General features: G+C 62.0%; 41 protein-coding genes and 2 tRNA genes (2 of these 43 cut by a window edge). 14 read left to right on the top strand and 29 right to left on the bottom strand.

What is annotated here, in order from left to right:
* From lepB to pdxJ, 5 genes are all read left to right on the top strand, one after another.
* On the top strand, positions 1-293 hold the 3' portion of the coding sequence (gene lepB / locus I6L40_RS19065; protein ID WP_033112793.1) for a signal peptidase I. Its footprint begins 631 nt before the window's first position; 293 of the gene's 924 nt are visible here — the last part of the coding sequence; its start codon lies beyond the left edge, outside the window; it ends in the stop codon at positions 291-293.
* On the top strand, positions 294-965 hold the full coding sequence (rnc, locus tag I6L40_RS19060; RefSeq protein ID WP_033112794.1) for a ribonuclease III: 672 nt from the start codon (positions 294-296) through the stop codon (positions 963-965).
* On the top strand, positions 962-1,861 hold the full coding sequence (gene era / locus I6L40_RS19055) for a GTPase Era (RefSeq protein WP_033112795.1): 900 nt from the start codon (positions 962-964) through the stop codon (positions 1,859-1,861). The genes rnc and era overlap by 4 nt, the downstream gene beginning before the upstream one ends.
* Positions 1,862-2,019: 158 nt before the next feature.
* Positions 2,020-2,730: a DNA repair protein RecO gene (recO, locus tag I6L40_RS19050; protein WP_005335391.1), complete on the top strand. Its 711-nt coding sequence runs from the start codon at positions 2,020-2,022 to the stop codon at positions 2,728-2,730.
* Positions 2,731-2,814: 84 nt separating this feature from the next.
* Positions 2,815-3,552, top strand: coding sequence for a pyridoxine 5'-phosphate synthase (gene pdxJ, locus I6L40_RS19045; protein WP_005335389.1), 738 nt, complete (start codon positions 2,815-2,817; stop codon positions 3,550-3,552).
* Between the two features lie 97 nt (positions 3,553-3,649).
* Here pdxJ and I6L40_RS19040 read toward each other — a convergent pair whose 3' ends face one another.
* The 10 genes from I6L40_RS19040 to kbaZ all read right to left on the bottom strand — a co-directional run bounded on the left by I6L40_RS19040 (position 3,650) and on the right by kbaZ (position 13,613).
* Positions 3,650-4,894 (bottom strand): MalY/PatB family protein, encoded by a 1,245-nt coding sequence (locus I6L40_RS19040; protein WP_216994714.1) that lies wholly within the window; start codon positions 4,892-4,894, stop codon positions 3,650-3,652.
* The gene (malX, locus tag I6L40_RS19035) at positions 4,881-6,350 is read right to left on the bottom strand and encodes a maltose/glucose-specific PTS transporter subunit IIBC (protein ID WP_254204059.1); all 1,470 of its coding nucleotides are present in this window, start codon (positions 6,348-6,350) and stop codon (positions 4,881-4,883) included. Before malX ends, I6L40_RS19040 begins: the two co-directional genes overlap by 14 nt.
* 104 nt (positions 6,351-6,454) lie before the next feature.
* Positions 6,455-7,309, bottom strand: coding sequence for a tagatose bisphosphate family class II aldolase (locus tag I6L40_RS19030; protein ID WP_041210622.1), 855 nt, complete (start codon positions 7,307-7,309; stop codon positions 6,455-6,457).
* Positions 7,300-8,499: an N-acetylglucosamine-6-phosphate deacetylase gene (nagA, locus tag I6L40_RS19025; RefSeq protein WP_216994713.1), complete on the bottom strand. Its 1,200-nt coding sequence runs from the start codon at positions 8,497-8,499 to the stop codon at positions 7,300-7,302. The genes I6L40_RS19030 and nagA overlap by 10 nt, the downstream gene beginning before the upstream one ends.
* Positions 8,499-8,939 (bottom strand): PTS galactosamine/N-acetylgalactosamine transporter subunit IIA, encoded by a 441-nt coding sequence (agaF, locus tag I6L40_RS19020; RefSeq protein WP_201972847.1) that lies wholly within the window; start codon positions 8,937-8,939, stop codon positions 8,499-8,501. Before agaF ends, nagA begins: the two co-directional genes overlap by 1 nt.
* 48 nt (positions 8,940-8,987) lie before the next feature.
* On the bottom strand, positions 8,988-9,866 hold the full coding sequence (gene agaE, locus I6L40_RS19015; protein WP_005354370.1) for a PTS N-acetylgalactosamine transporter subunit IID: 879 nt from the start codon (positions 9,864-9,866) through the stop codon (positions 8,988-8,990).
* A complete protein-coding gene (gene agaW / locus I6L40_RS19010; protein ID WP_005354369.1) occupies positions 9,856-10,629 on the bottom strand; it encodes a PTS N-acetylgalactosamine transporter subunit IIC in 774 nt (257 codons plus the stop codon). The genes agaE and agaW overlap by 11 nt, the downstream gene beginning before the upstream one ends.
* Positions 10,630-10,644: 15 nt before the next feature.
* Entirely contained in the window at positions 10,645-11,118 is a 474-nt protein-coding gene (gene agaV, locus I6L40_RS19005) for a PTS N-acetylgalactosamine transporter subunit IIB (RefSeq protein ID WP_159157552.1), read from the bottom strand.
* On the bottom strand, positions 11,118-12,287 hold the full coding sequence (locus tag I6L40_RS19000; protein WP_216994712.1) for an SIS domain-containing protein: 1,170 nt from the start codon (positions 12,285-12,287) through the stop codon (positions 11,118-11,120). The genes agaV and I6L40_RS19000 overlap by 1 nt, the downstream gene beginning before the upstream one ends.
* 12 nt (positions 12,288-12,299) lie before the next feature.
* Entirely contained in the window at positions 12,300-13,613 is a 1,314-nt protein-coding gene (kbaZ, locus tag I6L40_RS18995; RefSeq protein ID WP_216994711.1) for a tagatose-bisphosphate aldolase subunit KbaZ, read from the bottom strand.
* Between the two features lie 274 nt (positions 13,614-13,887).
* Here kbaZ and I6L40_RS18990 point away from each other — a divergent pair, with 274 nt between their 5' ends.
* Both I6L40_RS18990 and cysQ read left to right on the top strand, forming a co-directional pair.
* Positions 13,888-14,748: a DeoR family transcriptional regulator gene (locus tag I6L40_RS18990; protein ID WP_104016662.1), complete on the top strand. Its 861-nt coding sequence runs from the start codon at positions 13,888-13,890 to the stop codon at positions 14,746-14,748.
* A 47-nt stretch (positions 14,749-14,795) separates the two neighbouring features.
* Positions 14,796-15,551 (top strand): 3'(2'),5'-bisphosphate nucleotidase CysQ, encoded by a 756-nt coding sequence (gene cysQ, locus I6L40_RS18985; RefSeq protein WP_216994710.1) that lies wholly within the window; start codon positions 14,796-14,798, stop codon positions 15,549-15,551.
* Between the two features lie 78 nt (positions 15,552-15,629).
* On the opposite strand, the gene I6L40_RS18980 is transcribed toward cysQ, so the two are convergent.
* The 3 genes from I6L40_RS18980 to I6L40_RS18970 all read right to left on the bottom strand — a co-directional run bounded on the left by I6L40_RS18980 (position 15,630) and on the right by I6L40_RS18970 (position 18,116).
* The gene (locus I6L40_RS18980) at positions 15,630-15,926 is read right to left on the bottom strand and encodes a YciI family protein (RefSeq protein WP_033112808.1); all 297 of its coding nucleotides are present in this window, start codon (positions 15,924-15,926) and stop codon (positions 15,630-15,632) included.
* 24 nt (positions 15,927-15,950) lie between these two features.
* On the bottom strand, positions 15,951-16,502 hold the full coding sequence (locus I6L40_RS18975; RefSeq protein ID WP_041210614.1) for a septation protein A: 552 nt from the start codon (positions 16,500-16,502) through the stop codon (positions 15,951-15,953).
* 90 nt (positions 16,503-16,592) lie between these two features.
* Positions 16,593-18,116 carry an aminotransferase class V-fold PLP-dependent enzyme gene (locus tag I6L40_RS18970; protein ID WP_216994709.1) on the bottom strand — a complete coding sequence of 508 codons (1,524 nt, stop codon included), beginning with the start codon at positions 18,114-18,116 and terminating at the stop codon, positions 16,593-16,595.
* Between the two features lie 174 nt (positions 18,117-18,290).
* Here I6L40_RS18970 and I6L40_RS18965 point away from each other — a divergent pair, with 174 nt between their 5' ends.
* The 3 genes from I6L40_RS18965 to I6L40_RS18955 all read left to right on the top strand — a co-directional run bounded on the left by I6L40_RS18965 (position 18,291) and on the right by I6L40_RS18955 (position 39,456).
* A complete protein-coding gene (locus I6L40_RS18965) occupies positions 18,291-18,926 on the top strand; it encodes a hemolysin III family protein (protein WP_071914770.1) in 636 nt (211 codons plus the stop codon).
* Between the two features lie 117 nt (positions 18,927-19,043).
* On the top strand, positions 19,044-20,705 hold the full coding sequence (locus tag I6L40_RS18960) for a putative transporter (RefSeq protein ID WP_071914768.1): 1,662 nt from the start codon (positions 19,044-19,046) through the stop codon (positions 20,703-20,705).
* A 232-nt stretch (positions 20,706-20,937) separates the two neighbouring features.
* Positions 20,938-39,456: a retention module-containing protein gene (locus tag I6L40_RS18955; RefSeq protein WP_216994708.1), complete on the top strand. Its 18,519-nt coding sequence runs from the start codon at positions 20,938-20,940 to the stop codon at positions 39,454-39,456.
* A 69-nt stretch (positions 39,457-39,525) separates the two neighbouring features.
* On the opposite strand, the gene I6L40_RS18950 is transcribed toward I6L40_RS18955, so the two are convergent.
* Positions 39,526-40,020 carry a hypothetical protein gene (locus I6L40_RS18950; RefSeq protein ID WP_033114575.1) on the bottom strand — a complete coding sequence of 165 codons (495 nt, stop codon included), beginning with the start codon at positions 40,018-40,020 and terminating at the stop codon, positions 39,526-39,528.
* A gap of 176 nt (positions 40,021-40,196) precedes the next feature.
* Here I6L40_RS18950 and I6L40_RS18945 point away from each other — a divergent pair, with 176 nt between their 5' ends.
* Positions 40,197-42,161, top strand: a complete 1,965-nt coding sequence (locus tag I6L40_RS18945) for an EAL domain-containing protein (RefSeq protein WP_216994707.1) — start codon at positions 40,197-40,199, stop codon at positions 42,159-42,161.
* A 63-nt stretch (positions 42,162-42,224) separates the two neighbouring features.
* Here the strand turns inward: I6L40_RS18945 and rraB are convergent, their stop codons facing one another.
* A complete protein-coding gene (rraB, locus tag I6L40_RS18940) occupies positions 42,225-42,560 on the bottom strand; it encodes a ribonuclease E inhibitor RraB (RefSeq protein ID WP_033114697.1) in 336 nt (111 codons plus the stop codon).
* Between the two features lie 264 nt (positions 42,561-42,824).
* Here rraB and I6L40_RS18935 point away from each other — a divergent pair.
* Together I6L40_RS18935 and I6L40_RS18930 are read left to right on the top strand one after the other, a co-directional pair.
* Positions 42,825-42,900, top strand: a tRNA-Phe gene (locus tag I6L40_RS18935).
* A 4-nt stretch (positions 42,901-42,904) separates the two neighbouring features.
* Positions 42,905-42,980 (top strand) — tRNA-Asn (locus I6L40_RS18930).
* 40 nt (positions 42,981-43,020) lie between these two features.
* On the opposite strand, the gene I6L40_RS21130 is transcribed toward I6L40_RS18930, so the two are convergent.
* The gene (locus I6L40_RS21130; protein ID WP_255939454.1) at positions 43,021-43,155 is read right to left on the bottom strand and encodes a hypothetical protein; all 135 of its coding nucleotides are present in this window, start codon (positions 43,153-43,155) and stop codon (positions 43,021-43,023) included.
* 263 nt (positions 43,156-43,418) lie between these two features.
* Here I6L40_RS21130 and I6L40_RS18925 point away from each other — a divergent pair, with 263 nt between their 5' ends.
* Positions 43,419-44,693, top strand: a complete 1,275-nt coding sequence (locus tag I6L40_RS18925; RefSeq protein ID WP_216994706.1) for an alpha/beta fold hydrolase — start codon at positions 43,419-43,421, stop codon at positions 44,691-44,693.
* Between the two features lie 77 nt (positions 44,694-44,770).
* Here the strand turns inward: I6L40_RS18925 and I6L40_RS18920 are convergent, their stop codons facing one another.
* The 13 genes in view from I6L40_RS18920 to I6L40_RS18860 are tightly spaced (each overlapping or abutting the next) and all read right to left on the bottom strand, a layout consistent with a single transcriptional unit that may run on beyond the window.
* The gene (locus I6L40_RS18920; protein WP_071914686.1) at positions 44,771-46,012 is read right to left on the bottom strand and encodes a beta-ketoacyl-ACP synthase; all 1,242 of its coding nucleotides are present in this window, start codon (positions 46,010-46,012) and stop codon (positions 44,771-44,773) included.
* Entirely contained in the window at positions 46,009-46,734 is a 726-nt protein-coding gene (locus I6L40_RS18915; RefSeq protein WP_071914684.1) for a 3-ketoacyl-ACP reductase FabG2, read from the bottom strand. Before I6L40_RS18915 ends, I6L40_RS18920 begins: the two co-directional genes overlap by 4 nt.
* On the bottom strand, positions 46,731-47,189 hold the full coding sequence (locus tag I6L40_RS18910) for a hotdog family protein (RefSeq protein ID WP_071914682.1): 459 nt from the start codon (positions 47,187-47,189) through the stop codon (positions 46,731-46,733). The genes I6L40_RS18915 and I6L40_RS18910 overlap by 4 nt, the downstream gene beginning before the upstream one ends.
* On the bottom strand, positions 47,186-48,352 hold the full coding sequence (locus I6L40_RS18905) for a beta-ketoacyl-[acyl-carrier-protein] synthase family protein (protein WP_071914680.1): 1,167 nt from the start codon (positions 48,350-48,352) through the stop codon (positions 47,186-47,188). Before I6L40_RS18905 ends, I6L40_RS18910 begins: the two co-directional genes overlap by 4 nt.
* Positions 48,349-48,903, bottom strand: coding sequence for a DUF3261 domain-containing protein (locus I6L40_RS18900; protein ID WP_143241855.1), 555 nt, complete (start codon positions 48,901-48,903; stop codon positions 48,349-48,351). The genes I6L40_RS18905 and I6L40_RS18900 overlap by 4 nt, the downstream gene beginning before the upstream one ends.
* A complete protein-coding gene (locus tag I6L40_RS18895; protein ID WP_071914676.1) occupies positions 48,903-51,215 on the bottom strand; it encodes an MMPL family transporter in 2,313 nt (770 codons plus the stop codon). The genes I6L40_RS18900 and I6L40_RS18895 overlap by 1 nt, the downstream gene beginning before the upstream one ends.
* Positions 51,205-51,798: an outer membrane lipoprotein carrier protein LolA gene (locus tag I6L40_RS18890; RefSeq protein WP_071914674.1), complete on the bottom strand. Its 594-nt coding sequence runs from the start codon at positions 51,796-51,798 to the stop codon at positions 51,205-51,207. The genes I6L40_RS18895 and I6L40_RS18890 overlap by 11 nt, the downstream gene beginning before the upstream one ends.
* Complete coding sequence (locus tag I6L40_RS18885) at positions 51,798-52,235, bottom strand: thioesterase family protein (RefSeq protein ID WP_071914672.1); 438 nt, start codon at positions 52,233-52,235, stop codon at positions 51,798-51,800. Before I6L40_RS18885 ends, I6L40_RS18890 begins: the two co-directional genes overlap by 1 nt.
* Positions 52,213-53,784, bottom strand: coding sequence for a histidine ammonia-lyase (gene hutH, locus I6L40_RS18880; RefSeq protein ID WP_071914670.1), 1,572 nt, complete (start codon positions 53,782-53,784; stop codon positions 52,213-52,215). Before hutH ends, I6L40_RS18885 begins: the two co-directional genes overlap by 23 nt.
* Positions 53,771-55,447, bottom strand: a complete 1,677-nt coding sequence (locus tag I6L40_RS18875; RefSeq protein ID WP_216994705.1) for a glycosyltransferase — start codon at positions 55,445-55,447, stop codon at positions 53,771-53,773. The genes hutH and I6L40_RS18875 overlap by 14 nt, the downstream gene beginning before the upstream one ends.
* Positions 55,444-55,809, bottom strand: coding sequence for a hydroxymyristoyl-ACP dehydratase (locus I6L40_RS18870; RefSeq protein ID WP_104016679.1), 366 nt, complete (start codon positions 55,807-55,809; stop codon positions 55,444-55,446). The genes I6L40_RS18875 and I6L40_RS18870 overlap by 4 nt, the downstream gene beginning before the upstream one ends.
* Positions 55,809-57,200 (bottom strand): AMP-binding protein, encoded by a 1,392-nt coding sequence (locus I6L40_RS18865; protein ID WP_216994704.1) that lies wholly within the window; start codon positions 57,198-57,200, stop codon positions 55,809-55,811. Before I6L40_RS18865 ends, I6L40_RS18870 begins: the two co-directional genes overlap by 1 nt.
* On the bottom strand, positions 57,197-57,671 hold the 3' portion of the coding sequence (locus I6L40_RS18860) for a hypothetical protein (protein WP_208737773.1). Its footprint extends 89 nt past the window's final position; the window shows 475 of its 564 coding nt (coding positions 90-564); its start codon lies beyond the right edge, outside the window; the stop codon is at positions 57,197-57,199. The genes I6L40_RS18865 and I6L40_RS18860 overlap by 4 nt, the downstream gene beginning before the upstream one ends.

Below are 57,671 nucleotides of genomic sequence, written 5' to 3'. Positions count from 1 at the left end.
CCCATGAGACCCTGCGCAACCCGCTGATGCCCGATATGGTTGGCCGTTACTATCGCCAGCCCGGCACCTATCCTGATGAGTGGGTAGTACCGGAGGGGCAATATTTCGTGATGGGCGACAACCGTGACAACAGTACCGACAGCCGTTTCTGGGGCTTTGTGCCCGAGCAGAATCTGGTCGGCAAGGCGGTCGCTATCTGGATAAGTTTTGAATTCGAGCGCGAAGAGGGCTCCCTGCTGCCAAGCTGGGTACCGACAGGGGTGCGCTTCAACCGCATTGGCGGAATCAAGTAAATGAATATCAAGATGAACAGACTGCAGTCCCGTCTCGGACACGTCTTTCAGGATCTGGAACTGCTGACCCGGGCGCTGACTCACCGCAGCGCCGGTTCCCGTCACAACGAGCGACTGGAGTTTTTGGGTGACTCGATTTTGAGTCTGGTGATTGCCGACGATCTCTTCCACCGCTTCCCGCAAGCGGCGGAAGGGGATCTCAGCCGGATGCGCGCCACTCTGGTACGCGAAAAGACCCTGGCCGAGCTGGGCCGCGAGTTTGACCTCGGGGATCACCTGATCCTGGGGCCGGGCGAGCTGAAAAGCGGCGGTTTTCGCCGTGAATCTATCCTGGCCGATACGGTCGAGGCGGTGATTGGCGCCGTCTATCTGGACAGTGATCTCGAGACCGTACGCACTCTGCTGCTGGGCTGGTACACCAGCCGTCTGGAGGAGATCAAGCCGGGCATCGAACAGAAGGATCCCAAGACCCGTCTGCAAGAAATTCTGCAGGGAAGCCGCAAATCCCTGCCGACCTATACAGTGACCAACGTCAAGGGCGAAGCCCACAACCAGGAGTTCACCGTCCAGTGTGACGTGGAAGGTCTGGATGGTCCGATCAAAGGGGTCGGCACCAGCCGCCGCAAGGCCGAACAGGCCGCGGCGCAGCAAGCATTGGAAAAACTGTCATGACAGATACAACCTACTGCGGCTTTGTCGCCATCGTGGGCCGCCCCAACGTGGGCAAGTCCACCCTGCTCAACAAGCTGCTTGGCCAGAAGGTCAGCATCACCTCGAAAAAACCCCAGACCACCCGTCACCGGATCCTGGGGATCGACACCGAGGATAACTACCAGACCATCTATGTCGATACCCCGGGTCTGCACATTGAAGAGAAACGGGCCATCAACCGCCTGATGAACCGCGCCGCCACCAGTTCGCTGGGCGACGTGGCCATGGTGGTATTCATGGTGGACGGCACCCACTGGACCAAAGATGACGAGATGGTGCTGGGCAAGTTGCGCAATCTCAAATGCCCGGTGGTGCTGGCGGTCAACAAGATCGACAACGTCAAGGAGAAGGAGGAGCTGCTTCCCCACCTCGAGTGGCTGGGCCAGCAGATGAACTTCGCCCATATCCTGCCCATCAGTGCCCAGAAGGGCACCAACGTGGAGAAGATCCGCGAGTGGGCCAAGCCGTTGCTGCCGGAAAACGTCCACTTCTTCCCGGAAGACTACGTGACCGATCGCTCCTCCCGTTTCATGGCCTCCGAGATCATCCGCGAGAAGCTGATGCGCTTCACCGGTGAAGAGCTACCCTACTCGGTGACGGTGGAGATCGAGCGCTTCAAGGTGGAAGAGAGCGGTATCTATCACATCCACGGTCTCATTCTGGTCGAGCGCGATGGCCAGAAGAAGATGGTCATCGGCAACAAGGGCGAGAAGATCAAGACCATCGGTACCGAAGCGCGCCTCGATATGGAACGGCTGTTCCAGAACAAGGTGCACCTCGAGCTGTGGGTCAAGGTCAAGTCAGGCTGGGCCGATGACGAGCGCGCCCTGCGCAGTCTCGGTTACGGCGATGATTAAGAACCTGTGCACGCGCTTACTGCGAGGCCATGATCAAGGCTCATGCGCTGCTCGGAATCCTCATGTATTCACATACACTCCGGTTCCTGCGCTGCTTTTTACCTTGCTGACGGCCTCTCGTGACAGTGCGTGGACAGGTTTTGAGAGGTAATGGCGGATTGCTGACCCCGGCTTTCGTCATCCATAGCCGGCCCTATCGGGAGACCAGCCAGCTGGTCGAGGTATTCACCCAGGATAGTGGCCGCTTTACCTTGGTGGCTCGCGGTTCTCGCGGGCCACGCTCCCCTCTCAAGGGGCTGCTGCAACCCTTTACCCTGCTCACCATCGCCTGGCGCGGCAAGGGGGATCTCAAGAACCTCACCCAGGTCGAATGTCCCGACCACTCCCTGCGACTCGGTGGCGATCGCCTCTTCTACGGCCTCTATCTCAACGAGCTGGTCTACTACCTGCTGGAAGCGCACACCCCGTTCCCCGAGGTGTTCGATGCCTATGCCCGTGCCATCATGGCGCTGGCTGACGGCGAGACGCCTGAGCTGCCGCTGCGTCGCTTCGAGTTCCTGCTGCTGCAGGCGCTGGGTTATGCGGTGGATTTCGAATACACGGCGGACGACGAGTCGCCCATCGAGCCGACCCTGCTCTATGGCTTCGAGCGTGAATTGGGCTTTGTTGCTTGCGAGCGGGCGCCGGATCCCCGTACCCTGTTTCTCGGTGCCCACCTGCTCGCCTTTGCCGAGGGACGTTTCGATACCCCTCCCTTGCTGCAGGCGGCCAAACGTTTCAGCCGATTGGCCTTGCAACCCTATCTGGGCAAGCGCCAGCTAAAGAGCCGGGAGCTGTTTTTAAAACGCAAAGCCAGCATGCAAGGCTGACACAGATTACAGACATACGGATATTGGCGCGGGGGGATTCGCTGACCGCGCAGTCAACAGATGAAGCCTTTCAAGGAGTTCTCAATGAGTGAAATCTATCTGGGTGTGAACATCGACCATATCGCCACCCTGCGCAACGCCCGGGGCACCCAGTATCCGGATCCGGTACAGGCCGCCTTCGTGGCCGAGCAGGCCGGGGCCGATGGCATTACCGTGCATCTGCGTGAAGATCGCCGCCACATCACCGATCGCGACGTGGAGATCCTGCGCCAGACCATCCAGACCAGAATGAATCTTGAGATGGCGGTGACCGAAGAGATGATCGGCATCGCCTGCCGCATCAAGCCTCACTTCGTCTGTCTGGTGCCGGAGAAGCGCACCGAGGTGACCACCGAGGGCGGTCTGGACGTGGCCGGTCAGCTGGACAAGGTGACTGATGCCGTTGCCCGTCTCTCCGCGGTGGGGGCGCAGGTTTCGCTCTTTATCGATGCCGATCCCATTCAGATTGATGCGGCTGCCGAGAGTGGTGCTCCCTTTATTGAGATCCACACTGGCCGTTACGCCGATGCCACCACAGATGCCGAGCGCAACGCCGAGTTCAAGCGCATCGCCGCCGGTGCCTCCTATGCCGCTGGCAAGGGGCTCAAGGTCAATGCCGGCCACGGTCTGCACTACCACAACGTCAAGGCCATCGCCGCCATCCCCGAGCTCTATGAGCTCAACATCGGCCACGCCATCATCGGCCGCGCCGCCTTCGACGGTCTGGCCAAGGCCGTGAGCGATATGCGCCTGCTGATGCAGGAAGCCCGTCAGGGGATCTGATGGTTCGGGTACTGGCAACGCACAGTGGCCATATGAAACAAAAGGGACGCCATGGCGTCCCTTTTGTTGTTTCTGCCGATGGGAATATCGACAGCCGTCAGGCCTGCTGCTGTGCCCATTTTCCCAGACGCTGCAGCGCCTCACCGAGCAGCTGGCGGGAGGTGCCTATGTTGATCCGCACATACTCTTCGCCATCGCTGACGTAGTGGGAGCCATCTTCGATGATGACCCCCGCTTCGACTGCCCACCTGCGGGTCACCTCGCTTGCGCTCATTCCGCTCCCTTTGGTATTGACCCAGACCAGATAGGAGGCATCCATCGGCATGACTTGAAAGTCGGGCAGGTTCTCCCTGAAGTAGCACGCCAGCAGGGCGTAGTTTTCTCTCAGATAGAGATTCAAGTCGGCCAGCCATTCATCGCACTCGTTATAGGCGGTGATAATTCCCCAGAGCCCGAATACGTTGGGAGAGGTGATGGAGTTCTGCTCAAGGCGAGCTCTGAACCGACTTCTGATCTGCGGATTTGGAATGATGCTGTAGGAGGTTTTCAATCCGCCCAGATTGAATGCCTTGTTGGGCGAGCTCATCAGCATCATGTTGTTGCAGTAACGCTCCTCCAGCGCCAGAAAGGAGACGAACTCGCCATGGATGATGTGCTCGGCATGCACTTCATCGACCATCATCAACACATGATGGCGCAGGCAGATGTCGGCAACGACTTCCAGCTCGCTCTGACTCCAGATCCTGCCCGACGGGTTGTGGGGCGAGCAGAGAAAATAGATTTTGGGCTTGTGGCCAATGATCTGCTCCTCCAGCTTCGCCAGATCGATCCGGTATCGCCCCTTGCTCAGGGCTAACGGGTTGGCTACAACCTTGACCCCCTGCCTTTCGGCCGCCTTGGCAAAGGGATCATAGACAGGGGTGTTCATGATGATGCTGTCACCCGGCTGGCAGAATGCCTGCACCGTGTAGTGCAGGGTAGAGACGGTGCCATAGGAGAGGGTGATCCACTCCCGCTCCACCGCGACCTTGTGGTGGCGGGTCTGGAAGTTGATGACCGCCTCGTAGAAATCATCGATGCAGTGGGTGTAGCTGAAGGTGCCCCAGCTGATGATTTCGCTGAACTTGCGAGCCACAGCCGGCGGTGATTTGAAATCCATATCGGCAATCCACATGGGAATGCTGTCGGCGGGAACGGGGCCAAAGCGGCTCTCGATCACTTTCATATCCCACTTGCGGCATTTGTCGCTGATGCGATCTGCCAGCTCGTCGAAACGGGAGGGTTGCAAGTCGGCAGAGGTGGGGGGGAGGCGCAGGGCCTCCCGATCTTTACAGGAGAGCATCGAGATTATCCTTCACGGTTTGAACCTGAGCGCCAATGATGACCTGCACGCTGTGCTCGTCGATCTTGACGACGGAGAGGGCGCCAGCCTGTTTCAGGATCTTCTCCTGCAGCTTGCCCATATCGTGTACCACCAGTCTCAGCCGTGTGACGCAGTTGTCCAGGCTGACGATATTCTCCTTGCCACCGAGGGCACTCAGGATCACGGCCGGGTCGTGTTTCGCAATCTGGATATCATCAACCTCATCCCTGCCGGGGGTCTTGATGTCATATTTCTTGATGTACCAGTAGAAGACGGTGAAATAGATGGCAGACCAGATAAGGCCAATGGGAATTATCAGATACCACTTGGTTTGCCAGCCCTGCATGATGCCGAAAATAAGCAGGTCGAGTGCACTGCCATCGGTATTGCCGATGGTGACGCCACACATGGCCACCACAAAGAGCGCGGCGCCGGTCATAAAGACATGGAACAGATAGAGTACCGGTGCGACAAACAGAAACAGGAATTCGATGGGTTCGGAAATACCGGTCACGATAGAGACCAGTACCCCGGAGATAATCAGGCTCTTGATTCTGGTTCGATTGCTGGGCGTGGCTGCCATATACATGGCCAACGCTGCAGCAGGCAGGCCGAATATAAAGGTCGGCATAAACCCTTGAGACAGGAAGGCGGTTGCTGCCGGGCTGATGGGTTCACCCGCTTTCAACTGGGCGAAGAAGATATTGAGAGCGCCGGAAATGGTTTCGCCATTGACCAGCTCGGTACCGCCTGCCGGGGTAAAGCGCACCATGGCCAGCATGATGTGGTGCAAACCGAGCGGTTTGAGCAGGTTAATGGCCACTCCGTAGAGGAAGGCACCAAAAGAGCCGGCAGAGATGATCATGTTGCCGACCGCAGTAATACCGAGCGCCACATAGTGCCAGAAGAGCGGCATGGCGAGACCTATCAGCGACATGACCAGCACGGTGATGATGGGCACGGAGCGCAATCCGCTGAAGAACGAGAAGGCGTCGTGCAGTTTGAGGTTATAGAAACGGCGATGGATGAAGTAGGTCACGATCCCCGACACTATGCCACCCAGCACCCCCATGGAGAGGGTCTGAACCCCCATCACCATGGCTTGCCCCGCCAGTTTGATATTTTCCGGCGAAGCCAGTTGATTGGTACTGGCAAGATAGAAGTTGATCCCGATATTCATCGCCATATAGCCGACGAAACCGGAATAGGCCGCGACACCCTTGTTCTTTTCGGTCAATCCCATCGGAATTCCGATGGCAAACATGATGGGCAGATAGGTAAAGCCGAAGCTGCCTACGGTTGCCACCAGATTGAAGATGAGCTGGGTATATTCCCCACCAAGAAAAGGAAAATTATCTATGGTGGAGGGGCTGGTTATGGATGATCCCACCCCCAGCAGTAATCCCATGAATGCCATCAGAGAGACGGGAAACATAAATGTTTTCCCCAAACTCTGGGCAAATTCCCATACCTTATTTCGCAAGGATGCGCGAGCCATCATTATTATCTCCCAGACCTGTTACCGTAATTTTATTGTTATCAAATCTTGTTATTGCTCATGCACATACGGATTTTCGCCTCGACTACTTCCTCCATGGCGGCCATGGCGGGCACCAGATACTGGCGCGGGTCGCTGGCATCCGGATGAGAGCCAAGGAAGGCTTTCATCGCATCGGCGAAGGCTATCTTCAGTTCGGTCGCAACGTTGACCTTGCAGATCCCGAGCTCAATGCAGCGGCGCACATCGGCTTCCGGTACGCCGGAGGCACCGTGCAGTACCAGCGGAATATCCACCTGCTCGCGAATGGCGGCGAGGCGGGCGAAGTCCAGACGGGGCTCCTCCTTGTAGAGGCCGTGAGCGGTACCGATGGCCACCGCCAGCGAGTCGATGCCGGTGCGGCGGACAAACTCGGCTGCCTTGAGCGGGTCGGTAAATTTGGCATGAGCGGCATCGACGATGAGGTCATCTTCCTGACCGCCCAGCTGGCCCAGCTCCGCTTCGACGCTGGCGCCCATGCGGTGGCAGAAGGTCACCACGCTGCGCACCTTCTCGATGTTCTCTTCAAACGGAAAGTGCGAGGCATCGATCATGGCGGAGCGAATACCCGCTTCGACCTTGTTGTGGATGTCTTGCTCGTCTTCGTGGTGATCCAGATGCAGCACCAGCGGGATACGGTACTCATGGGCGGCGGCCTGACAGATGGAGACCAGATACTCGACTCCGGCATGGCGATAGGTGCCCGGGGTGCCAGCCAAAATCACCGGAGAGCGCATGCGAGCGGCGGTGCGAGCCACCACCTGCACGGTTTCCAGGTTGTGGATGTTGAAAGCCGGTACGGCGTAGCCGCGGCGCTGGGCATCTTTGAGCATTTCATGGGAAGAGATCAGATACATAGTGACTCCTGAGCGTCCTGATTGACGCGAGATCCTGAGAAAAGGGAGGAGAGCTGGGTCGGGTTTATCTCCCTGCCAGCCACCCAGATGTGTTGTTGATTGAGTTCAGTGGTTAGAGCGAGCAGGTTGGCCTGTTTGCCAACTGCCAGTGAACCGAGGCGATTGGCAATGCCGAGCATCTTTGCTGGTGCCAGCGAGGCCATTGCGATGGCTTCATCGAGCGGTACGTTCGCCAGCTGCACCATGTTGCGTACGGCGCCAAGCAGGGTGAGGGTGCTGCCCGCCAGACCGCCAGAGTCGGTGCGTACCACGCCGTTTTTCATCTCGACCCGATAGTTGCCAAGTAGATAGTGACCGTCGGGCATACCGGCGGCGCGCATCGCATCGGTGACCAAGAGCAGGCGCTGGCCGGCGCAGCAGTGACAGAGCTTGAGCACGCTCGGGTGGAGATGATGGCCATCGGCGATCAGCTCCAGCCAGGCTGCGGGATGGACAAGGCCCGCACCGACCATGCCGGGTTCGCGGTGGTGCAGGCCGCGCATGCCGTTAAAGCAGTGCACCAGCCCGGAGGCGCCCGCTGCCAGCGCCGCCATGGTGGTGTCGTGATCCGCCGCCGAGTGGCCCAGCATCACCCGTATGCCGTTTGCGGCAAGATGGTGAATGGCCGCGATGGCATTCGGCTTTTCCGGTGCCAGTGCGACCACCTTCAGGCTGCCACGCGCCAGCTGTTGCAGATGGTTCAGTTCGGCAATATCCAGCTCCCGAAACAGCGCCTGATCGTGGGCGCCCTTGTTGTCCGGCGTGAAGTAGGGGCCTTCCAGATAGCAGCCGAGCAGCTCGGCGCCCGGCATGCCGTGAGCAACGCCATCGGCAATGCGGGCAAGTGCTTGCTCTATCTCGGGGAGTGGGGCGGTGACCGTGGTGGCAAGAAAAGCGCCGACCCCTTCTGCCGCCTTGGCCATCGACAAGGTAGCCAAGGCATTGCCATCGCTATCCATGACATCGACACCGGCACCGCCGTGGACATGACCGTCGATCAGCGCGGGTACCAGCAGCTCGGCATCCCGCGCCGGATCGCCATCCGTGATGGGAGCGATGGCGGTGATGATGCCCCCTTCATGGGTGAGCTCCTGATGTTCCAGCCAACCCTGTTCGGTCAGCAGGCGACGGGCACGGATCCGTGAGACCATCAGATGCCCTCCTCGGCGAGAGCGACATCTGTCTGACGCTCTTTACCCATCTCATCCGCCAGCGAGGTGAGACCCCGGTGGCCGCAATCAAGGGCCTGCCGGCGGAATTCACGGGCGCTGAGGCCATCGCGCTCCAGCACCATCTCCAGCAGCAGCTGCAGGTTGGTACCGGTAATAACCTCCCGCTCTGGCTGGTGCAGTGAGAGGGTTGAGGCGACCCGAAACGGGGTGCCGCCGAGCAGGTCGGTCAGGAAAACCACGCCATCCCCCTTGTCGACCTCTGCCAGCGCCGCTTCGCACTGCGCCTGCAGCATGGCGGTGGTGGAGCTCTCGGGAAAGTCGATGGCGATAACCGCGTCCTGTTCGCCGAGGATCTGCAGCATGGCGCGCTCCAGACCGCTGGCGAAACCGCCATGACCACAAATGATGATGCCCAACATAGTCTGTTCCTTTACTGCAAAGGGGGCCGGCTGGCTGCCGGCTCCGGATTAGAGGAAACCGGCGAACTTGCCGACGATACCGAGTACCACCGTGATGACGATGAGGCGCAGCGGGCTCCAGCCTTTGCGGATCAGGGCGTACATCGCCAGGGTGTAGAGCAGCGGCAGGAAGGCGGGCATCAGCTTGTCGAGCACATCCGCCTGCAGTTTGACGACTGCATCACCGGCAGTGATCTCCAGCGTGGTGCCAAGACGCACATAGGTGGCGACCAGTGCGCCGATCACCGTCATACCGACGATGGATGCGGCATGGCCCACCTTGCGGGTGTTGGCCTTAATGACCGGAATGGCCGCTACCCCCATGCGGTAGGCGTAGTGCGCCAGACCAAAACGCAGGCCGAAGTGGACCACGTTGAACAGCAGGAAGAAGACCACGGCACCCATGATGGAGCCTTGCAGCGCCAGATCTGCCCCTATGCCGCCGCAGATGGGGAGCAGGGTGAGCCAGAACATTGCATCGCCGATCCCGCCGAGTGGTGCACCGACGGCAATCTTGGTGCTCTGGATGCTGTTGACGTTCTGCTTGGAGCGCTCCATCGCCAGCACGATCCCCATCACGAAGGTGACCAGGAAGGGGTGGGTGTTGAAGAAGCCCATGTGCCCTTTCATGGCCCGGGAGAGATCCCGCGGATTGGTGTGGATCTTCTGCAGTGCTGGCAGCAATCCATAGAGCCAGCCGGAGGCCTGCATCCGTTCATAGTTGAAGGAGGCCTGCAGCAGCAGGGATCGCCAGGCAAAGCGGTTGATATCCTGCTTGGTCAGCTCGGCGCCAAGCTGCTGATCTTCATAGGTGTCGTCGGATTGTGGCCGGGTATTGTGCGGTTCGGCGCTGGAGATGATCCGCGCAGCTGTGTTGTTAGATGCCATCTTCGGTTTCCTCCTGAACAGGACGAGCTTGCGGGGTGGTGGTGCGCATGAAGTCGATCAGGGCCATGGCCAGCGCGGCGGCGGCGATGGCCAGTACCGGCAACTGGAGCCAGGCGGCAGCGACGAAACCGAGGATGAAGTACGGGATATAGACGTTCTTCATCATGATCTTGAGCAGCACGGCAAAACCGATGGCGGGCATGATGCCGCCAGCAACGCCTAGGCCGTCGATGAGGCGGGCAGGCAGCACGTCGATGGCCGCCTTGGCATGTTCGGCCCCGAAGTAGGTGGGCAGGAAGGCACAGAGGAAGTAGAAAGTGCCCAACGCCAGCAGTGCCAGGTAGTTGACCCGCTCGATACCGCGCACGTCAGCCGCTTCGGCCATGCGATCGCAGCGGGACATGACCCCCGACATCACCGAGAAGAGGAAGGTGATCCCCATCTGCACGGCAACGGCGAAGGGAACGGCAACGCCGACCGCCACATCCGGTTTGACCCCGGTGGTGATGGCGAAGGTGGCGCCGACTATGGTGCCGATAATGACGTTGGGCGGTTGCGCCCCCGCCAGCGGGGCCAACCCCATCCAGACCAGCTCCAGAGTACCGCCCACCAGAATACCGGTGGGCAGGTCGCCGAGGATGAGGCCAACCAGCGGCCCCAGCACCACGGGACGGTGGAAGTGGGTCAGACCGTTGAACAGGTCGAGTCCGGCGAAAAACGCCAGGATGCCAAGCAGCAGACCTTGTAACAAACTGATTTCCATCACAATTGTCCTTAATCAGAGCAAATTGAAAATGTCCTGTGCCGGTTCGGTCGGCACGCCCTGGACATAGCACTCGACACGGGCGTCCCGCAGGGCGCGAAATGCGGTGATGTCCTGTTCGTCCACGGATACGGTCTTGTGGATTTGACGCTTGCCGTCGGCGTAATGCATGTTGCCGACGTTGATCCGGGAGATGGGGACACCTCCCTGAACCAGGGTGTTGAAATCGGTCGGGGTTTTGCAGACCAGCAGGATCTTCTGGCGATCTGCCGCCTTGTGGATGTTGTCGATCACCTTCTGGAGCGGCCAGAACCGCACTGCAATGCCTTCGGCCAGTACCATCTCCATCAGGTTCTGCTGGATGGGGTCCTCTGCCACTTCGTCGTTGGCGACCAGCACCAGATTGGCACCGGCAAAGCCGACCCACTGGACGCCGACCTGACCGTGGATCAGGCGCTCATCGATCCGGCTCAATACGATATTGGGCATCACAGCACTCCTTCTTGGTGGAACGGATAGATATTGACCCCCTGTACGACCCGGTTGACCTGACCGGTGGGGCAGGGATTGTCCGGGCTGATCCCCAGTTCCAGCGAGGTATGGAAGGCGTAGTACTGGGCATAGAGCAGGTAGCAGAAGGCGAGCTGGGCATCGTCGCCATGCAGGGGGTGGGGCAGGTAGATGTGCTCCCCCTCCTCGATGGCGGGATGGTGCTGGTCGGCGATGGCGACTACCCGGGCGGCCTTGCCATCGCTTCGCAGCTCGCGCAGCAGATCCAGATCGTATTGCCGGGTGTAAGGGTCGTTGGAGATGAGCAGCACGATGAGCGTCTGCTCGTTGACGACCGATTTCGGGCCGTGGCGAAAACCGGTGGGGGAGTCGAACATGGCGACCAGACGGCCGGCGGTCAGCTCCAGCAGCTTGAGTGCCGCCTCCTGCGCCACCCCTTGCAGACTGCCGCTGCCAAGATAGATGACCCGCTCGGGCAACGGCTCGTTCCAGGCCGGTACGCGCTGCACAACCTGCTCCAGAATGGCGTCACTGGTAGCGACCAGTTGCTCGCAGCGCTGGCGGTTGAACCGCTCTGGCAGGAAGAGAGCCAGACAGCTCAGCATCATGCTGGTCAGGCTGCTGGTCATGGCGAAGCTGCGATCATTGGTCTGGGGCGGCATCAGCAGGGCCAGAGAGTGGGCATCTTGCTGGCAGCGGCGATAGAGCGCCCCTTCACCGTTACAGGTCAGTACCAGATGGTGGCAGTGGCTGAGCAGCTGGCTGGCCAGTTCGACCGCCGCCACGCTCTCGGGGCTGTTGCCGGAGCGGGCAAAGGAGATAAGCAGGGTCGGGCAATCTTCGGCCAGATACTCGGCCGGGTCGGTGACGATATCCGTGGTGGCGATCGCCTCGACCCGGGCATGCAGGTGGGCCGAGAGATAGGGGGCGAGCGCCCGACCGGCAAAGGCGGAGGTGCCAGCCCCGGTCAGGATAATGCGCAGCTCTTGCCGGGCGAGCAGGGGGGCCAGAAAACGGGTCAATGCTGGACGGCACTCCTCGACCATGGTGAGGGTCTCGCGCCAGGTGGCGGGTTGCTGGCGAATTTCACGGGCAGTCGCCAGGCCATTGGCACTGCGCAACATCTCTTCTGGATAACCAAGGATCATGTCTGCAACTCCTTATACAACGGGGTCGAGCTGGGAATGGCGGCGAGAGGCCGCAGTGCAGGCGCTGGCGTAGTGCCGCAGCACCTCCTGCACCTGATCGAGAATGAGGTCATGGGGATTGGCCGAGAGCGTGCCCTGACGCACCTTGCGATACTGCAGGGGCAGATGCTGGCTCAGCAGTGGCAAGGGAATGGGCTCCGCCGCCAGATTGGCCAGCAATCTGGCGTAGCACTCATCGACCCGGCTATCGGGCCAGTAGTAGCGAATGCGATCCGAATAGCTGTAGCCACGGGCCAGCCGGCACTCGTTGGCACTGCCCTGATAGTGGCTGCGCCAGAAGTCGGGGCGCTCCAGCATGGTCTCTTCCATCACCTTGCGCAGACCTGAACAGGCCTTTGCAACCACCAGTTCCTCCTCGATGGCGGCAAGGGCAAACAGCGCTTCGCGCAGGGCGAAGGTGAGGGCGGGGCCGACTTTGAGAATGGCAAAGTGGTCGCGTACCAGCTGGCGGTAGGCCTCGGGAGTTTGGTAATCGGTGGAGTGAGCCTCGAACACCATGTGGGGATAGGCTTCGATCATCCGGCTAAGGGGAGCCGCTTTTTCGGGCCGGTAATCGATGACACGGGTATGGTCAAACTCGACACCGGGTTGCACCACCAGACCGATCACCCTCGGCCAGATATGGGCCAGCCCCGCCTTGTTGAAGGCCTGTTGATGGGCCTCGAGGGTATGGCGCGCCGCCTCCGGCGTGGTGACCGCCAGCTCGGCAAGATCTTCATGGGCACCGCCCGGCACCGGCACCTCGGTGCCAATCACATAGACCAGATCGCTCTCGCCAAAAGTGGCCAGGCAGGTTTGCTCGGCGATCTGCGCCAGTCGTGCCGCCCTTTCAGCGACCAGCTCGTCGGTCAGGGGAACGGGATCGCCCTGACAGGACATGCTGCAGTCGAGGTGGATCTTCTTGAACCCGGCCGCGACATAGCTGGCGATGAGATCTCCGGCATGGGCCATGGCCTGCTCGGCCGGTTCCCCCTGCCAGCGGTTGGGGCCCAGATGGTCGCCCCCCAGAATGAGGCGCTGCGCCGGAAAGTGACACTGTGCCGCCAGCTCGTAGAGGCGATCGCGAAAGTCAGCGGGGGTCATGCCGGTATAGCCGCCAAACTGATCCACCTGATTGGATGTGGCCTCGACCAGCAGCAGCTCATCCCCTTCGGCGGCCAGCCGCAGCGCGGCCTCCAGCACCAGCGGGTGAGCGGAGCAGACGGCGTAGATCCCGGTCTGTTCTCCCTGTTTATGTCTTTCGACCAGTGCCAGCATGGATTTCATTTTGATGTCCCTTGGTTGCTGCGTATGGAAATGTTCTTTCGATTTCTTTTCTTTACGGTAGTGGGGAGGAAAAGAAAACGAAACAAAAGAGTCGTCAGATCTTGAAAGGGATCACAAAAAGAAAGGTATCGAAAGACTTTGAATAGTGAGGAAAGATGATGAGAGTGGTGGTAAAGCGTAATGAAGGCTTGATTTGGCCCCTTCGCTGAGCGTTAATATGCAAACGTAACGAAGTGAAAGCGATCTTTCACTACAGCATTCCGGCAGAAGAACTATGCAAACAAGCGAAAAAGGTGCGCTCGGAACCAGCGAGCGGCGGGAGCGGATTATTCAGCAGCTGCGCAGCAATGGCAGCGTTCAGGTCAACGAGCTGGCGAGTCACTATCAGGTCTCTACCGTGACCATCCGCAACGATCTGGCCTTTCTGGAGAAGCAGGGGGTGGCCGTGCGCGCCTACGGCGGCGCCCTGTTGTGCGAGCCGGGCCAGACGGTGCCGGAGCGCACCATTGCCGACAAGAGTGTGCTCAATACTCCGGTGAAACAGCGGATCGGCGCGCTGGCGGCGACCCTGGTGCCCTCCGGTTGCCGCCTTATCCTCGATTCGGGGACGACAACCCTGGAGGTGGCGCGTCATCTGAAGGGACATCAGGAGATCCTGGTGATGACCAACGGCATGAACGTGGCGAATGAACTGCTCGAAGCAGAAGGGGTGGAGCTGTTGATGACGGGCGGACATCTGCGCCGCAAGTCGCTCTCCTTCTACGGTGCACAAGCGGAGCAGTCCCTGCAAAACTACCACTTTGACATGCTGTTTCTCGGGGTGGATGGCATCGATCTGGAGCGCGGCGTCAGCACCCATCATGAGGATGAGGCACGCCTCAACCGCTGCATGTGTCAGGTGGCCGAGCGGATTGTGGTGGTCACCGACTCCAGCAAGTTTGGCCGGCGCAGCCTGCACAAGATCATCGATACCCTGCGTATTCACACCCTGATCACCGACGATGCCGTGCCTGCCGATATTCTTTCCGGCCTGCGCAATGCCGGTATCGAAGTGCTGCTGGTACCGGCCGATGGCAGCACGGGACAGGAGAAGCGCGGGCAATATAATCCAGTGCAATCAGCTATAAGCGGTTGATGACAAACGCGATAGACTGGGTTTCTCACTCACTGATCGAGCCTGTTATGTACCACCCCGATATCACCGAACTTGAACCTGTCGCCCGCGCTGCGGGGGCGGCCATCATGGCCATCTACAGCCAGCCCTTCGCGGTGGAGTACAAGAGCGACGAGAGTCCGCTGACCGCGGCCGACAAGGGGGCTCATGAGGTGATCGTTCAGGCGTTGGCACGGCTGACTCCCGACATCCCTCTATTGTCCGAGGAGTCGGGGCCCGAGGTGATGGCGGCGCGCCACGGCTGGTCCCGTTACTGGCTGGTGGATCCCCTCGATGGCACCAAGGAGTTTGTCTCCCGCAACGGTGAGTTCACCGTCAATATCGCGCTGATTGAAGAGGGGGCGCCGCGCTGGGGGCTGGTCTATGCACCGGTGCTGGACAAGCTCTGGTACGGCGGCAAGGGCGCGGGGGCCTGGCGCATCGCCGATGGCAAGCGCGAGTCCATCCAGACCCGGCCTCATCGTGAAGGAGAGGCGTGGCGGGTGGTGGGCAGTCGCAACCACCTGTCGCAGGAGACCTTCGATTTCTTGGCTCCGTTTGGTGAAATCGAGCTGGTCTCCATGGGCAGTTCGCTCAAGTTCTGCATCATCGCCGAGGGGGGCGCCGAGCTCTATCCGCGCCTCGCCCCCACCTGCGAGTGGGATACCGGTGCGGCGCAGGCGGTGCTGGAGGGGGCGGGGGGCTGCGTCACCCAACTCGATGGTTCACCGCTGCGCTACAACAAGCCCGACATCCTCAACCCCTGGTTTGTCGCCAGGGCGTGAGGCTGATACCGGGATGCAAAAAGGCCGGACTGGAGTGAACTTCCAGTCCGGCCTTTTTATTTCGCTATGCGCTTCGGGTCAGAAGACCTTCTTGAACGGCTTGATGGTCACTTTGGCATAGACGCCTGCCGCCACATAGGGATCGGCATCGGCCCAGGCCTGGGCGTCCGCTTGCGAGGCAAACTCGGCGATGACAGTGCTGCCGGTAAAGCCGGCATCGGCCGGATCCTCGGCATCGATGGCCGGGTTGGGGCCGGCTGTCAGCAGCCGACCCTCATCCTGCAGGGCTTGCAGGCGAGCCAGATGGGCGGGGCGAACCTGCTTGCGCAGCGGCAGGCTGCCCTGAACATCTTCGGAGTAGATGAGATACCACATGAGACAATCCTTTTCTGATGAGGGTTATTTTTTCAGCTGTTCTTTCTGATCAGCCGGAATGTGGCGGTAGAGGTAGACACCGCTGAGCAGGGTAAAGACCAGCGTCATCCCCAGCAGGCCGAACACCTTGAAGTTGACCCACATCTCCTGCGGCAGGTTGAAGGCCACATAGAGATTGAGCAGGCCGCAGACGGCAAAGAAACCGGCCCAGCCGAGGTTGACCCGATCCCAGATGGCGTCGGGTGCCTGCAGCTCCTTGGCCAGCATCTGCTTGATCAGGTTCTTGCCAAAGCCATAGCGGCTGATGAGCAGCCCTAGCGCAAACAGGGCGTTGATGACGGTCACTTTCCACTTGATGAAGGTGTCATCGTGGAAGAACACGGTGAGACCGCCAAAGAAGCCGACCAGCAGGAAGGTAAAAAGCTGCATCTTCTCGACTTTGCGATAGCGGATCCAGCTGTAGGCGAGCTGCAGACCGGTGACCACCACCAGGGCGCCAGTGGCCATGTAGATGTCGTAGAACTTGTAGACCGCAAAGAAAACGATAAGTGGAATAAATTCAATAAATTGCTTCATTTCTGACGCCTAGTCCTCAAAGATGGCCTGCAAATTTTGCCCAGTCTACCTGCACGGTGGACAACGGCAAATGAATAAGACCGCTCATTTTTACGCCGGTTCCGCGCTGCCGCCAAACAGTTGGCGAGCAATGGTGATCCCCAGTCGCTGCTGATCGGCCAGCAGGTCGCGGATATGGCGCTCTTCAATCAGGGGGTTGAGCAGCACGGCGCGCAGCAGGGTGAGGGGTTGGGCACCGTAGCGCACCACGGCGCGCTGGGTACGGGAGACAAAGCTGTGCCCCTCGGCACGCTGGGCTTTTTGCAGCGCTACGTTGAAGGCGTTGATCTGCTCGTTGGCCGCTTTATCCAGCACCTTGCCCTGCAGATGGGGCGGGATGCAGCGATAGGAGAGCAGATTCATCACCGGAGCAGACATCAGCTCGAAGGCCGGATTACTGGTGATGAGCTCGGCCATCAGTCGGGCCCGGTCGTAGTTGGCCTCGATTAGGTTGGCATAGCCTTGCTGGCCGAACAACTGGAAGGCGGCATCCAGATAGAGGGCATTGGCCGGGCGGGTGCCCTCAAGCGTAAAGCGGCCCTGATCAAACGAGGTGGCACGAATGGCGTAGGGCGCCTCCCGTTTGACCGCCATCATCAGGTCGGGCTGGCGGCAGAGCAGCATGCCGGTACCGAGCGGCACCAGCAGCTGTTTGTGGCCATCCAGAGTTACGGTATCGGCGTGTTCGATCCCGGCCAGCAGGTTTTGATAGCGGGGGGAGAAGAGGGTTGGACCACCCCAGGCGGCATCCACGTGAAAGTGGATCTGCTCGCGTTTGGCGATGGCGGCCAGCTCCGGCAGGGGATCGATGGAGCCAAAGTCGGTGCTGCCCGCCACACCGACCAGCGCCAGTACTTTCAATTTCTGCTCTTTGCACTGGATCAGCGCCTGCTCCAGCGCGGCCAGACTGAGCCGGTTCTGCTCGTCGGTCTCGAGGCGCCAGACGCTGCGGGCGCCCAGCCCCAGCAGATCCATCCCCTTGTCGAAGGAGTAGTGCATCAGCTGGGAGCCGAGAATGACGGCGCCGCGATAGCCCTGCTCGTAGAGGGCGAACAGGTTGTCGCCGCAGGCGCGGTTGCGGGCCAGCCAGAGGGCGGTGACGTTGGCGATGGTGCCGCCGCTGGTCATGACGCCGAGGGCGGCATCCTTGGCATGCATCTGTTCGCCGTAGAAGGCATCGTCCATGCCGTAGATGAGGCGGTGCAGCTTGGCCAGCACCTCCCGCTCCAGAAAGCTGAGCAGACGGGAGGACTCCATCTTCATCGGATTCTGGTTGAGCATCACCACCAGACGGGAGAGCTCGGCAGTGAAGGCCGGCAATGGTGCCGTCATATGACCCATGTAGCGTGGCGAGGTGAGGTGAGAGGCGCCGGGTACCAGGGTAGCCAGCCGGGCGAGATAGGCCTCGGTCGAGCAGCCGCTGGCGGGCATGCGGGACTGGTCGAGCTGGTGGGTGAACAGGTCGCGCTGGTAGGGGGCCTGACTGTCGTCGGAGTGGTGGAAGGTCTCCAGCAAGGTGCTCATCGCCTCGCCAAAGGCGGGATCCGCTTGTGCAAACAGCTCAGTCAACTTCATCAGGTTCTCCAGACCAGGTCACCGGGGTAGGTGTCTATGCCGCTTCTGTCGGGCATCGGCGGCAGAGCATACACCAAAGGGGGGCGGGTGACAGCCACCCCATTTTTTAAGCGAACACTTGTACTCTGAAATGGCGCTGGGTAGAGTGTCGCCAATGATGACGGAGTGAATGTTATGAGTGGTGTGATGGATTACTCCCCCCGGGAAGAGCTGGCCAACCGGCTGAGCCACGGAGCGGGATTGTTGCTGGGTATTGCCGGGTTGGTGCTGCTGCTCATCAAGGGGTGGGGGCAGGGCACGCAAGCGCTGGTGAGCTACAGCCTCTATGGTGGCAGTCTGGTGCTGCTCTATCTCGCCTCGACCCTCTACCACAGCATGGCGGAGGGCAAGGCGCGACGTTGGTGCAAGGTGTTTGATCACTGCGCTATCTATCTGCTGATCGCCGGTACCTATACTCCCTTCCTGCTGGTGGCGCTCGATACGCCGCTGGCGCGCGGGCTGATGGTGGTGATCTGGGGGCTGGCGCTGGCCGGGGTGGTGTTCAAGCTGATATTCATCAACCGCTTCAAGAAGTTGTCGCTGTTTACTTATCTGATGCTGGGCTGGCTGTCGCTGGTGGTTATCTATCAGCTCTATATCCATCTGGCTGGTGAAGGGCTGCTGCTGCTCGCGGTGGGCGGGCTGGTCTACAGCCTCGGGGTGATCTTCTACGTGGCCAAGCGAATTCCCTACAACCACGCCATCTGGCATCTGTTTGTGCTGGGGGGCAGCATTTGTCACTTTATGGCCATTTATGGCTATGTCGTTTAATTAACCCTTAATTGGTATTTTTGCCGCACCAAAGGATAAATTCGTGCGTTATCACACAGTTGGCGGCATCGTTTGCTGACAAGCTAAGGACAGTTCAATTCGCAAAGGATGCACACAATGAGTGATATCGCGCTTTCCATCAGCATGTTGTCGCTGGTGGCAGTGCTGGGGCTCTGGCTGGGGAACTGGCGAGTCTATGGCGTCGGGTTGGGGATAGGAGGGGTGCTGTTCGGCGGCATCATAGTCGGCCACTTTGCCGGCCTCTCCGGTCTCGCACTGGATGAAAAAACCCTGCACTTCATTCAAGAGTTCGGTCTGATCCTGTTTGTCTACACCATCGGCATTCAGGTTGGTCCCGGCTTCTTCTCTTCTCTGCGCAGCTCCGGCCTCAAGCTCAACGGCTTTGCGGCCCTGCTGGTGCTGCTCGGTGGCGTGGTCGCTGCGGCCCTGCACCAGCTGTTCGATGTGCCGCTGCCGGTGATCCTCGGGGTCTTCTCCGGAGCAGTCACCAATACTCCTTCGCTCGGTGCGGGCCAGCAGATCCTGGGTGAACTGGGTGCAGCTCCCGGCTCCACCGGTCTGATGGGGATGGGCTATGCGGTTGCCTACCCGTTCGGTATCTGCGGCATTTTGCTCACCATGTGGCTGATCAGGGTCTTCTTTCGCATCAAGGTTGAGGAGGAAGCCGCCCAGTTCGAGCTGCAAACCGGCAAGACCAAGGAGAGCCTGCAGACCATCAACATCGCGGTGCGCAACCCCAATATGCATGGCCTGATGCTGAGCGAGATCCCGAGTCTTGACGAAGCCGATGTCATCTGTTCACGGCTCAAGCGCGGCGATGAGCTGATGGTGCCGCGTCCCGATTCGCGCATCGAGTTGGGCGACCTGCTCCACCTGGTGGGTGAGCGCCATGCGCTGCACAAGGTGCTGCTGGTGCTCGGGGAGGAGGTGGAGACCTCGCTCTCGACTCGTGGCACCGATCTGCGCGTCGAGCGGGTGGTAGTGACCAATGAACAGGTGTTGGGCAAGAAGATCCGCGATCTTGACATCAAACAGCGTTATGACGTGGTGATATCCCGCCTCAATCGGGCCGGTATCGAGCTGGTTCCGACCAGCCAGACCAGCCTGCAGTTTGGTGACATCCTCAACCTGGTGGGGCGCCTCGATGCTATCGAAGCGGTGACCAATGTGGTCGGCAACGTTCAGCAAAAGCTGCAGCAGGTGCAGATGCTGCCGGTCTTTATCGGGATCGGTCTTGGCGTGCTGCTTGGCTCCATCCCCTTCTATCTGCCGGGCTTCCCGGCCGCGCTCAAGCTCGGCCTGGCGGGTGGGCCGCTGGTGGTGGCGCTGATCCTGTCGCGGATCGGCAGCATCGGCAAGCTCTACTGGTTCATGCCGCCCAGTGCCAACCTGGCGCTGCGGGAGATCGGGATCGTGCTGTTTCTGGCGGTGGTCGGCTTCAAATCCGGTGCCGGCTTCGTCGATACCCTGATCCATGGCGATGGCCCCTCATGGATGCTCTACGGCGTCGCCATTACCCTTATTCCGTTGCTGGTGGTCGGGGTGCTGGCTCGCCTTTATGGCAAGATGAACTACCTCACCCTGTGTGGTTTGCTGGCCGGCTCCATGACCGATCCTCCCGCGCTGGCCTTTGCCAACGCCATGCATCCGACCAGCGGTGCCAGCGCCCTCTCCTATGCCACTGTCTACCCGCTGGTGATGTTCCTGCGGATCATCTCGCCGCAGCTCTTGGCCATCATCCTCTGGGCTGGCGCATAACTCTCTGAAATGGCAGGTGCATGGTTTGTCATGCTCCTGCCATATTTCTGTAATGTACTGATAAAATTGATTTTATTTTATATCCCTCCGTTAGCTCCGACCCTTCTGGCCGGCTGAACAGTTCAGCCCCAAATCAGTCTATTCTTTCGAATTTTCTCACTGGTTATTTCCACTGCCTGTGTGCAAAGTAGGCTGTGGCTTTTTGCATGCAAATCAGGATTCAGGAGAGAACATGATTACCAATGCCATTACCTTGGAACAGGGCGTAACCGTAACCCAACTCAAAGGAAAGATTTACCTGCTTGCCGCAGACGGCAGCCGGAAGCTGTTGGTTGAAGGGGATGTACTGCCAAAAGGGGCTGTGATTGTCTCTCCCGATGGTGGCAGCTTTATGGGCGGCAACCAGTCGTTCAATGTGCAGCCGGCCGGTCAGCCGAGCGAGTCGGCCGAAGAGGGAGATGCACCCCAGCTGGCACAAAACGGTGCACCCGGCACTCTGAGCGATATCAATGCACTGCAACAAGCCATTTTGGGTGGCGCTGACCCGACCAAGACTTTTGAAGCCTCTGCCGCGGGTGGCGCACCTGCCGCTGGCGGTGGCGGCGTCGGCGGTGTTGCTGGTGCCAGCGGCAACGGCGGCTTTGTCACCATCGACCGCGTAGGTGATGCCACCATCTCCCAGGCCGGGTTTGATACGACCTACAATAACGGCACCGCGCCGACGCTGGATGCGACAGGCATTGCAGATCAGCCTTTCATCTCCGCCAATCTGACCCTCTCTGCGCAGCCTCAAGTAAATGAAGGCGGTTCCATCACCTTTACTGCCTCTGTTGATGTACCTGTTTTTGGCACCGATCTGGTCATTACTCTCTCAAATGGTGCTGTCATTACCATTCCTGCTGGCCAAACTATCGGTTCCGTTACTGTGGCTGTGCCTGCCGACAGCCCCTATGTCGACCCGTCCACGATCACTGTTTCGATCACTGGTACTCAGGGCGGTGGTTTCAACCAGATCATTACCGGTCCTTCAACGACCACCCAGATTAACGACACCATCGATACCACCACAGTGACCCTGGGTGCTCCGGCGCAGGTCAACGAAGGGGGCCAGATCACCTACAGTGCCAGCGTCAACAACGCCCCGCAGAGTGACCTGGTGCTGACCCTGTCCAACGGCGCCAGCATCACCATCAAGGCGGGCGAGTTGAGCGGCAGCGTGACGGTCGATGCCCCGAGTGACGACGTTTACAAAGATGGCAGCAGCCTGACGGTGGGCATTACCGGCAGCAGCGGTGGCAACTACGAGCAGCTGGACACCAGCAGCAAGGTGATCACTGTGGTGGCTGACACAGTGGACACCACCACCGTGACCCTGAGCTCGGCCACCAACGGCCAGACCATGACCGAGGGCGGCAGCATTGTCTACACCGCCAGCGTCAGTAACCCGGTGACCGGCAGCCCGCTGACCGTGACCCTCTCCAACGGGGTGGTGATCACCATTCCGGTGGGCGCCAGCAGTGCCAACAGCGAGCCGGTACCGGTTCGTGGAGATGACATTTATCAGCAAGGTGAAGAGTCACTGAGAGTCACTATCGACAAGACCAGTGGTGGCAATTACGAGAATGTGGTTAGCACTGGCACCATCACCAATACAGTGGTGGATGATCAGGATGCCCCGACCCTGACCCTGACCGGCGATGCCAATGTGGTCGAGGGGGGCAAGGCGAGCTACACCCTGAGCATCAGCGATGCACCGAAAACCGATCTGACCGTCAAGGTGGTGGTGGGCCATCTCACCACCGACGAGGGGGATGTCCAGGCGCTGACCCGCGATGTGGTCATCAAGGCGGGCACCACCTCGGTGAGCTTCGACGTGGCGACCGAGGATGACGTCTATGCCGAGCCGGCCGAGCAGTTCAAGGTGAGCGTGAGCGGCACCAGCGGCGGTGGCTACGAGAAGGCGCCGGCGCTGCCGGGTGCGGTGACCACCACCATCACTGACGAGGATGGCAGCACTGACCAGCCGAAGGATGCCCCGACCCTGACCCTGACCGGCGATGCCAATGTGGTCGAGGGGGGCAAGGCGAGCTACACCCTGAGCATCAGCGATGCACCGAAAACCGATCTGACTGTCAAGGTGGTGGTGGGCCATCTCACCACCGACGAGGGGGATGTCCAGGCGGTGACCCGCGATGTGGTCATCAAGGCGGGCACCACCTCGGTGAGCTTCGACGTAGCGACCAAGGATGACGTCTATGCCGAGCCGGCCGAGCAGTTCAAGGTGAGCGTGAGCGGCACCAGCGGCGGTGGCTACGAGAAGGCGCCGGCGCTGCCGGGTGCGGTGACCACCACCATCACTGACGAGGATGGCAGCACTGACCAGCCGAAGGATGCCCCGACCCTGACCCTGACCGGCGATGCCAATGTGGTCGAGGGGGGCAAGGCGAGCTACACCCTGAGCATCAGCGATGCACCGAAAACCGATCTGACTGTCAAGGTGGTGGTGGGCCATCTCACCACCGACGAGGGGGATGTCCAGGCGCTGACCCGCGATGTGGTCATCAAGGCGGGCACCACCTCGGTGAGCTTCGACGTGGCGACCAAGGATGACGTCTATGCCGAGCCGGCCGAGCAGTTCAAGGTGAGCGTGAGCGGCACCAGCGGCGGTGGCTACGAGAAGGCGCCGGCGCTGCCGGGTGCGGTGACCACCACCATCACTGACGAGGATGGCAGCACTGACCAGCCGAAGGATGCCCCGACCCTGACCCTGACCGGCGATGCCAATGTGGTCGAGGGGGGCAAGGCGAGCTACACCCTGAGCATCAGCGATGCACCGAAAACCGATCTGACCGTCAAGGTGGTGGTGGGCCATCTCACCACCGACGAGGGGGATGTCCAGGCGCTGACCCGCGATGTGGTCATCAAGGCGGGCACCACCTCGGTGAGCTTCGACGTGGCGACCGAGGATGACGTCTATGCCGAGCCGGCCGAGCAGTTCAAGGTGAGCGTGAGCGGCACCAGCGGCGGTGGCTACGAGAAGGCGCCGGCGCTGCCGGGTGCGGTGACCACCACCATCACTGACGAGGATGGCAGCACTGACCAGCCGAAGGATGCCCCGACCCTGACCCTGACCGGCGATGCCAATGTGGTCGAGGGGGGCAAGGCGAGCTACACCCTGAGCATCAGCGATGCACCGAAAACCGATCTGACCGTCAAGGTGGTGGTGGGCCATCTCACCACCGACGAGGGGGATGTCCAGGCGCTGACCCGCGATGTGGTCATCAAGGCGGGCACCACCTCGGTGAGCTTCGACGTGGCGACCAAGGATGACGTCTATGCCGAGCCGGCCGAGCAGTTCAAGGTGAGCGTGAGCGGCACCAGCGGCGGTGGCTACGAGAAGGCGCCGGCGCTGCCGGGGGCGGTGACCACCACCATCACTGACGAGGATGGCAGCACTGACCAGCCGAAGGATGCCCCGACCCTGACCCTGACCGGCGATGCCAATGTGGTCGAGGGGGGCAAGGCGAGCTACACCCTGAGCATCAGCGATGCACCGAAAACCGATCTGACCGTCAAGGTGGTGGTGGGCCATCTCACCACCGACGAGGGGGATGTCCAGGCGGTGACCCGCGATGTGGTCATCAAGGCGGGCACCACCTCGGTGAGCTTCGACGTGGCGACCAAGGATGACGTCTATGCCGAGCCGGCCGAGCAGTTCAAGGTGAGCGTGAGCGGCACCAGCGGCGGTGGCTACGAGAAGGCGCCGGCGCTGCCGGGTGCGGTGACCACCACCATCACTGACGAGGATGGCAGCACTGACCAGCCGAAGGATGCCCCGACCCTGACCCTGACCGGCGATGCCAATGTGGTCGAGGGGGGCAAGGCGAGCTACACCCTGAGCATCAGCGATGCACCGAAAACCGATCTGACTGTCAAGGTGGTGGTGGGCCATCTCACCACCGACGAGGGGGATGTCCAGGCGCTGACCCGCGATGTGGTCATCAAGGCGGGCACCACCTCGGTGAGCTTCGACGTGGCGACCAAGGATGACGTCTATGCCGAGCCGGCCGAGCAGTTCAAGGTGAGCGTGAGCGGCACCAGCGGCGGTGGCTACGAGAAGGCGCCGGCGCTGCCGGGTGCGGTGACCACCACCATCACTGACGAGGATGGCAGCACTGACCAGCCGAAGGATGCCCCGACCCTGACCCTGACCGGCGATGCCAATGTGGTCGAGGGGGGCAAGGCGAGCTACACCCTGAGCATCAGCGATGCACCGAAAACCGATCTGACCGTCAAGGTGGTGGTGGGCCATCTCACCACCGACGAGGGGGATGTCCAGGCGCTGACCCGCGATGTGGTCATCAAGGCGGGCACCACCTCGGTGAGCTTCGACGTGGCGACCAAGGATGACGTCTATGCCGAGCCGGCCGAGCAGTTCAAGGTGAGCGTGAGCGGCACCAGCGGCGGTGGCTACGAGAAGGCGCCGGCGCTGCCGGGTGCGGTGACCACCACCATCACTGACGAGGATGGCAGCACTGACCAGCCGAAGGATGCCCCGACCCTGACCCTGACCGGCGATGCCAATGTGGTCGAGGGGGGCAAGGCGAGCTACACCCTGAGCATCAGCGATGCACCGAAAACCGATCTGACCGTCAAGGTGGTGGTGGGCCATCTCACCACCGACGAGGGGGATGTCCAGGCGCTGACCCGCGATGTGGTCATCAAGGCGGGCACCACCTCGGTGAGCTTCGACGTGGCGACCGAGGATGACGTCTATGCCGAGCCGGCCGAGCAGTTCAAGGTGAGCGTGAGCGGCACCAGCGGCGGTGGCTACGAGAAGGCGCCGGCGCTGCCGGGGGCGGTGACCACCACCATCACTGACGAGGATGGCAGCACTGACCAGCCGAAGGATGCCCCGACCCTGACCCTGACCGGCGATGCCAATGTGGTCGAGGGGGGCAAGGCGAGCTACACCCTGAGCATCAGCGATGCACCGAAAACCGATCTGACTGTCAAGGTGGTGGTGGGCCATCTCACCACCGACGAGGGGGATGTCCAGGCGGTGACCCGCGATGTGGTCATCAAGGCGGGCACCACCTCGGTGAGCTTCGACGTGGCGACCAAGGATGACGTCTATGCCGAGCCGGCCGAGCAGTTCAAGGTGAGCGTGAGCGGCACCAGCGGCGGTGGCTACGAGAAGGCGCCGGCGCTGCCGGGTGCGGTGACCACCACCATCACTGACGAGGATGGCAGCACTGACCAGCCGAAGGATGCCCCGACCCTGACCCTGACCGGCGATGCCAATGTGGTCGAGGGGGGCAAGGCGAGCTACACCCTGAGCATCAGCGATGCACCGAAAACCGATCTGACCGTCAAGGTGGTGGTGGGCCATCTCACCACCGACGAGGGGGATGTCCAGGCGGTGACCCGCGATGTGGTCATCAAGGCGGGCACCACCTCGGTGAGCTTCGACGTGGCGACCAAGGATGACGTCTATGCCGAGCCGGCCGAGCAGTTCAAGGTGAGCGTGAGCGGCACCAGCGGCGGTGGCTACGAGAAGGCGCCGGCGCTGCCGGGTGCGGTGACCACCACCATCACTGACGAGGATGGCAGCACTGACCAGCCGAAGGATGCCCCGACCCTGACCCTGACCGGCGATGCCAATGTGGTCGAGGGGGGCAAGGCGAGCTACACCCTGAGCATCAGCGATGCACCGAAAACCGATCTGACTGTCAAGGTGGTGGTGGGCCATCTCACCACCGACGAGGGGGATGTCCAGGCGGTGACCCGCGATGTGGTCATCAAGGCGGGCACCACCTCGGTGAGCTTCGACGTGGCGACCAAGGATGACGTCTATGCCGAGCCGGCCGAGCAGTTCAAGGTGAGCGTGAGCGGCACCAGCGGCGGTGGCTACGAGAAGGCGCCGGCGCTGCCGGGTGCGGTGACCACCACCATCACTGACGAGGATGGCAGCACTGACCAGCCGAAGGATGCCCCGACCCTGACCCTGACCGGCGATGCCAATGTGGTCGAGGGGGGCAAGGCGAGCTACACCCTGAGCATCAGCGATGCACCGAAAACCGATCTGACCGTCAAGGTGGTGGTGGGCCATCTCACCACCGACGAGGGGGATGTCCAGGCGGTGACCCGCGATGTGGTCATCAAGGCGGGCACCACCTCGGTGAGCTTCGACGTGGCGACCAAGGATGACGTCTATGCCGAGCCGGCCGAGCAGTTCAAGGTGAGCGTGAGCGGCACCAGCGGCGGTGGCTACGAGAAGGCGCCGGCGCTGCCGGGGGCGGTGACCACCACCATCACTGACGAGGATGGCAGCACTGACCAGCCGAAGGATGCCCCGACCCTGACCCTGACCGGCGATGCCAATGTGGTCGAGGGGGGCAAGGCGAGCTACACCCTGAGCATCAGCGATGCACCGAAAACCGATCTGACCGTCAAGGTGGTGGTGGGCCATCTCACCACCGACGAGGGGGATGTCCAGGCGGTGACCCGCGATGTGGTCATCAAGGCGGGCACCACCTCGGTGAGCTTCGACGTGGCGACCAAGGATGACGTCTATGCCGAGCCGGCCGAGCAGTTCAAGGTGAGCGTGAGCGGCACCAGCGGCGGTGGCTACGAGAAGGCGCCGGCGCTGCCGGGTGCGGTGACCACCACCATCACTGACGAGGATGGCAGCACTGACCAGCCGAAGGATGCCCCGACCCTGACCCTGACCGGCGATGCCAATGTGGTCGAGGGGGGCAAGGCGAGCTACACCCTGAGCATCAGCGATGCACCGAAAACCGATCTGACCGTCAAGGTGGTGGTGGGCCATCTCACCACCGACGAGGGGGATGTCCAGGCGGTGACCCGCGATGTGGTCATCAAGGCGGGCACCACCTCGGTGAGCTTCGACGTGGCGACCAAGGATGACGTCTATGCCGAGCCGGCCGAGCAGTTCAAGGTGAGCGTGAGCGGCACCAGCGGCGGTGGCTACGAGAAGGCGCCGGCGCTGCCGGGGGCGGTGACCACCACCATCACTGACGAGGATGGCAGCACTGACCAGCCGAAGGATGCCCCGACCCTGACCCTGACCGGCGATGCCAATGTGGTCGAGGGGGGCAAGGCGAGCTACACCCTGAGCATCAGCGATGCACCGAAAACCGATCTGACCGTCAAGGTGGTGGTGGGCCATCTCACCACCGACGAGGGGGATGTCCAGGCGGTGACCCGCGATGTGGTCATCAAGGCGGGCACCACCTCGGTGAGCTTCGACGTGGCGACCAAGGATGACGTCTATGCCGAGCCGGCCGAGCAGTTCAAGGTGAGCGTGAGCGGCACCAGCGGCGGTGGCTACGAGAAGGCGCCGGCGCTGCCGGGTGCGGTGACCACCACCATCACTGACGAGGATGGCAGCACTGACCAGCCGAAGGATGCCCCGACCCTGACCCTGACCGGCGATGCCAATGTGGTCGAGGGGGGCAAGGCGAGCTACACCCTGAGCATCAGCGATGCACCGAAAACCGATCTGACTGTCAAGGTGGTGGTGGGCCATCTCACCACCGACGAGGGGGATGTCCAGGCGCTGACCCGCGATGTGGTCATCAAGGCGGGCACCACCTCGGTGAGCTTCGACGTGGCGACCAAGGATGACGTCTATGCCGAGCCGGCCGAGCAGTTCAAGGTGAGCGTGAGCGGCACCAGCGGCGGTGGCTACGAGAAGGCGCCGGCGCTGCCGGGTGCGGTGACCACCACCATCACTGACGAGGATGGCAGCACTGACCAGCCGAAGGATGCCCCGACCCTGACCCTGACCGGCGATGCCAATGTGGTCGAGGGGGGCAAGGCGAGCTACACCCTGAGCATCAGCGATGCACCGAAAACCGATCTGACCGTCAAGGTGGTGGTGGGCCATCTCACCACCGACGAGGGGGATGTCCAGGCGCTGACCCGCGATGTGGTCATCAAGGCGGGCACCACCTCGGTGAGCTTCGACGTGGCGACCAAGGATGACGTCTATGCCGAGCCGGCCGAGCAGTTCAAGGTGAGCGTGAGCGGCACCAGCGGCGGTGGCTACGAGAAGGCGCCGGCGCTGCCGGGGGCGGTGACCACCACCATCACTGACGAGGATGGCAGCACTGACCAGCCGAAGGATGCCCCGACCCTGACCCTGACCGGCGATGCCAATGTGGTCGAGGGGGGCAAGGCGAGCTACACCCTGAGCATCAGCGATGCACCGAAAACCGATCTGACCGTCAAGGTGGTGGTGGGCCATCTCACCACCGACGAGGGGGATGTCCAGGCGCTGACCCGCGATGTGGTCATCAAGGCGGGCACCACCTCGGTGAGCTTCGACGTGGCGACCGAGGATGACGTCTATGCCGAGCCGGCCGAGCAGTTCAAGGTGAGCGTGAGCGGCACCAGCGGCGGTGGCTACGAGAAGGCGCCGGCGCTGCCGGGTGCGGTGACCACCACCATCACTGACGAGGATGGCAGCACTGACCAGCCGAAGGATGCCCCGACCCTGACCCTGACCGGCGATGCCAATGTGGTCGAGGGGGGCAAGGCGAGCTACACCCTGAGCATCAGCGATGCACCGAAAACCGATCTGACTGTCAAGGTGGTGGTGGGCCATCTCACCACCGACGAGGGGGATGTCCAGGCGGTGACCCGCGATGTGGTCATCAAGGCGGGCACCACCTCGGTGAGCTTCGACGTGGCGACCAAGGATGACGTCTATGCCGAGCCGGCCGAGCAGTTCAAGGTGAGCGTGAGCGGCACCAGCGGCGGTGGCTACGAGAAGGCGCCGGCGCTGCCGGGTGCGGTGACCACCACCATCACTGACGAGGATGGCAGCACTGACCAGCCGAAGGATGCCCCGACCCTGACCCTGACCGGCGATGTCAATGTGGTCGAGGGGGGCAAGGCGAGCTACACCCTGAGCATCAGCGATGCACCGAAAACCGATCTGACCGTCAAGGTGGTGGTGGGCCATCTCACCACCGACGAGGGGGATGTCCAGGCGGTGACCCGCGATGTGGTCATCAAGGCGGGCACCACCTCGGTGAGCTTCGACGTGGCGACCAAGGATGACGTCTATGCCGAGCCGGCCGAGCAGTTCAAGGTGAGCGTGAGCGGCACCAGCGGCGGTGGCTACGAGAAGGCGCCGGCGCTGCCGGGGGCGGTGACCACCACCATCACTGACGAGGATGGCAGCACTGACCAGCCGAAGGATGCCCCGACCCTGACCCTGACCGGCGATGCCAATGTGGTCGAGGGGGGCAAGGCGAGCTACACCCTGAGCATCAGCGATGCACCGAAAACCGATCTGACCGTCAAGGTGGTGGTGGGCCATCTCACCACCGACGAGGGGGATGTCCAGGCGCTGACCCGCGATGTGGTCATCAAGGCGGGCACCACCTCGGTGAGCTTCGACGTGGCGACCGAGGATGACGTCTATGCCGAGCCGGCCGAGCAGTTCAAGGTGAGCGTGAGCGGCACCAGCGGCGGTGGCTACGAGAAGGCGCCGGCGCTGCCGGGTGCGGTGACCACCACCATCACTGACGAGGATGGCAGCACTGACCAGCCGAAGGATGCCCCGACCCTGACCCTGACCGGCGATGCCAATGTGGTCGAGGGGGGCAAGGCGAGCTACACCCTGAGCATCAGCGATGCACCGAAAACCGATCTGACCGTCAAGGTGGTGGTGGGCCATCTCACCACCGACGAGGGGGATGTCCAGGCGCTGACCCGCGATGTGGTCATCAAGGCGGGCACCACCTCGGTGAGCTTCGACGTGGCGACCGAGGATGACGTCTATGCCGAGCCGGCCGAGCAGTTCAAGGTGAGCGTGAGCGGCACCAGCGGCGGTGGCTACGAGAAGGCGCCGGCGCTGCCGGGTGCGGTGACCACCACCATCACTGACGAGGATGGCAGCACTGACCAGCCGAAGGATGCCCCGACCCTGACCCTGACCGGCGATGCCAATGTGGTCGAGGGGGGCAAGGCGAGCTACACCCTGAGCATCAGCGATGCACCGAAAACCGATCTGACCGTCAAGGTGGTGGTGGGCCATCTCACCACCGACGAGGGGGATGTCCAGGCGGTGACCCGCGATGTGGTCATCAAGGCGGGCACCACCTCGGTGAGCTTCGACGTGGCGACCAAGGATGACGTCTATGCCGAGCCGGCCGAGCAGTTCAAGGTGAGCGTGAGCGGCACCAGCGGCGGTGGCTACGAGAAGGCGCCGGCGCTGCCGGGTGCGGTGACCACCACCATCACTGACGAGGATGGCAGCACTGACCAGCCGAAGGATGCCCCGACCCTGACCCTGACCGGCGATGCCAATGTGGTCGAGGGGGGCAAGGCGAGCTACACCCTGAGCATCAGCGATGCACCGAAAACCGATCTGACCGTCAAGGTGGTGGTGGGCCATCTCACCACCGACGAGGGGGATGTCCAGGCGGTGACCCGCGATGTGGTCATCAAGGCGGGCACCACCTCGGTGAGCTTCGACGTGGCGACCAAGGATGACGTCTATGCCGAGCCGGCCGAGCAGTTCAAGGTGAGCGTGAGCGGCACCAGCGGCGGTGGCTACGAGAAGGCGCCGGCGCTGCCGGGGGCGGTGACCACCACCATCACTGACGAGGATGGCAGCACTGACCAGCCGAAGGATGCCCCGACCCTGACCCTGACCGGCGATGCCAATGTGGTCGAGGGGGGCAAGGCGAGCTACACCCTGAGCATCAGCGATGCACCGAAAACCGATCTGACCGTCAAGGTGGTGGTGGGCCATCTCACCACCGACGAGGGGGATGTCCAGGCGGTGACCCGCGATGTGGTCATCAAGGCGGGCACCACCTCGGTGAGCTTCGACGTGGCGACCAAGGATGACGTCTATGCCGAGCCGGCCGAGCAGTTCAAGGTGAGCGTGAGCGGCACCAGCGGCGGTGGCTACGAGAAGGCGCCGGCGCTGCCGGGTGCGGTGACCACCACCATCACTGACGAGGATGGCAGCACTGACCAGCCGAAGGATGCCCCGACCCTGACCCTGACCGGCGATGCCAATGTGGTCGAGGGGGGCAAGGCGAGCTACACCCTGAGCATCAGCGATGCACCGAAAACCGATCTGACCGTCAAGGTGGTGGTGGGCCATCTCACCACCGACGAGGGGGATGTCCAGGCGCTGACCCGCGATGTGGTCATCAAGGCGGGCACCACCTCGGTGAGCTTCGACGTGGCGACCAAGGATGACGTCTATGCCGAGCCGGCCGAGCAGTTCAAGGTGAGCGTGAGCGGCACCAGCGGCGGTGGCTACGAGAAGGCGCCGGCGCTGCCGGGTGCGGTGACCACCACCATCACTGACGAGGATGGCAGCACTGACCAGCCGAAGGATGCCCCGACCCTGACCCTGACCGGCGATGCCAATGTGGTCGAGGGGGGCAAGGCGAGCTACACCCTGAGCATCAGCGATGCACCGAAAACCGATCTGACCGTCAAGGTGGTGGTGGGCCATCTCACCACCGACGAGGGGGATGTCCAGGCGCTGACCCGCGATGTGGTCATCAAGGCGGGCACCACCTCGGTGAGCTTCGACGTGGCGACCAAGGATGACGTCTATGCCGAGCCGGCCGAGCAGTTCAAGGTGAGCGTGAGCGGCACCAGCGGCGGTGGCTACGAGAAGGCGCCGGCGCTGCCGGGTGCGGTGACCACCACCATCACTGACGAGGATGGCAGCACTGACCAGCCGAAGGATGCCCCGACCCTGACCCTGACCGGCGATGCCAATGTGGTCGAGGGGGGCAAGGCGAGCTACACCCTGAGCATCAGCGATGCACCGAAAACCGATCTGACCGTCAAGGTGGTGGTGGGCCATCTCACCACCGACGAGGGGGATGTCCAGGCGCTGACCCGCGATGTGGTCATCAAGGCGGGCACCACCTCGGTGAGCTTCGACGTGGCGACCAAGGATGACGTCTATGCCGAGCCGGCCGAGCAGTTCAAGGTGAGCGTGAGCGGCACCAGCGGCGGTGGCTACGAGAAGGCGCCGGCGCTGCCGGGGGCGGTGACCACCACCATCACTGACGAGGATGGCAGCACTGACCAGCCGAAGGATGCCCCGACCCTGACCCTGACCGGCGATGCCAATGTGGTCGAGGGGGGCAAGGCGAGCTACACCCTGAGCATCAGCGATGCACCGAAAACCGATCTGACTGTCAAGGTGGTGGTGGGCCATCTCACCACCGACGAGGGGGATGTCCAGGCGGTGACCCGCGATGTGGTCATCAAGGCGGGCACCACCTCGGTGAGCTTCGACGTGGCGACCAAGGATGACGTCTATGCCGAGCCGGCCGAGCAGTTCAAGGTGAGCGTGAGCGGCACCAGCGGCGGTGGCTACGAGAAGGCGCCGGCGCTGCCGGGTGCGGTGACCACCACCATCACTGACGAGGATGGCAGCACTGACCAGCCGAAGGATGCCCCGACCCTGACCCTGACCGGCGATGCCAATGTGGTCGAGGGGGGCAAGGCGAGCTACACCCTGAGCATCAGCGATGCACCGAAAACCGATCTGACCGTCAAGGTGGTGGTGGGCCATCTCACCACCGACGAGGGGGATGTCCAGGCGGTGACCCGCGATGTGGTCATCAAGGCGGGCACCACCTCGGTGAGCTTCGACGTGGCGACCAAGGATGACGTCTATGCCGAGCCGGCCGAGCAGTTCAAGGTGAGCGTGAGCGGCACCAGCGGCGGTGGCTACGAGAAGGCGCCGGCGCTGCCGGGTGCGGTGACCACCACCATCACTGACGAGGATGGCAGCACTGACCAGCCGAAGGATGCCCCGACCCTGACCCTGACCGGCGATGCCAATGTGGTCGAGGGGGGCAAGGCGAGCTACACCCTGAGCATCAGCGATGCACCGAAAACCGATCTGACTGTCAAGGTGGTGGTGGGCCATCTCACCACCGACGAGGGGGATGTCCAGGCGGTGACCCGCGATGTGGTCATCAAGGCGGGCACCACCTCGGTGAGCTTCGACGTGGCGACCAAGGATGACGTCTATGCCGAGCCGGCCGAGCAGTTCAAGGTGAGCGTGAGCGGCACCAGCGGCGGTGGCTACGAGAAGGCGCCGGCGCTGCCGGGTGCGGTGACCACCACCATCACTGACGAGGATGGCAGCACTGACCAGCCGAAGGATGCCCCGACCCTGACCCTGACCGGCGATGCCAATGTGGTCGAGGGGGGCAAGGCGAGCTACACCCTGAGCATCAGCGATGCACCGAAAACCGATCTGACCGTCAAGGTGGTGGTGGGCCATCTCACCACCGACGAGGGGGATGTCCAGGCGGTGACCCGCGATGTGGTCATCAAGGCGGGCACCACCTCGGTGAGCTTCGACGTGGCGACCAAGGATGACGTCTATGCCGAGCCGGCCGAGCAGTTCAAGGTGAGCGTGAGCGGCACCAGCGGCGGTGGCTACGAGAAGGCGCCGGCGCTGCCGGGTGCGGTGACCACCACCATCACTGACGAGGATGGCAGCACTGACCAGCCGAAGGATGCCCCGACCCTGACCCTGACCGGCGATGCCAATGTGGTCGAGGGGGGCAAGGCGAGCTACACCCTGAGCATCAGCGATGCACCGAAAACCGATCTGACCGTCAAGGTGGTGGTGGGCCATCTCACCACCGACGAGGGGGATGTCCAGGCGCTGACCCGCGATGTGGTCATCAAGGCGGGCACCACCTCGGTGAGCTTCGACGTGGCGACCAAGGATGACGTCTATGCCGAGCCGGCCGAGCAGTTCAAGGTGAGCGTGAGCGGCACCAGCGGCGGTGGCTACGAGAAGGCGCCGGCGCTGCCGGGTGCGGTGACCACCACCATCACTGACGAGGATGGCAGCACTGACCAGCCGAAGGATGCCCCGACCCTGACCCTGACCGGCGATGCCAATGTGGTCGAGGGGGGCAAGGCGAGCTACACCCTGAGCATCAGCGATGCACCGAAAACCGATCTGACCGTCAAGGTGGTGGTGGGCCATCTCACCACCGACGAGGGGGATGTCCAGGCGGTGACCCGCGATGTGGTCATCAAGGCGGGCACCACCTCGGTGAGCTTCGACGTGGCGACCAAGGATGACGTCTATGCCGAGCCGGCCGAGCAGTTCAAGGTGAGCGTGAGCGGCACCAGCGGCGGTGGCTACGAGAAGGCGCCGGCGCTGCCGGGTGCGGTGACCACCACCATCACCGACGAGACGCTACCGGGAGCGGAAGACACCGTGTATGCCCAGATCGAGGTGGATCAATTCAGGGTGCTGGAAGGTGGCGCGCTCAAATACACCGTGAGCCTGGTGGACAAGGACGGCAATGCCGTGACACTGCCGGCAGGCAAACTGGTGACCCTGAATTTGGCATGGAGCGGGGCGGCGGCCAATGATGGCGACACCAGCGGTCGTCCGGCCAGCGTGACCATCGGTGCAAACGGCAAAGCCGAATTTACTGTTACTACAGTAAACGACACCATTTATGAGATAGATGAAAAGCTTGCTGTCACTATCAGTGGTGTGAAGATCAATTCAGCATTTGAAGCTATTTCGATAGTAAATGGAAAAGGTAGTGCTGAGACCGTCATTGTGGACAACGATGCTCCCCCTACCGTGGTGATCAATAAACCTGCGGTGGTGTCCGAAGAGGGGCTGGTCAACGGGTTGCCTGATAACGCAGGTAATACAGATTCCACCAATGCGACCGTCGCCAGCGGCACTATTACCGTGGGGGATGTCGATAGCAGTAGCTTGACGGTCAGCCTCTCTGGTCCATCCGGACTCAAGTCCGGCGGTCTGGATGTGAAGTGGAACTGGGATGTATCAGGCAAAGTGTTGACCGGGTATACCGGTACCTTGGGTGGTGCGGACTATAAGGCGGTGCTTGATGTCAAACTGACTGCGCCTGCAGGAAGTACCAAAGGAGATTGGGGATATGACGTTACTCTGAAAGGAGCACTCGATCATCCGGTGACTGGTGCCGAGGACACGCTGAGTTTCAACGTCGGAGTTTCTGTTTCTGATGGACAGAGCACTACGGTCGGTTCGCTGCCTATTACTGTTGAGGATGACGCGCCAATCGCTGGGGACATGACGGCCGTCTCTCTGGTGAAAACCAGCATCCCGGATGTGTTGACCGGCAAGTTCAGCCTGACCGGGTATGTCGGGGATAGCGGCAGCATTGATGCGGGCAAATTCACTATCACAGCACGGGGGTTCGAGTCTTCGACTTCCTCTAGGCTCGTTGATGCCAAGGTCAATGCCTCCGTTGACGGGCTAGGCGTCAAGAGCACGAGCGCGCCTTATCACAACATTGATAATGAGATCGATTTCCGCAAATTTGCGGATGGTTCGAGTGTATCCGAGGAGTTGGTGATCAAGCTGGATGCGGGCACTGTGGCATATGGTGCCAAGATTGAGTTCAGCAAGATCTATGGTGGAGAACTCGAGAGCGGTGTGGTCGAGTTCTGGCGCGACGGTAAACTGGTTGCAACACAGACATTCAGCTCGAATGCTGCCAATGGTGATTATGCTGCCAACTTCCAGGTTCAGCAGGGCGGTTTTGACACCATGGTGATCAAGGCGACCGATAACGGCAAGTCGGCCAGCTGGGGTGACAACAGTGACTTTACTGTCAAGTCTATCGAGTTCCTTGGTTCCTCTACCCCGCAGGCGATTGCCTATGGTTCGGGCACGCTCGATCCGCAGTGGGGCGCTGATGGCAAAGGACGTTTCGAACTGGTCACCGGTACGGTCGAATCCGGCCTCAAGACAGTCGTCGGTCTGGCTATCGCGATCACCGCCGATGGGGCTAATACCCTGCTTGGCAAGGACAGCAATGGCAGTCTGATCTTCAAGATGGAGTTCACGCCTGCAACAGGTAAATGGGAGTTCTTCCAGTATGCCGAGATGCAGCGCCCTGCTGACGGTGACATTGACTTTGCATTCAAAGCCTACGATCGCGACGGTGATGGCTCGCAAGGCAGCTTTGCGGTCAATCCGCTGGTTCGCCCCGATGTAATGGGGGTATCGAATGCCAGTGTGACTGAAGGGGGGGCTTTGCAACATGTTGTCACCCTGAGCGGAGCGACCAATGTGGCGACCGAGTACAGCCTCTCAATTGCTGGCAGCGGTGCTCATGCTGCCAGCAGTGCTGATTGGGGAGCTTTGCAGTTTACCAACGGGGTGACCTACAACAGCACCACCGGCAAGATAACCGTGCCTGCCGGAGTATCGAGTTTCACTGTATCGCTGAATACGGTAAACGACACGTTGCCCGAGTTCACCGAAACGCTGGCGATCTCGGTGGGTGGCGTTTCCGGTACCGGCACCATAGTCGACAATGATCTCTCGGTGCGGCTCGGTGGCGGTCTGGTCGATGAGGATGGTTTGTCTGGTGGCAACGCCGGTTTGCCCGAGCCTGTCGGGGCGCCGACCAGCGGCCCGCTCTCGGTAACCCAATCGCTGCAGGTTACTGATGGCAATGGTAGCAATGTATCCGGCGTTCAGCTCAAGCTGGTCAGCATCACCGGCTTGAGCGGCATTACCGGCATTGATGGCCAACCCGTGAATGTGGTGCAGGATGGTGCGGGTCTCAAAGGTTACTTTGGAACCAACCCGGCCAATGTGGCCTTTACCGTAACGGTAGACAACAACTCGAATCCACCGAGCTATACCTTCACCCTGATCAAGCCGCTCAGCCACCTTGTGGATGGTCAAAGCAGCGTATTGAGCAGTCAGGATGAGCTGCGTCTCACGGTGAATTATGAGGTGAGCAAAGCTGGTTCCGACACTGCGAGCGGCTCTTTCGATGTCGCCGTGCGTGATGATGTGCCGGTTGCTGTGGTCGATGATGCCAAAGTTAACGTGGTTGTTGATTCATTCCAAGTTTCGGGGGTTGATGCTAACTGGGTAAATTGGAGTGGTGGTTCGTATGTCAAAGTCAGTGACTCTGATGATGTTAACCCAGGTAAAGATCAGATTCGTTGGGGTGGGGGTAGTAATCCGTCTGGCTACGGCTTCCTGGACAATGATGCGGCATTGAATGGCGCAATTCCGATCAATGAAGAGATCAAACTGGGCACATTCACTCATTACAATAACCCGATTTATAACGATGCTATCAGTGCAGCAACGATGGAGGTTACTTTCTCCGTAACTGATGCATTGGGACGGGTCACACCAATAAAACTTGTTGTGAATTTCAATCATAACGAAACCCCCAATGACAAATGGGGGAATGGTGATGACATCATCTCGATCGGTAATACGACAGCTACCTTCAACTTTGAAGGTAAGGCATACACGCTGGAGGTACTGGGTTTCCGCGATGCGGGTGGCAACGTGGTGAAGACTATTTACACCAAAGAGAATGCCAGCAACAGCTTCGATCTGATCGTCAAGTTGGTGGAAGGGTCTGGTTATCAGTTGCCACAGACCACCGGTAATGTGCTGACCAACGATCTTGCCGGTGCTGATGGTGGTCTGAGTGTCATTGGCTACGGAGTCGGCAGCAGCTCGACCACCTATACCAATGGTGCGGGTATCCAGGTAGTTGGTCTGTACGGGGTACTGACCATTTTGGCCAACGGTGCCTATACCTATCAGGTCACCAAGAATGGCAGCCAAATCCCGGCCGATGCGCGCGAGGTGTTCAGCTACAGCGTACGCGATGGTGATGGCGACACCACCAACAGTACTCTGACCATCAGCGTCAACCCGGTGGACAGCAACGGGGTACCGGTTCATCTGCCGCTGACGGTCGATGGTACCGACCTCAACGACTCTATCGTGGTGCGCAATGGCGAGAGAGCGACTAATCCTGACCGCATGGATGTTTCCTTCGGCGGTAATCTGCTGGGTGAAGTCATTACCAGTAACGGCGGCACCGACCATATACATAGCGGTACCAGCTATAACAAGGGAAGTGCCGACCAGATCGTCAGCAGCGGTGCCGGCAATGACCATATCGAAACCGGCAGCGGCAACGATGTGATCTATGCAGGCAAAACCGGGGCTGATGGGTTTGGTACTGACGATTCGTTGCAACTGACGGTCGATCAGCTCAAGGCTCACCACATCATGACAGGCAGCTTCTCTGGCACTGATGCCATGCTCGATGGCGACGGTCTGTTGCTGAGTGTTGATGTCAGTAGCCGGCAAGCGGATGTGGTCAATGGTGGTAGCGGCAATGACAAGATCTACGGGCAGTCAGGTTCCGACATCCTGTTTGGTGGTACCGGTGACGACTATATCGATGGCGGCAGTCACAACGATGCGCTGCGTGGCGGTCTGGGGAACGATATCCTGATCGGCGGGCTCGGCAACGATGTGATGCGTGGTGACGGCGGTGCAGATACTTTTGTCTGGAACAAGGGGGATACCGTATCCGGCTCTCTGACCAAGGATTACATCATGGACTTCAACAAGGGGTCAGGCAGTGTCAATCTTTCGGAAGGCGACAAGCTGGATCTGCGCGATCTGCTGGATCACGATGGTTCTCACAACCAGAACGATCTGAAGAGCCTGCTCTCGGTGTTCCAGGATAACGAAGGGGTGCACTTGCAGGTCAAGGAGAGCAGCACGGCCTCTGTTACCCAGGAGATCGTGTTGATGAACCACACCTTCGACAGTCTGACGGGCGGTTCGGCGACCACGTCCAATCAGGTGATCGATTACATGTTGAATAATCACATGCTCGATATTGATAAGCCGTAAGCACTAACGGCTACGCAATAAAAAGCGGCAGAGAAATCTGCCGCTTTTTTATTTTGAAGTGAAGAAAAATCAGTTGCCGAGGGTGGCGAACAGGCTTTGCTCCAGGGTGCCGCGGGAGACACAGACCGGCTTGATGGAGGGGGCCGGTACGCGCTCGCCTGAGGACTCAACGAAGAACAGCTCGGTGTTGCCCTTGACGTTGACGGTCGCCACGCTGCTGTTGCCGCTCTGGGTGATGATCAGGTTGATCTGCAGGTTGGGGTTACCCAGTGCTACTTTGGAGCCCATAGTACCGCAATCCAGCCACTCCAGACCGTCGGCAGAGTGCTCGACGTTGGCGGTCATCAGGCCGGAACCGCGCTGACTGTTTTCGATGTTGAGGCCGTGATCGGTGAACCACTTCTCGGCACGGGCCCATACCAGGTCAACCGGGATCGCCATCTCCTGGGTATTGTTGGTCGCCTTGGCAATCGGCGGGTTGTAGCGGTACTCTTCACCACCATTGTTGTCACCGGCACAACCGACCAGCAGCAGCGCCAGAGCGCCTCCCATAATCTTTTTCATCTTCTTTCTCTCGTCCATTTCATCCGGCCATTGGCCAACCGGCGCCTATTATCTCCGGAGCGACAATCTCTGTCAGCAAGCATCCTGCATCGAGCGTGTTATTGTGCCAGTCAGGTCGCTTTACAAAATCGGTTTGCTATCATAGATTTGCTCGAAATTCCTCCATAAGCGCCCCTGTGAACAACATGCTCACCCCGGATCTGCTGCAGCAGATCATCGACCATCTGCCAATGAGTATCTTCTGTCGGGATAAGCATGGGCGCTACCTCTTTGCCAACCGCATGTTTGCCAGCGAGGCAGGCTATATCTCGCCTGCCGAGGTGGTCGGCAAGACGAATGCGCAGATGCCGTGGGGAGACATCTTTGGCGAGGAGGACAGGCAACTGCTGGCGAAGGGGGAGCCGCTGCTTTACCAGCAGCTCCACTGCAACAGCGGCGGCAACACCAGCTGGATGGAGATCCACAAGGTGCCGCTCTATGACCAGCAGGGCGAGCCTTATGCCGTGTTTGGCGTGGTCAACGAGATTGCGCAACGAAAAAACCTCGAGCAGACGGTCAAGAACCAGCAGGTATTGCAGCGGTTTTTGCTGGATGCGATCCCCGATATTATCCGCTTCGATGACCATAACGGCGTGCTGCTGGAGTGCAATCAGGCGTTTCTCGACTTTATCGGGCAGCGAGCTGAGGAGGTGCTGGGCCACCAGATCCCCTATCGACTCTCTGCGCCGCAAGGGATGGATCAGGGAGAGTGTTGCCTGCTGGACGCCAGTGGCAAGGGGCGGCATATGGAGATCACCCGGGTGGATGTGTCCGATGGTGATGGCCACTCCCTCGGTGTGCTGACGCTGGGTCGCGATATCACGGGGCTGCGTACCACTCAGGCCCAGCTGCAGCAGGAGCAGCACTACGACAGCCTTACCGGCTTGCTCAAGCTCTCCCGCTTTTTACAGACCAGCCGCCATCTCGGTGGCCGCAATGCCACGCTGGTGCTGGTCGACCTGCACCATTTTCGCGAGATCAACGATCGCTTCGGGATTCGGATTGCCGATCGCCTGCTCAGTCAGGTAGCCAAGCGGCTGCAGCAGCTGGCGCCGCCGCGCTCGCTGCTGTGCCGGGTGGCGGCTGATGACTTCAGCCTGCTGCTGCCCGAGCTCAACGAGCCGTTGCAAGGGTGGAGCCAGCAGTTGCAGCAGCAGCTGATGGAGCACTATCAGGTGGAAGAGCACCGCATCCAGATCCCGGTTTTCCTCGGGCTGGCTCAGGGCAAGGCCAATGATGCCGAACGGCTGCTCAGCCATGCGGAGGCGGCATTGGCGCAGGGCAAACGGCAGCAGCACTACACCACCCTGTTCGATCCTGAGCTCCATGCCAAGCTCAAACGGCGTCAGCTCATTGCGGCCCAGTTGCCACTGGCCATCAAGTCGGCTCAGCTGGTTGCGGTCTATCAACCCATCATCTGCAGCAGAACGCTTCGGTTGCATGGCGCCGAGCTGCTCTGTCGCTGGCCTCATCCAGAGCTGGGGATGATCTCCCCCGACGAGTTCATCCCGCTGGCAGAAGAGATGGGGGTGATCGGCCAGCTTGGTCAGCTGATGCTGGAGCAGGGCTGTGCCCAGCTGGCGCAGTGGCAGGCGGCTTGCCCGGAGATGATGCTCTCCATCAACCTCTCACCGCTGCAATTTCGTGATCCGGCCCTGTGCGAGCTGGTACAGGGTTGTATCGTCCGCCATGGGCTCAAGGCCAGTCAGCTGGAGCTGGAGATCACCGAAGGGGTCCTGATGGAGAATGCCGACCAGATAGAGACCAACCTCGACAACCTGATCGCTGCCGGCTTCCAGCTGGCCATCGATGATTTTGGCACCGGCTACTGCTCGTTGGCCTATCTGCCGCGGCTCAAGGTCGCGACCCTCAAGCTGGATCGCAGTTTTACCCAGGGGCTTGCCAGCAACACGGCGACGACCGCTATCGTGCGTTCCGTGATCGGGCTGGGCCATGAACTGGGGATCCGCATCACGGCCGAGGGGGTGGAGACGCCGGAGCAGCAGCAGTGGCTGACCGATGCCGGTTGCGATCGTCTGCAGGGCTACCTGTTCAGCCGGCCGCTGCCGCCGCAGGAGTTCGCCGCCAGCTATCTGGGCTGACTTTGTGCCAGAAACAACAAGGCCACCTCGCGGTGGCCTTGTTGTTTGGCGATGGGGGCAGGATCAATCCTGGAAGTAGGTGCCCCAGCCATCGTAGTCCACCCCGTATTTTTCGAGGATGGGCAGCATCTTGGCGATATCGGCCACGATGGCTTCGACATTCAGTTTGCACTCGATGGTGGCATCGAAGCAGAAGATGGTGGCGCCGTCATCCAGTTCCATCTCTTCGGCATCGGTCACTTCGAAACCGGCCTTGAACAGGTCAACCGCTGCTTTTTCCAGACGGTCGAAATCCTGGCAGGCGAAGTGGTGTTCAATGTCGTAATCCGCGTCAGGGTTGCTGCCGTCGGCCAGCAGCTCGTTGACGATCTCTGTGGTCTCTTCACGCCACTCTTGCATATTCAGACTCATGTTGCCTCCAGGCGGTATCGTTGCGGCAAAGCATACTCGCACAGCGCATCCGGCTCAATGCGGCAAACCTGCAGAAGCGCTGATTTCCCGCTGTTTGGTGATGAATGGCACAGGAGAGTGGGGTGGCGAGCTAGGTTTTTGCCCCGAAACGGCCAATAACCACCCGTTACGTTCAGTTGTTGAGCGAACGAACTTTTTATCGTGCCAGCGTGGTTGACACCGTGCGCTGGAAAGGGTTTAATGCGCGCCGTTGCCCAGATAGCTCAGTCGGTAGAGCAGGGGATTGAAAATCCCCGTGTCGGCGGTTCGATTCCGTCTCTGGGCACCACAATTCCTCCTTAGTTCAGTCGGTAGAACGGCGGACTGTTAATCCGTATGTCACTGGTTCAAGTCCAGTAGGAGGAGCCAAATTCGAAAAGCCCGCTCAATCGAGCGGGCTTTTTCATTTTTAGTTGCCGTTGCACGCGGCTAAAAAGAGTGTCGCGCCACAGGTGGCACTGAACAGCAACATGCCGGTCTGCAACATGCTGCCGGGGCATGGTTTTTTCTCTCTTTTTCCGGCCCTGATCCACTTCGGTTTCATCACGTTCCCTTATCCATTTTGACGGCCTGAATCCCTGCACTCCTCTGCAGGTTCGCCATCTTTGTTGAATGAGTGCATGGCGTCAATCTCCCGGCCAGGAGAATAATTCAGCAAGCAATCTCCTCCCTGACAACGCGATTCAATCCACTTTTTTGCACCCTTTGAACCAGCCTCCACATTCGCAAAAAGCGGCATGACCCGGCTGGCGAGCAGGGCTAAGATGGGGCTGAGCCTATTCCGACCTCGACATGGAGAGAGTCAAGATGAGCAGCCCACTGCACTACGTACTGGACGGCATCCACTGCGAGCCGCACTTTTTTACCGTTCCACTCGATCACGACGATCCCGATGGCGAGAGCCTGACTCTCTTTGCCCGCACTTTGTGCCGCAAGGATCGGCTCGATGACAAGCTCCCCTGGCTGCTCTTTTTGCAGGGGGGCCCCGGTTTCGGGGCGCCGCGCCCAAGCGCCAACAGTGGTTGGATCAAGCGGGCGCTTGAGGAGTTTCGGGTGGTACTGCTCGATCAGCGGGGCACCGGCATGTCGAGCCCCATCCACAGTCATAGACTGGCCAAAATGACCCCGGCCGAGCAGGCTCACTATCTCAGCCATTTTCGCGCCGACAACATAGTGCGGGACGCCGAGTTTATCCGGCTGGAGCTGAGCCCCAACCATCGCTGGAGCCTGCTGGGTCAGAGCTTTGGCGGCTTCTGCTGCCTGACCTACCTCTCGCTTTTCCCCGACAGCCTGCGGGAGGTCTATATCACCGGTGGCATCGCGCCGATTGGCCGTAGCGCAGAGGAGGTCTACCGCGCCACCTACCAGCGGGTGGCCGACAAGAATCGCGCCTTCTTTGCCCGCTTCCCCCATGCCCAGCCCATCGCCAACCGGCTGGCCAACCATCTGCACCAGCACGATGTGCGGCTGCCCAATGGTCAGCGCCTGACGGTGGAGCAGTTCCAGCAGCAGGGGCTGGATTTGGGTGCCACGGGAGCTTTCGAGGAGCTTTACTATCTGCTGGAAGAGGCCTTTATCGGCGACAAGCTGAGCCCGGCATTTCTCTATCAGGTGCAGAGCATGCAGCCATTCAATACCAATCCGCTGTTCGCCATCCTGCACGAGGCCATCTATGCCGAAGGAGAGGCGACTCGCTGGGCCGCCGCCCGGGTCAGAGAGGAACTTCCCGAACTGAACTGGGCACCCGGCAAGGATTTTGCCTTCACTGGCGAGATGATCTTCCCCTGGATGTTCGAGCAGTTCCGCGAGTTGCTGCCCCTGAAAGAGGCTGCCCATCTTTTGGCCAACAAGGCGGATTGGGGGCCGCTCTATGACCCGGCCCAGCTGGCCCGCAACAAGGTGCCGGTGGCCTGCGCCGTCTATGCCGAGGATATGTACGTGGAGTTTGACTACAGTCGCGAGACCCTGCGGGGTCTGGGTAGCAGCCGCGCCTGGATCACCAACGAGTATGAGCACAACGGCTTGCGGGCTGATGGTGAGGTGGTGCTCGACAAACTCATCGCCCTGAACCGGGATCGCTGAGGCGGATAGAGACGCCGGATTGCGGATAAAACAAGGGGCCATATCGGCCCCTTTTTCGTTGCTTGCTGTGATGTCACTTATTTTGTTTCATCGTGCCAGCGGCGGAAGATGAGTGAGGTGTTGATGCCGCCGAAGGCGAAGTTGTTGGACATCAGATACTCGATCTCCAGCTGGCGTCCCTGACCCGTGATGTGGTCGAGGGGCTCGCAGGCAGGATCCGGGTTGGCCAGATTGAGGGTCGGAGCAAACCAGCCATCGTGCAGCATCTCAAGCGACAGCCAGGCTTCGATGGCGCCACAGGCACCGAGGGTATGGCCGAAGTAGCTCTTGAGCGAGGAGATGGGGGTCTGGTCACCGAAGATGGCGGCGGTCGCCTGGCTCTCGGCGATATCGCCCCGCTCGGTGGCGGTGCCGTGAGCACTGATATAGCCAATCTGCTCGGGGCGCAGCCCGGCCTGATCCAGCGCCATCTGCATGCAGAGCTGCATGGTCTGGCTCTGGGGCTGGGTGACATGGGCCGCATCGCAGTTGGTGGCAAAGCCGACCAGCTCGGCGATGATGTGGGCACCGCGGGCGAGGGCGTGGTCCAGCTCTTCGAGCACCAGAGTGGCAGCCCCTTCGCCGATCACCAGTCCGTCGCGATCCCGGTCAAACGGGCGCGGGGTGAGCTCGGGGGTGTCGTTGAGCTGACTGGTGGCAAACAGGGTATCGAACACCACCGCCTCGGAGGGGCAGAGCTCCTCCGCGCCACCAGCCACCATCACGGTCTGGTAGCCGTGGCGGATCGCCTCGTAGGCGTAGCCGATCCCCTGGCTGCCGGAGGTGCAGGCGCTGGATGTCGGGATGACCCGGCCTCGCAGGCCGAAGAAGAGGCCGGTGTTGACCGCTGTCGTGTGCGGCATCATCTGCACATAGGTGGTGGCGGTGATGTTGGCGGTGGTCTTGTCGTTGAGCATGGCGCCAAAGGCGCTGATGGGTGCCGTGCTGCCGGTGGAGGAGCCATAGGCGATACCGGTGCGGCCATCGCTCAGCACAGCTTCGTTCAGCAACTTCGCCTGCTCCAGCGCGAGCTCGGAGGCCACGGTCGACATCTCGGAGACTCGCCCCATGGCGCGGATCTTCTTGCGCGGATAGTGGGCCGGCAGGGCAAAGTCGCTGATCGGTGCGGCTAGCCGGGTGTTGAGCCCGTCATAGACCCCCCACTCGTGCATGGTGACCACGGCGTTGCGCCCTGCCTGCAGGCGCGGTTTGACGCTGGCCCAGTCGTTGCCAAAGGCGGTCACACCGGCCATGCCGGTGACTACGACCCGTCGATTCATATCAGGCCTCCGTTGATGGAAATTACTTGCCGGGTGACATAGCCGGCGATATCGGACATCAGGTAGGAGACCAGACCGGCTACCTCCTCTGCCTGTCCCATGCGTTTGAGAGGGATCATCTTGAGCGCTTCTCCCTCCACTTCCGGGCTGACCATGCCGGTGTCGATAAGGCCGGGGGCCACGCAGTTGACCGTGATCCGCCGTTTGGCGAGCTCCAGCGCCAGCGCTTTGGTGGCACCGATAAGGCCGGCCTTGGAGGCGCTGTAGTTGACCTGACCGCGGTTACCCATGATGCCGGAGACCGAGGAGAGGGTGACGATGCGCCCGCCGCGGCGCAGTCCGATCATCGGCATGATGCAGGGTTTGAGCAGGTTGTAGAAACCGTCGAGGTTGGTGTGGATGACATCATCCCACTCGTCGTCGGTGAGTGCCGGGAAGGCGCCGTCACGCACGATGCCGGCATTGCAGACTACGCCGTAGTAAGCGCCGTGCTGCTCGATGTCGGCTTCAAGGCGTGCGCGGCACAGCTCGCGATCGCCGATATCAAACTGGATGAGGCGCCCGTTGCCGCCTAGGGCGGTGATCTCGTCGAGGGTCGCCTGCGCCCCCTGCAGGTCGCTGTGGTAGTGGACGACTACGGTGAAACCGTCGGCCGCAAGCTTGAGGGCGATGGCGCGGCCAATTCCCTTGCTGGCGCCGCTAACCAGTACGGTCGAATTCATTGTTTCTGCTCCAGTAAATCTGTCAGTTGTGCCTCGGTGGGCTGATAGGTGCTCAGGCGGGCTCTGGCGCACTCGCGATCCCCAAGCCAGATGCTGCATTCAAAGCTGGCCATCCCGCCATCCTGCAGCAGGCAGTGGGCCTCGATGCGCAGCAGGCTGCCGGAGGCAAAGACGGGCAGCTCGCTCTGGTATTTGCGGGTGCCGAGCAGCATGCCGATCCGCACCGGCTCATGGTGGCTGTGTGCCTGCATACCTGCCCAGGCGGCGATGGTTTGCGCCATCAGTTCGATACCGCACCAGCCGGGCAGATCGCCGTTGTCATCGAGCAGCAGCCCCTGCCGTGCTCCCACCACCGTTTCGCAGCAGACACTCTGCTCGTCGTGCGCTGTGACGCGCTCGAGCAGCAGCATTGGCGCGCGATGGGGAAGCAGTTGTTCTATGGGAGGAAAAGTCATGATGCCTCTTTGCCAAAAATCAGGCTGACGTTGTTGCCACCAAAGGCAAACGAGTTGGACATGATGATATCGACCGGCCCCTGCTTCTGCACAAGAGAGATGGGGGCTAGCGCCGGATCGGCCGTTTCACCCTGCGGTGGCAGCGGCAGGCCCCGCTCGATCAGCAGGCAGCAGAGCGCCGCTTCGGTCGCACCGGCAGCCCCGAGGGTGTGGCCGGTCAGCACCTTGGTCGAGCTGACCGGTACCTTGTTCGGGAAGAGGCGCGCCAGCGCGCGGCTCTCCATCTCGTCGTTGAGGCGGGTGGCGGTGCCGTGGGCATTGACGTAACCGATCCGTTCAGCCTCAAGGCCGGCGCGGGTCAGCGCCATCCGCATCGCCCGCTCGGCACCTTCCCCTTGCGGGTGCGGCGCCGAGATATGCCAGGCATCCGATGACTCTCCATCCCCCAGCAGGGCTAGCGGAGCGGGCTCCAGGCTCACCAGAAACAGGGCCGCCCCTTCGCCGATGTTGATGCCATCGCGCCCGGCGGCAAACGGCTGGCAGCGCTGTTCGCTCAAGGACTCCAGACTGTCAAAGCCGTTGAGGGTGAGGCCGCACAGGGAGTCGGCCCCACCGACCAGCGCCACATCGGCCTGACCGCTGGCCAGCAGGCGGCGGGCGGTAATGAAGGCGCGAGCGCTCGAGGAACAGGCGGTCGAAATGGTCATCGCCGGCCCCTCAAGACCAAGGTGAGCGGCGAGAAACAGCGAGGGTGAGCCGAGCTCCTGCTGTACGTAGTCAAACTGCGGTGGCAGCGCCTCGCCACGCTCGCTCGCCGCAACGGCGGCCTCGGCCTCGCCGATGCCGGAGGTGCTGGTGCCGAGCACCAGCGCCACCCGCTGCGATCCGACGCGGGCGATAGCGGCGTTCACTTCGTCTTCGATATCGGCCAGCGCCGCGAGCAGCAACCGGTTGTTGCGCGAGTCGTAAGTGGTGATCGTCACCGCTGGCAACGGATGGCGCACCCGACCCACCGGCGAGGTGCGGCCATCGACCAGCGTCCAGTGTTCGCCATCGAGCGGGCTGGCGCCACGGATGCGCCACGCCTCGAGGGCGGCACTCACCTCATCCTTGCCACGGCCGAGGGCGTTGATGAGGCTGTAGGCGTGAATGTAGAGGGTCATTGCGCCAGATTCTCCAGTTGCAGGCGGTAGCCAAAGCGGTGCTGGGTCAGGCTGACCGGCTCGCGCTGGCCTTGCCAGTGCTGATAGCGGATTTCGGTGACCAGTACGCCGGCAGGGTCGGTGAGGCGGCGAACATCCCCCTCATCGACCAGCTGCCAGCCCGCCGGCAGACGGGATTGCCACTCGGCCAGCGGCCAGTAGCAGAGCATCACGTCGGCCAGTACCTGAGCCGGCGGGGGCAGGGCGTTACCGGGCAGGGGGAGCAGCCGCTCGCTGTGAATGCCGCTCTGGTCGTACTGCACCTTGAACAGGCGCGCACCGGTCGGCATCAGCCCGACCAGGGTGATGCCCTGCTGGCCGGCCTCCAGTGCGGTGAGCAGCTGATACTGCTTACCCTTGACGCTGGCGATCAGCAGTTGTTGGCGGTTTAGCGGTTCGGCGCGCTGGGGCGCCGGCAGCGAGAGGGGAACGCCCGGGGCGATAAACGCCTCTATCCCCTGCTGGCTGCTGCAACCGCTCAGCAGCACCAGCAGCAAGTACCAGTATCTCATCATGACTCCGCAGCTGGCCGCGGGGCCAGCACCATGGGGGATAACAGAAACGCGGTGAAGATCCCGCCGCTCAGCACAATTCCGAAACCGGCGATGGCCGGGGTGTTGCTGAGCGCCAGCAGGCCGAAGGCCAGCAGGGTAGTGAGGTGGGCCAGCAGGATGGCGAGCAGGGTCGATTGCTGGCGGGCAGGCTCGCTGCCGCAGTGGGCGAAGAAGAGCCCGTAATCGATGCCGATGCCGAAGATAAGGCTCAGCGCCAGCACGCCAAAGAGGGTGAGCGGCTGGCCACTGAAGCCAAGCAGCGCCAGCCCCATGGCGATGGCCAGCCCGTTGACCAGCAGGATGCGCAGGGTCAGGCGCCAGCCGATGCGATGCCAGAGCAGCCCCATCACCAGCACCACTGCGACCAGCAGCAGCTCGGCGAGCTTGAGGCGGTAATCGGCAAAGAGCTGGCTCCACTGGCTGCGCTGATCCTGCCAGATCACCCCGTCATGCTCGTCAGCCAGACGGGCCAGCGCGGCGGCATCGTGAATGCCGGCCAGCGGCACCCAGATGCCGACCCGGCCATCGGGCAGGGCGTACCAGAGCAGGCGGCTCCCTTCGCTGACCGGGCTGGTTAGCCACGCCTCGGGGGTCAGCAGATCCAGGGGACGAGCGCTGGCCTCCACCGGCACACCGGCTGCCTTGAGGGCGGAAATGACGCCCGGTTGCAGCGCCATGATGGCCTGATGATCTGCCTGCTGACGAGCCCTCGAGGGGATCCACTGGCTGATGGCGACAAACTGGTCGAGCACCTTGTGCTGGCGGGCCAGCTCAAGCTGGTCAGCCAGCCTCTCTAGACGGGTGAGGGCCTGCTCGCCATCGCGGCCTACCACCAGATAGCCGGTCATGCCTCCCTGCTGGCCGGTCAGTTGCTGGATCTGGCGCTCCTGCGCCTGCAGCTCGTGGGGCAGGGGTTGCAGCTTCTGGATATCGTCATCCACCACGAGGCGGCTGATGCCGATGGCGCTGATCACCAGCACCAGTAGCGGCAGCCAGCGGCGCAGGCCGCCCGGGCGCTGCCAGGCCTCAATCCAGCGCACCTGCCAGTGGCGGATGGGCAAAGCCCCCTGCGGCAGGTCGCCCAGCCAGTAGGGGAAGAGCAGCAGCACGGTCAGGAAGGCGGCCAGCAAGCCTGCCAGCGCGCAGATGGCGAGCTGTTGCAGCCCCGGGAAGGGGGCGAGCCAGAGCAGGGCATAGCCGATCAGGGTGGTGAGCAGTGCCAGACTCAGCCCCGGCAGCAGGTGGGCGCGGGTCTGCGCCGGTGTCTCGTGACCATGCAGGCGCCGCTCGCTCAGGAAGTGGATGGCATAGTCGATGGAGATGCCGATGAGGCTTGAGCTGATCACCAGGGTGAAGACGTGGATCTCGCCAAACACCAGCAGTACGGCGCCTAGCCCCCACAGCATCCCCATCGTCAGCGGCAGCAGGGAGAGCAGCAGGGCGCGCACCGAGCGAAATGCCAGCCAGATGAGCACAATGACCCCGATAAGAGAGCCCAGCCCGATGGTCGAGATATCCTGCTCGGCGAGCGAACTGGCGTGCTGGCTGTAGAAGAGGGTGCCGCGGCGCAGCAGTTCGACGCCCGGATAGTGCTGGCGCAACTGCTGCTCGGCGGCTGCCAGCTCGGTGAGCAGCTGGCGGTTGCGCGCCATGTCGAAAGCGGAGAGGTTGAGTTCGGCCCGTACCATATACCAGCGGCGGCCATCCGGCCCGGTGCTGCTGAGCCAGCCTTTTTCGTCCAGCTGCATCGGACTCTTCTGCTCCAGCACCGCAGCGCGGGTCAGCAGCAGGGGATCGGCCTGCCACTCGGCGCGCGAGACGCCGCCGAAGGGGGAGTAGATCTGCCCCAGCACCCACTGGCTCCACCCCTCGGGGCCACTGGCCAGCCGTGCCCGCGCGCTCGGCGTGAGGTGTTGCCACGCCATCTGTCGCATGTAGCTCTGCCAGGCGCCGGCGAGAGACGGCTGGGCCGCCTTCAGATGTTCCAGTGAGTCGATGGCGGCCAGCTGCTTGCTCCATGCGGTCGCGGCAGCTTCACCATTTTCGCCGGCGGGCAGGCTCACCAGCCACACTAGCTGCCGGTCGAGGTTGGCGAGCAGTCCGGCCCGGATTTCCGGATGCCACTGCTGGTGCTCCTCCTTGGGCAGCAGATCCATCACGCTGGTATTGAAGCGGGCGCGGGGCAGGGCCAGCGCCAGGGCAAGGCAGACCGCCACGCAGAGCAGCAGCCACAATCGCCCCAGCAGGCGCCACTGTTTCTCAGTGAGCATCAAAACGGGATTGCTCCTCGGCACTCAGGGGCAGGTTTTTAAGCTGCCAGTCAACAAAGCGGATCAGGGTGACATCCCCCTGTTTGTCATGGATGGCGAGCGAGGCGAGCTCGTGACGCCCCTTGAGCACCAGACTGGCGAAGACCTTGTCGAGGGGCGAGCGGATGGGCTCGAGGGTCAGGGTCCACTCTTCCCCCTCGCTGGCGAGTTTGTGGCGAAAGTAGTTATCCAGCGCCGCTTCGCTCGGGTCGAACAGGGCCAGCATCAGGTTGCTGAACTCCAGCAGCTGCGGGCTGTCGAGGGTCTGGGCCGGTTGACCGGGCAGCTGCTGCACCATGCGCGTCGGGGTGAGGGTCAGCGTCAGGGGAAAGGGTTTCTGCTGCTGCCACCAGAGCCCCTTGCCCTTCACCAGCAGCAGCTCACCGCTGGAGCGCAGCGCCTGAGTGAGGCCGCTTATCTGGCGCTCCTGCTCGAAACGGGCGCTGCGGGCATCGGCCGCCGTGAGCTGTTGCTGCACATCGGCCAGCGTGATTCCCAGCGTTGGCCAGGAGAGCAGAGCCAGCAGCAGGGTGAGACGGGCCATCATTCGCTCATCCCCAGCTTGTCGAGCAGCACCTGCGGTGAGGCGAGGCACATCTCGCCGCTCTGCTTGCTGACCGCCACCTGCACCGTGTACCCCTTGCTGGTGCGTTTGCCACTCTGCGGGTCATAGAGAAGGTAATCGATCTTGAGGCGATGCTGGTACTCGACCAGGGTGGCGCGCACCCGCACCGTCTGGCCAAAGCGCAGCGGGGCTATGTACTTCATCCGCACATCGATGACCGGCCACAGATAGCCGGAGGCCTCCATCTGCGGGTAGTTGTAGTCGATGCGATCGAGCAGGGCACAGCGGGCCAGCTCGATGTAGCGCAGGTAGTGGCCGTGCCAGGCAACGGCCATCATGTCGACGTCGTGGAAGGGGACGGTGACATCGACCTCGGCACTCAGCTGCCAGGGCTCAGACATGGGACACCTCGTCATAAATCGGGTAGTGACGTGCCTGCAGGCGGGCCATCATGGCGCGCAGCTCGGCCTCCAGCGGGCGGTCTTCGCAGAGGAAGGGGTGATCGCGGCGTACCGCCTCGACAGTGGCAGCGAGCGCCGGACTGAGGGTGGTCTGGTCATTGCACTGCAGGGCAAGGCGCAGCTCGACTCCCTGCACCGCCGCCAGCAGGCTGGCGCTGGCCACCTGTTCGGTCAGGGTCAGCACCCGCAGCGCATCGCGGGCGGCGATGGTGCCCATGCTCACCTTGTCCTGATTGTGGCACTCGGTCGAGCGCGAAAAGACGCTGGCGGGCATGGTGTGCTTGAGCGCTTCCGCCGTCCAGGCCGAGGCGCCAATTTGCACCGCCTTGAAGCCGTGGTTGATAAAGCGGCGCTCGTCGCTTGCGCCGGAGAGGTTGCTCGGCAGCCCCTGATTGAACTTGCTGTCGACCAGCTGGGCCAGCTGACGGTCGAGCAGATCGGCCAGATTGGCCACCGCCACCTTCATGCTGTCCATCGCCATGGCGATATGGCCGCCGTAGAAGTGACCGCCGTGCATCACATGCTCCCCGTCACCGTCGATGAGGGGGTTGTCGTTGGCGCTGTTGAGCTCGTTTTCGATAAGCGTGCGCCACCAGGGCAGGCTGTCGGCCACCACGCCGATGACGTGGGGCGCGCAGCGCAGGGAGTAGCGATCCTGCAGCCGGTTGCTGTGGTGCGGCAGCTCGCCGCTCTGCAGATCGGCGCGCAGCCAGGCGGCGATCTGCTGCTGGCCCGGGTGGGGCTTGGCGGCAAACAGGCGCTCGTCAAAGTGGAAGGCGTTGCCCTCCATCGCCACGCTCACCAGCGCGGTGATTCGGGTGCAGAGCCGCATCAGGTATTCACAGCGGGCATAGGCGAGGCAGGCGAGCGCCGTCATCACCGAGGTGCCGTTCATCAGTGCCAGTCCCTCTTTCGGACGCAGCTGGAGCGGTGTGATGCCGAGCTCGCGATAGAGCTCGGCCGCGCTGGTCAGCTCCCCGTTGCGGTAGAGTTCTCGCTCGCCGATCAGCGCTGCCGCCACGTAGGAGAGCGGAGTGAGATCGCCGCTGGCACCGACCGAACCCTCTTCGGGAATGCGCGGCAACAGGTCTTGCTCCAGTAGCCAGGTAAGCCGCTCGAGCAGGGGCAGGCTGACGCCGGAGACCCCCTGTGCCAGCGAGTTGAGGCGGGTAGCCAGCACGGCGCGGGTCGCGGCCAGACTCAGGTTCTCGCCCATACCGCAGCCGTGAAAGCGGGTCAGATGCAGGGGCAGGGTATCGACCAGATCGAGCGGCACTGCCCGGGTGACCGAGTCGCCATAGCCCGTGGTGACCCCGTAGATCACCCCTTCCTCGGCGAGCAGCCGGTCAAGATAGTCGGCGCCGCGTTGGATACGGGCCCGGAACTCGGGGGCCGGGTTGAGGTGTGGCGTGGCGCGACGCTCGGCCAGCGCGACGACCTCTTCGATGGTGAGGGGGCGGGCCCCGAAATGGATCTCGTGCATGCCTTGATCAGTCCTGCTCATCGGTCAGATGCCAAAAGTCGAAAAAGTTGAACCACTCCAGCGGCGCACGCAGGCAGTGGTGTTCCAGCCGGTTGGCGTAGTGCTGTACCCGGGCCTCGAGTTGCTGCTGGCGCCCGGCCCGCGGCAGGGGCGAGCCGTCGGCGAACGGCTCGAAGTGCACCCGAAAGCGCCCCTGCTCCCGCAGCCCGAACATCAGGTAGGTGGGGCAGCCGAGGATGGCCGACAGCGCAAACGGGCCGAGCGGGAAGGGGGCCTTGGCACCGAGAAAATCGGCCCAGACTACCCGTTTCTCTTTGGTCACCGAGGTGCGATCGCCGACGATCACCACCCACTCCCCTTCCTCGATGCGCGATTTGAGCATGATGGCGGTATCTGCCCCCAGCTCCTGCACCTGCACCAGATTGAGGCCGGAGTCGGGGTTCACCTCCTGCAGCAGGGTGTTGAAGCGGGCGGCGTGGCGGGTAAAAACCAGCGCCGTGATGCGTACCCCTTGCGCCTTGCTGCCAAGGGCGCGGCACAGCTCCAGATTGCCCAGATGGGAGCCGATGATGAGGGCTCCCTTGCCGCGAGCCGCCTCGTAATGGTGCGGGTTCACCAGTTCGATGTCGTCGAGGCCGATGTCGCCGCGCCAGGCGGCCAGTTTGTCGAGCGCCGCCTCGCCAAAGCGCAGGAAGTGGCGCAAGCTCCCCACCGGTTCGGGCAGCGGCTGGTTGAGCTCGGCGGCGCGGGCGGTGAGGCGGGTCAGATAGTCGCGGGAGGCCTCGCGCTGGCTGCGACCGGTCAGCCAGAAGTAGCTGATGACCGGCAGCAGCAGGGCCTTGAAGCCCGGACGGCCAAGCAGCCGGTAGCTCCAGAGCATGGTACGGATGCCGAGCAGGGTGCCGCGCTCCGGGGTGCGTGACCAGTGTTCCCGTCCGCGCATCAACAGTTGGCCGGGGGCGCGCAACAGGCTGGCTGCACCATCGCGCAGCAGGGTCAGCACCAGACGGGTGTGCATCCAGGAGATGCGCAGGTTGTCGTGCAGCGGGTTGAAATGGGAGAGGCCGTTCTCGGGGTAGTGCACCTTGACCGGAACAAAGCGCACCGCCACACCGCGCCAGTGCAGGCGCACCATGATTTCGATGTCGAAATCCATCCGTTCGCCGAGAGGGCACTGCTCAAGCAGCGCGCAGCTCGCCTCGACCGGATAGACGCGAAGGCCGCACATGCTGTCCTTGATCTCGAAGGAGAGTGTCTCGATCCAGACCCAGACGTGAGTCAGGTAGCGGCCGTAGAGGCGCCCCTTGGGCACAGATTCATCGTATTCGGGGGCGCCGGAGATGAGCGCCTGCGGGAAGCGCTCTGATTCGGCCAGCAGCTCTGGCAGGCGGGAGAGATCGTGCTGGCCATCCGCATCGACCTGCAGGGCGTGGCTGAAGCCGCGCGCTCTGGCTGCCAGCAGCGCCGTCTTGACTGCGCCACCCTTGCCCCGGTTGTGCGGATGGCGAAGCAACGTGACCCAGCCGGCGTGTTCGGCTGCCAGCTGATCGAGCAGGGCGGCAGCGGCCGGCTCGCTGCCATCATCGACCAGCAGGCAGGGGAGGTTGAGCTGCGCGAGTTCACGCAGCACCGCCGCGAGAGGGGCTGCGTGGTTATAGCAGGGGATGATGATGCAGGGCGTCACGATAGCTTGACCCGTCCGCTGCTGGCGAGCGGCAGTGTATCGACATCCTCTGCGCTGCCGAGACGATATTCAAAGCGCAGCTGGCCGTCGCCATGAGCGCGCAAGATCAGCCAGCAGTGATCATCCGGGCGCAGCGGGCGTTGGAACTTGAGCTGGTCCATCCCCTGAAACTCGCCGGTGAGCAGCTTCTCTGCGCGGGCGAAGTGAATGGCCAGTTGCAGCTGGGTGACCCCGGGCAGCAGGGGCGCCCCGGGAAAATGGCCTGCAAACCAGGGCAGGTCGGCACTCAGGTGCAGCAGCAACTGCACGCTATCGGAGGTTGCCTGACGTGCCAGCAGGGCGGGCAGCAGTGAACTATCCATCAGGTGGGTACTCCGGGTTGTTGCAGTGGCGTCTGGTCAAACGCCTGACGCAGCGCCACACCGTCGCGTTTGCCCGCGCCGGTCAGGGGCAGCGCCGGAAAAAGTCTGATGCTGCGCGGCAGCGCCACCGGCTCGAGCCAGGGGCGCAGCTGGCGGCGCAGCTGTTGCAAGAAGGCACCGTGGCCAAGGCGGGTGAAGTTCTGCATCCCCTGCTGGCTGAGCACCAGTGCGGCACCGAGCACCTGGCGTCCGCCCTGCTCAAGGGGCAAGACGGCGGCATCGAGAACCCCCTCCAGCGCCTTGATGCGCAGCTCGACATCGTCGAGCGAGATGCGTTTCTCCTCGAGCTTGACGATGCGATCGCGCCTGCCAAGCAGGTGAAAGCGGCCTGCTGCGCCGTTGTCGCCATCATCACACAGAGCGATGCGATCACTGCCGACCCAGGGCTCAGGCTCATCCATAAAGGGTGAACGCAACAGCAGAGTCTGCTCTTCGTCACAGCTGACGGAGACGCCGGCAAAAGGGGTCCAGGGGATATCGGGCGCAGCGCTCTGGCGCCAGCCGATGCCGCCAGTCTCGCTGCTGCCGTAGATCTCCACCGGCAAGGGGCCGAGCCGCGCCGCGCACTGGCGCGCATCTTCATAGGCGAGCGGGCCGCCGGAGGAGAAGATCAACCGGCAGCCGCTTCCCGCAAGGGCGGGATCGAGCCGCGACAGGAAGGCGGGCGAGCTGACCAGTACCCATGGCTCTTTCTGGCTGGCCAGTTGCTCCGGATAGTCGGTCTGGCTGCGGGCAAACGGTATGCCGAGCGCCAGTGGCAGCAGGATGCGAAAGAGCAGGCCGTAGATGTGCTGATGGCTGACGCTGGAGAAGAGCCGCGCACCCTCAAGGTGCTGATGCCACAGGGCGATCTGGGTACGTACCTCTGCCTCAAGCAGCGCCCAGGGTTTGGTGATCCCCTTGGGCTGGCCGGTAGAACCCGAGGTGTAGAGGGTGATCTCGGGGGCCAGCGTTGCTATCGCTTCCGTGGCTGGCAATGGCTCGCAGGCTGTAACGGCATCGATGCGCAGCACGGTGCAGGGGAGGGGCAGTGGTTCATCGCAAAGCAGCCCATCGAAGGCATCTTGATCCAGCAGCTCCTGCAAGCCGGCGAGGCGCTGGTGGCCGGGCAGCACTACGGCTCGCCCAGCCATGGCGCAGGCGATCAGCGCCTGACAAAAGTGGTAGCTGTCGCCGGTGCAGATGGCCCAGCGCTGCGCAGGCAGTGCGCTGAGCTGGCGGGCGAGCAGCCCGGCGCTCTGGCGAAGTTGTGCCAGCGTCCACGCTCGCTGGCCATCGAAGGTGACGACGCGGTTGCCATCTGCCTGCAGCAGTTCATCGAGCAGGGTCATGCGCTATCCCGTTTCATCACGCGCTGGCGCACCAGCCATTCACCGCCCATCAGCACGCCCATCAGCAGATAGCTGACAAGGCCGTTGTAGAGGCTCCAGAGCGCCAGATCGCCGTGCCAGACAGTCCAGCCAGAAAAGAGGCCGTTGCCGATAAAAAAGAGGCACCACACCCGGGTCACCTTGCGGGTGTAGCGGACTCCCCGCTCCGGCAGATCCGGCGTGGTGAGGCGGGCCAGCCGCTCAACCAGCGTCATAGGTTGAGTGAGGCTCCAGCCAAACACTCCCAGCAGGGTCGCATTGACGGCAATGGGGTAGTACAGCAGCCAGTCGTGCTCGCGAAACCAGAGGTTGAGGCCGATCAGCAACAGGCCAATGGCCCCTAGCCAGCGGGTTGCCCAGCGCCACGCGCCCGGCAGGGCTGCGCCGGCAAACAGGCGAATGGCAAACAGCGGCAACAGCAGCAGAGCCAGC

This window comes from Aeromonas sp. FDAARGOS 1410 (assembly GCF_019048745.1).
Lineage (GTDB): Bacteria > Pseudomonadota > Gammaproteobacteria > Enterobacterales > Aeromonadaceae > Aeromonas > Aeromonas jandaei.
The sequence above is the reverse complement of the archived record's forward strand: the minus strand, read 5'-3'. Positions and strand labels throughout refer to the sequence as shown.

Coding starts and splice junctions, on each gene's coding strand:
- rnc (WP_033112794.1), top strand. CDS start 294: ATGAATATCAAGATGAACAGACTGCAGTCCCGTCTCGGACACGTCTTT.
- era (WP_033112795.1), top strand. CDS start 962: ATGACAGATACAACCTACTGCGGCTTTGTCGCCATCGTGGGCCGCCCC.
- pdxJ (WP_005335389.1), top strand. CDS start 2,815: ATGAGTGAAATCTATCTGGGTGTGAACATCGACCATATCGCCACCCTG.
- I6L40_RS19040 (WP_216994714.1), bottom strand. CDS start 4,894: ATGCTCTCCTGTAAAGATCGGGAGGCCCTGCGCCTCCCCCCCACCTCT.
- malX (WP_254204059.1), bottom strand. CDS start 6,350: ATGTTTCCCGTCTCTCTGATGGCATTCATGGGATTACTGCTGGGGGTG.
- I6L40_RS19030 (WP_041210622.1), bottom strand. CDS start 7,309: ATGTATCTGATCTCTTCCCATGAAATGCTCAAAGATGCCCAGCGCCGC.
- nagA (WP_216994713.1), bottom strand. CDS start 8,499: ATGGTCTCACGGATCCGTGCCCGTCGCCTGCTGACCGAACAGGGTTGG.
- agaF (WP_201972847.1), bottom strand. CDS start 8,939: ATGTTGGGCATCATCATTTGTGGTCATGGCGGTTTCGCCAGCGGTCTG.
- agaE (WP_005354370.1), bottom strand. CDS start 9,866: ATGGCATCTAACAACACAGCTGCGCGGATCATCTCCAGCGCCGAACCG.
- agaW (WP_005354369.1), bottom strand. CDS start 10,629: ATGGAAATCAGTTTGTTACAAGGTCTGCTGCTTGGCATCCTGGCGTTT.
- agaV (WP_159157552.1), bottom strand. CDS start 11,118: ATGCCCAATATCGTATTGAGCCGGATCGATGAGCGCCTGATCCACGGT.
- I6L40_RS19000 (WP_216994712.1), bottom strand. CDS start 12,287: ATGATCCTTGGTTATCCAGAAGAGATGTTGCGCAGTGCCAATGGCCTG.
- kbaZ (WP_216994711.1), bottom strand. CDS start 13,613: ATGAAATCCATGCTGGCACTGGTCGAAAGACATAAACAGGGAGAACAG.
- I6L40_RS18990 (WP_104016662.1), top strand. CDS start 13,888: ATGCAAACAAGCGAAAAAGGTGCGCTCGGAACCAGCGAGCGGCGGGAG.
- cysQ (WP_216994710.1), top strand. CDS start 14,796: ATGTACCACCCCGATATCACCGAACTTGAACCTGTCGCCCGCGCTGCG.
- I6L40_RS18980 (WP_033112808.1), bottom strand. CDS start 15,926: ATGTGGTATCTCATCTACTCCGAAGATGTTCAGGGCAGCCTGCCGCTG.
- I6L40_RS18975 (WP_041210614.1), bottom strand. CDS start 16,502: ATGAAGCAATTTATTGAATTTATTCCACTTATCGTTTTCTTTGCGGTC.
- I6L40_RS18970 (WP_216994709.1), bottom strand. CDS start 18,116: ATGAAGTTGACTGAGCTGTTTGCACAAGCGGATCCCGCCTTTGGCGAG.
- I6L40_RS18965 (WP_071914770.1), top strand. CDS start 18,291: ATGAGTGGTGTGATGGATTACTCCCCCCGGGAAGAGCTGGCCAACCGG.
- I6L40_RS18960 (WP_071914768.1), top strand. CDS start 19,044: ATGAGTGATATCGCGCTTTCCATCAGCATGTTGTCGCTGGTGGCAGTG.
- I6L40_RS18955 (WP_216994708.1), top strand. CDS start 20,938: ATGATTACCAATGCCATTACCTTGGAACAGGGCGTAACCGTAACCCAA.
- I6L40_RS18950 (WP_033114575.1), bottom strand. CDS start 40,020: ATGAAAAAGATTATGGGAGGCGCTCTGGCGCTGCTGCTGGTCGGTTGT.
- rraB (WP_033114697.1), bottom strand. CDS start 42,560: ATGCAAGAGTGGCGTGAAGAGACCACAGAGATCGTCAACGAGCTGCTG.
- I6L40_RS21130 (WP_255939454.1), bottom strand. CDS start 43,155: ATGAAACCGAAGTGGATCAGGGCCGGAAAAAGAGAGAAAAAACCATGC.
- I6L40_RS18925 (WP_216994706.1), top strand. CDS start 43,419: ATGAGCAGCCCACTGCACTACGTACTGGACGGCATCCACTGCGAGCCG.
- I6L40_RS18920 (WP_071914686.1), bottom strand. CDS start 46,012: ATGAATCGACGGGTCGTAGTCACCGGCATGGCCGGTGTGACCGCCTTT.
- I6L40_RS18915 (WP_071914684.1), bottom strand. CDS start 46,734: ATGAATTCGACCGTACTGGTTAGCGGCGCCAGCAAGGGAATTGGCCGC.
- I6L40_RS18910 (WP_071914682.1), bottom strand. CDS start 47,189: ATGACTTTTCCTCCCATAGAACAACTGCTTCCCCATCGCGCGCCAATG.
- I6L40_RS18905 (WP_071914680.1), bottom strand. CDS start 48,352: ATGACCCTCTACATTCACGCCTACAGCCTCATCAACGCCCTCGGCCGT.
- I6L40_RS18900 (WP_143241855.1), bottom strand. CDS start 48,903: ATGAGATACTGGTACTTGCTGCTGGTGCTGCTGAGCGGTTGCAGCAGC.
- I6L40_RS18895 (WP_071914676.1), bottom strand. CDS start 51,215: ATGCTCACTGAGAAACAGTGGCGCCTGCTGGGGCGATTGTGGCTGCTG.
- I6L40_RS18890 (WP_071914674.1), bottom strand. CDS start 51,798: ATGGCCCGTCTCACCCTGCTGCTGGCTCTGCTCTCCTGGCCAACGCTG.
- I6L40_RS18885 (WP_071914672.1), bottom strand. CDS start 52,235: ATGACGAGGTGTCCCATGTCTGAGCCCTGGCAGCTGAGTGCCGAGGTC.
- hutH (WP_071914670.1), bottom strand. CDS start 53,784: ATGAGCAGGACTGATCAAGGCATGCACGAGATCCATTTCGGGGCCCGC.
- I6L40_RS18870 (WP_104016679.1), bottom strand. CDS start 55,809: ATGGATAGTTCACTGCTGCCCGCCCTGCTGGCACGTCAGGCAACCTCC.
- I6L40_RS18865 (WP_216994704.1), bottom strand. CDS start 57,200: ATGACCCTGCTCGATGAACTGCTGCAGGCAGATGGCAACCGCGTCGTC.